The sequence below is a fragment of the Cryomorpha ignava genome (assembly GCF_010686655.1).
In the GTDB taxonomy this organism is placed as follows: Bacteria; Bacteroidota; Bacteroidia; order Flavobacteriales_D; family Cryomorphaceae; genus Cryomorpha; species Cryomorpha ignava.
In genome coordinates, this window is record NZ_JAAGVY010000009.1 from 1 (window position 1) to 57,671 (window position 57,671).

General features: G+C 41.8%; 39 protein-coding genes. 20 read left to right on the forward strand and 19 right to left on the reverse strand.

Annotated features, from left to right (window positions below; all coding sequences use genetic code 11):
* The coding region (locus G3O08_RS06750; RefSeq protein WP_204336802.1) for a transposase at positions 1-750 on the forward strand (750 nt) is incomplete at its 5' end.
* Positions 751-1,192: 442 nt separating this feature from the next.
* On the opposite strand, the gene G3O08_RS06755 is transcribed toward G3O08_RS06750, so the two are convergent.
* From G3O08_RS06755 to G3O08_RS06765, 3 genes are all read right to left on the reverse strand, one after another.
* Positions 1,193-6,244, reverse strand: coding sequence for a glycine-rich protein (locus G3O08_RS06755; RefSeq protein WP_163284181.1), 5,052 nt, complete (start codon positions 6,242-6,244; stop codon positions 1,193-1,195).
* A gap of 750 nt (positions 6,245-6,994) precedes the next feature.
* Positions 6,995-8,680, reverse strand: a complete 1,686-nt coding sequence (gene ettA, locus G3O08_RS06760) for an energy-dependent translational throttle protein EttA (RefSeq protein ID WP_163284183.1) — start codon at positions 8,678-8,680, stop codon at positions 6,995-6,997.
* A gap of 1,833 nt (positions 8,681-10,513) precedes the next feature.
* Entirely contained in the window at positions 10,514-10,981 is a 468-nt protein-coding gene (locus tag G3O08_RS06765) for a transposase (protein ID WP_163284185.1), read from the reverse strand.
* Between the two features lie 1,407 nt (positions 10,982-12,388).
* On the opposite strand from G3O08_RS06765, the gene G3O08_RS06770 reads away from it, so the two are divergent.
* The 7 genes from G3O08_RS06770 to G3O08_RS06800 all read left to right on the forward strand — a co-directional run bounded on the left by G3O08_RS06770 (position 12,389) and on the right by G3O08_RS06800 (position 23,137).
* Positions 12,389-15,367 (forward strand): SusC/RagA family TonB-linked outer membrane protein, encoded by a 2,979-nt coding sequence (locus G3O08_RS06770; protein ID WP_163284187.1) that lies wholly within the window; start codon positions 12,389-12,391, stop codon positions 15,365-15,367.
* Between the two features lie 62 nt (positions 15,368-15,429).
* Positions 15,430-16,767: a RagB/SusD family nutrient uptake outer membrane protein gene (locus tag G3O08_RS06775; protein ID WP_239541036.1), complete on the forward strand. Its 1,338-nt coding sequence runs from the start codon at positions 15,430-15,432 to the stop codon at positions 16,765-16,767.
* Positions 16,768-16,783: 16 nt separating this feature from the next.
* Positions 16,784-18,121 carry a PKD domain-containing protein gene (locus tag G3O08_RS06780; RefSeq protein WP_163284189.1) on the forward strand — a complete coding sequence of 446 codons (1,338 nt, stop codon included), beginning with the start codon at positions 16,784-16,786 and terminating at the stop codon, positions 18,119-18,121.
* Positions 18,122-18,128: 7 nt separating this feature from the next.
* Positions 18,129-19,274: a PKD domain-containing protein gene (locus tag G3O08_RS06785; RefSeq protein WP_163284191.1), complete on the forward strand. Its 1,146-nt coding sequence runs from the start codon at positions 18,129-18,131 to the stop codon at positions 19,272-19,274.
* 79 nt (positions 19,275-19,353) lie between these two features.
* Positions 19,354-20,205, forward strand: a complete 852-nt coding sequence (locus G3O08_RS06790) for a cyanophycinase (RefSeq protein ID WP_163284193.1) — start codon at positions 19,354-19,356, stop codon at positions 20,203-20,205.
* A 222-nt stretch (positions 20,206-20,427) separates the two neighbouring features.
* On the forward strand, positions 20,428-21,102 hold the full coding sequence (locus tag G3O08_RS06795; RefSeq protein ID WP_163284195.1) for an FAD-binding oxidoreductase: 675 nt from the start codon (positions 20,428-20,430) through the stop codon (positions 21,100-21,102).
* A gap of 502 nt (positions 21,103-21,604) precedes the next feature.
* A complete protein-coding gene (locus tag G3O08_RS06800) occupies positions 21,605-23,137 on the forward strand; it encodes a tetratricopeptide repeat protein (protein WP_163284197.1) in 1,533 nt (510 codons plus the stop codon).
* Between the two features lie 490 nt (positions 23,138-23,627).
* Here the strand turns inward: G3O08_RS06800 and G3O08_RS06805 are convergent, their stop codons facing one another.
* The 6 genes from G3O08_RS06805 to G3O08_RS06830 all read right to left on the reverse strand — a co-directional run bounded on the left by G3O08_RS06805 (position 23,628) and on the right by G3O08_RS06830 (position 29,653).
* A complete protein-coding gene (locus tag G3O08_RS06805) occupies positions 23,628-25,244 on the reverse strand; it encodes an ABC transporter substrate-binding protein (RefSeq protein WP_317164045.1) in 1,617 nt (538 codons plus the stop codon).
* A gap of 1,099 nt (positions 25,245-26,343) precedes the next feature.
* Entirely contained in the window at positions 26,344-26,697 is a 354-nt protein-coding gene (locus G3O08_RS06810; RefSeq protein WP_239541038.1) for a 3D domain-containing protein, read from the reverse strand.
* 192 nt (positions 26,698-26,889) lie between these two features.
* Complete coding sequence (locus G3O08_RS06815; RefSeq protein WP_163284201.1) at positions 26,890-27,144, reverse strand: hypothetical protein; 255 nt, start codon at positions 27,142-27,144, stop codon at positions 26,890-26,892.
* A gap of 89 nt (positions 27,145-27,233) precedes the next feature.
* Positions 27,234-28,640, reverse strand: a complete 1,407-nt coding sequence (locus tag G3O08_RS06820) for a T9SS type A sorting domain-containing protein (protein ID WP_163284203.1) — start codon at positions 28,638-28,640, stop codon at positions 27,234-27,236.
* 159 nt (positions 28,641-28,799) lie between these two features.
* Positions 28,800-29,186: a hypothetical protein gene (locus G3O08_RS06825; RefSeq protein WP_163284205.1), complete on the reverse strand. Its 387-nt coding sequence runs from the start codon at positions 29,184-29,186 to the stop codon at positions 28,800-28,802.
* A gap of 14 nt (positions 29,187-29,200) precedes the next feature.
* Positions 29,201-29,653 carry a hypothetical protein gene (locus tag G3O08_RS06830; protein WP_163284207.1) on the reverse strand — a complete coding sequence of 151 codons (453 nt, stop codon included), beginning with the start codon at positions 29,651-29,653 and terminating at the stop codon, positions 29,201-29,203.
* A gap of 629 nt (positions 29,654-30,282) precedes the next feature.
* Here G3O08_RS06830 and mtaB point away from each other — a divergent pair.
* From mtaB to G3O08_RS06845, 3 genes are all read left to right on the forward strand, one after another.
* Positions 30,283-31,599, forward strand: a complete 1,317-nt coding sequence (gene mtaB / locus G3O08_RS06835; protein ID WP_163284209.1) for a tRNA (N(6)-L-threonylcarbamoyladenosine(37)-C(2))-methylthiotransferase MtaB — start codon at positions 30,283-30,285, stop codon at positions 31,597-31,599.
* A complete protein-coding gene (locus G3O08_RS06840; RefSeq protein WP_163284211.1) occupies positions 31,592-32,374 on the forward strand; it encodes an inositol monophosphatase family protein in 783 nt (260 codons plus the stop codon). The genes mtaB and G3O08_RS06840 overlap by 8 nt, the downstream gene beginning before the upstream one ends.
* A 174-nt stretch (positions 32,375-32,548) precedes the next feature.
* The gene (locus tag G3O08_RS06845; RefSeq protein WP_163284213.1) at positions 32,549-33,460 is read left to right on the forward strand and encodes a phospholipase A; all 912 of its coding nucleotides are present in this window, start codon (positions 32,549-32,551) and stop codon (positions 33,458-33,460) included.
* 138 nt (positions 33,461-33,598) lie between these two features.
* On the opposite strand, the gene G3O08_RS06850 is transcribed toward G3O08_RS06845, so the two are convergent.
* The 6 genes from G3O08_RS06850 to G3O08_RS06875 form a co-directional block, all read right to left on the reverse strand.
* Positions 33,599-35,455, reverse strand: coding sequence for a CHRD domain-containing protein (locus G3O08_RS06850; protein WP_163284215.1), 1,857 nt, complete (start codon positions 35,453-35,455; stop codon positions 33,599-33,601).
* A gap of 269 nt (positions 35,456-35,724) precedes the next feature.
* Positions 35,725-37,194 carry a sodium:solute symporter gene (locus tag G3O08_RS06855; RefSeq protein WP_163284217.1) on the reverse strand — a complete coding sequence of 490 codons (1,470 nt, stop codon included), beginning with the start codon at positions 37,192-37,194 and terminating at the stop codon, positions 35,725-35,727.
* 75 nt (positions 37,195-37,269) lie between these two features.
* Positions 37,270-38,958: a S8 family serine peptidase gene (locus G3O08_RS06860; RefSeq protein ID WP_163284219.1), complete on the reverse strand. Its 1,689-nt coding sequence runs from the start codon at positions 38,956-38,958 to the stop codon at positions 37,270-37,272.
* Positions 38,918-39,631, reverse strand: a complete 714-nt coding sequence (locus G3O08_RS06865) for a hypothetical protein (RefSeq protein ID WP_163284221.1) — start codon at positions 39,629-39,631, stop codon at positions 38,918-38,920. The genes G3O08_RS06860 and G3O08_RS06865 overlap by 41 nt, the downstream gene beginning before the upstream one ends.
* A 16-nt stretch (positions 39,632-39,647) precedes the next feature.
* The gene (locus G3O08_RS06870; protein WP_163284223.1) at positions 39,648-40,661 is read right to left on the reverse strand and encodes a toxin-antitoxin system YwqK family antitoxin; all 1,014 of its coding nucleotides are present in this window, start codon (positions 40,659-40,661) and stop codon (positions 39,648-39,650) included.
* Positions 40,658-41,800 (reverse strand): glycosyltransferase, encoded by a 1,143-nt coding sequence (locus G3O08_RS06875; RefSeq protein WP_163284225.1) that lies wholly within the window; start codon positions 41,798-41,800, stop codon positions 40,658-40,660. The genes G3O08_RS06870 and G3O08_RS06875 overlap by 4 nt, the downstream gene beginning before the upstream one ends.
* A gap of 344 nt (positions 41,801-42,144) precedes the next feature.
* Here G3O08_RS06875 and G3O08_RS06880 point away from each other — a divergent pair, with 344 nt between their 5' ends.
* Together G3O08_RS06880 and G3O08_RS06885 are read left to right on the forward strand one after the other, a co-directional pair.
* Entirely contained in the window at positions 42,145-43,212 is a 1,068-nt protein-coding gene (locus G3O08_RS06880) for an IS5 family transposase (protein WP_163284227.1), read from the forward strand.
* A 471-nt stretch (positions 43,213-43,683) separates the two neighbouring features.
* A complete protein-coding gene (locus G3O08_RS06885; RefSeq protein WP_163284229.1) occupies positions 43,684-45,612 on the forward strand; it encodes a T9SS type B sorting domain-containing protein in 1,929 nt (642 codons plus the stop codon).
* Positions 45,613-46,232: 620 nt separating this feature from the next.
* On the opposite strand, the gene G3O08_RS06890 is transcribed toward G3O08_RS06885, so the two are convergent.
* Together G3O08_RS06890 and G3O08_RS06895 are read right to left on the reverse strand one after the other, a co-directional pair.
* On the reverse strand, positions 46,233-48,236 hold the full coding sequence (locus tag G3O08_RS06890; protein ID WP_163284231.1) for an FG-GAP-like repeat-containing protein: 2,004 nt from the start codon (positions 48,234-48,236) through the stop codon (positions 46,233-46,235).
* 42 nt (positions 48,237-48,278) lie between these two features.
* Positions 48,279-49,373, reverse strand: a complete 1,095-nt coding sequence (locus G3O08_RS06895; protein WP_163284234.1) for a hypothetical protein — start codon at positions 49,371-49,373, stop codon at positions 48,279-48,281.
* A gap of 226 nt (positions 49,374-49,599) precedes the next feature.
* Here G3O08_RS06895 and G3O08_RS06900 point away from each other — a divergent pair, with 226 nt between their 5' ends.
* The 5 genes from G3O08_RS06900 to G3O08_RS06920 all read left to right on the forward strand — a co-directional run bounded on the left by G3O08_RS06900 (position 49,600) and on the right by G3O08_RS06920 (position 52,937).
* Complete coding sequence (locus tag G3O08_RS06900; protein WP_163284235.1) at positions 49,600-49,926, forward strand: hypothetical protein; 327 nt, start codon at positions 49,600-49,602, stop codon at positions 49,924-49,926.
* A gap of 148 nt (positions 49,927-50,074) precedes the next feature.
* On the forward strand, positions 50,075-51,241 hold the full coding sequence (gene mnmA / locus G3O08_RS06905; RefSeq protein WP_163284237.1) for a tRNA 2-thiouridine(34) synthase MnmA: 1,167 nt from the start codon (positions 50,075-50,077) through the stop codon (positions 51,239-51,241).
* Positions 51,242-51,492: 251 nt separating this feature from the next.
* A complete protein-coding gene (locus G3O08_RS06910) occupies positions 51,493-51,765 on the forward strand; it encodes a toxin-antitoxin system YwqK family antitoxin (RefSeq protein ID WP_163284239.1) in 273 nt (90 codons plus the stop codon).
* A 12-nt stretch (positions 51,766-51,777) separates the two neighbouring features.
* Positions 51,778-52,137 carry an iron chaperone gene (locus G3O08_RS06915; RefSeq protein ID WP_163284242.1) on the forward strand — a complete coding sequence of 120 codons (360 nt, stop codon included), beginning with the start codon at positions 51,778-51,780 and terminating at the stop codon, positions 52,135-52,137.
* Positions 52,134-52,937: a class I SAM-dependent methyltransferase gene (locus G3O08_RS06920; RefSeq protein WP_163284244.1), complete on the forward strand. Its 804-nt coding sequence runs from the start codon at positions 52,134-52,136 to the stop codon at positions 52,935-52,937. Before G3O08_RS06915 ends, G3O08_RS06920 begins: the two co-directional genes overlap by 4 nt.
* A 60-nt stretch (positions 52,938-52,997) precedes the next feature.
* Here the strand turns inward: G3O08_RS06920 and G3O08_RS06925 are convergent, their stop codons facing one another.
* Positions 52,998-55,112 (reverse strand): thioredoxin domain-containing protein, encoded by a 2,115-nt coding sequence (locus G3O08_RS06925; protein ID WP_163284246.1) that lies wholly within the window; start codon positions 55,110-55,112, stop codon positions 52,998-53,000.
* Positions 55,113-55,363: 251 nt separating this feature from the next.
* Between G3O08_RS06925 and G3O08_RS06930 the strand changes: the two genes are divergently transcribed.
* Together G3O08_RS06930 and G3O08_RS06935 are read left to right on the forward strand one after the other, a co-directional pair.
* The gene (locus G3O08_RS06930) at positions 55,364-55,651 is read left to right on the forward strand and encodes a type II toxin-antitoxin system HigB family toxin (protein WP_163284249.1); all 288 of its coding nucleotides are present in this window, start codon (positions 55,364-55,366) and stop codon (positions 55,649-55,651) included.
* Between the two features lies 1 nt (position 55,652).
* On the forward strand, positions 55,653-56,213 hold the full coding sequence (locus G3O08_RS06935; RefSeq protein WP_163284252.1) for a helix-turn-helix transcriptional regulator: 561 nt from the start codon (positions 55,653-55,655) through the stop codon (positions 56,211-56,213).
* Between the two features lie 189 nt (positions 56,214-56,402).
* On the opposite strand, the gene G3O08_RS06940 is transcribed toward G3O08_RS06935, so the two are convergent.
* On the reverse strand, positions 56,403-57,005 hold the full coding sequence (locus G3O08_RS06940) for a hypothetical protein (protein WP_163284254.1): 603 nt from the start codon (positions 57,003-57,005) through the stop codon (positions 56,403-56,405).
* Between the last annotated feature and the right edge of the window lie 666 nt (positions 57,006-57,671).

Genomic DNA, 57,671 nt, shown 5'->3' on the forward strand with positions numbered 1-57,671 from the left:
AGTTGGTTTACCTGTTGGAAAATGGTGCATGCAGCTAAAAAAGCCGGCTTGCATTACATCGGCATGTTTTGCAAGGTAAAGACTCTTTTTAAATACAGAGGTAAAAACATGACCTATAAAGCTATAAGAAATCTCAACCGGAAAAACACCAAAAGAAATAAGTGTTTTGGACTATATTACATAAGAACAGTTGTTGAATGGAATGGAGAGTTTACCGTATTGTACTTTACCCGAAGGGGCAAGCACGGTAAGTGGAAGGTGGTGCTATCTACGGATACAAAGTCCACTTTTAAATCTACAATCGAGATTTACCAAATACGCTGGAGCATAGAAGTGTTTTTCAAAGAAAGCAAACAGCTGCTGGGTTTGGGTAAAGAGCAGAGTACAGATTTCGATGCCCAAGTGGCTCACACAACTTTGGTAATGGTTCAACATATTTTTCTGACACTCAAAAACCAGATGCAGCAATATGAAACCTTGGGTAGACTATTTGAAGGCACACAAGCAGAAACCTTAGAACTAAGGCTACACGAGAGGCTTATTGCATTGCTCCTAAGCTTGGTTGAGTTGATAGATCAGCTTTTAGAAGGCCTTGATGCGCAAGAAATCGTACGAAAAGCAATCAATAGTTTGGATGCTTTTGAGAAAATTAAACTTTTATTAAGCCCACCAGCTATGCATAATAATATTGCCGAGCCAAAACCGATTTTGGAACAACCATTAACAATATCCCAAATATCAAACGGTTAAATCAATTTCTTGAGGAAGATTAAAAGAATAAATATCATGTTTTAGTGTACTTTTAGATGTGCGAAACTTTAGTAATATAACATTTTAATCCTTCACAATTTTTTTTAACATCTACTGATCTGTCTTACATATCTAATAACATTCGAATCTTAAAGCCGAAGCGGAAAAACAGTCTCGAGTCTCTAGTCGAGAGGCGGACTCCACTCATAGAGCCGGTAGCAACTTTCATTTCTGCATCAGCATATTGCGGATGTGCCGCGTCCTAATAGTCACCAGCGTCCCAAATGTCCCACTACCCCACGCCCCAAACGCTCCAAACGCCCCCAAACGCCCCAAACTACAAACACCCAAAGCGCTAAAAAAACAACCAAACAAATTATCAAGAAAAAAAAAGCCCCACAACCATTATAGTTGCAGGGCTTCTGTGAAATATGGATTTATCTTATTGCTTAACCACTCTCTCTGTTAAATTGAAAGAATCTGATTTAAGATTTACAAGATAGATACCTTTAGCATAGCCTGAAAGATCAAGCGATATTACATCACCGTCTTTGGCTGTCTGGATCATACGTTGTGCAACCGATTTTCCGGTGATGTCCGTAATGTTCATCTGAACATCCGTTGCAACTTCCGTCAAAGAAAGAGCGATTGACATCTGCCCTCTCGTTGGATTCGGGTAGAAACGAACGCTGTTTCCGGCTGCATCATCATCAATCCCTAGTGGGTCAATAATGCTAATGCTTATTTCGTCAGTAGAAGAACATCCTTCAGGAGTTGTTACTGCAACAGATACCGTTACATCTTCTATAGCGACCAATTGGTACACAATACCGGTGCCGCCGTTGCTCCAAAGATATTCGTTGGTTGCGCTTTCACCGGCCACGAGTGTAACTATTGTCCCTTCTCCGACCATCATATCTTCACCTAAATCTACTACAGGCGTTGGCGATACAGCCAGCATTACAAATGTTGAAGTTGCATTTCCGGAAGGATCTACAGCTTCAAATTCTACCATGTAATCGCCCACCTCAGGTGTATCACCCGCTTGTGGTCCATCAATCAGACTCAGTTCTGCAGAGCAGTTATCAGTAGCCACAATTTCGTCATAGCTTACAGGCACTCCTTCACATAGCTTGATGGTTTGCGGAGCTACTACTTCAGGAGCCACATTATCTACTACAGTTACCATAAACTCTGCTACTCCGGTATTTCCGGCCGCATCTGCTACCGTAATGCTCAAAGTATTGCTTCCTAAATCAGCGCAAGAAAAAACAGTTTGACTAAGCACAAAGTTTGTCGGTGCACAATTGTCTTCTGCCATCATTTCAAGTATATCTACACTTAAATCAGCCTGCCCGTTTTCATTGAGTTCTATAGTAATGTTGCCTACCTGCACTTGCGGTACCATAACATCTATCACTTGCACTTCAAGGGTATGCTGTTTTGCATTTCCATGAATGTCGTAAACCAGTATCTCAGTGAATTGCATAGCACCCATCTGACTGCAGTCAAACTGCTCAATCTGGATGGCTACTTCAGCAATAGAACAATTATCTGAGGCATAAGGCATAAGCATTGCTTCTGTGAGATATGCGTTTCCTTCCACATCTAATTCTATTTCAATAAAATCCAAATTGAATGAAGGCTTGATAGTATCGATTACAGTCAATTCCAATACGAATTCGGTCAGGTTTCCGCTGGTGTCTCTCACATACAGTAGTCCCTGGTTGGTACCAACTTCCTCGCAATCAATTGGAAAACCATCGATATCGATGTACTCCTCGTCCAGACCATTCGCTAAAATGGCATCCAGGCCGCAATTGTCTGAGGCTTCCGCCAATAAAGGAGCTGTATCAAAAATTGCTGCTCCGTTTTCATCCAGGTAAATATTCATTGTTATTAATTCCGGGATTGTTGGAGCTACCTGGTCAACTACATCAACTGTAAATACTGCTTGACTTTCGTTACCTGAAGCATCAGTTACCGTTAGTGTAACCTCTTGCTCACCTAAGTTCTCGCACGAAAACTCTGAGGTGTTAAGGGCACGTGAAGCAATCGAGCAGTTGTCAGTAGAACCATTGTCAGCGTCATCGGCAGAAATTACTGCTATTCCATCTGCATTCAATTCTGCAATAAGGTCTTGTGCGACTGCCACCGGTGCTATTCCGTCAACAACGGTAATGGTTACAGGAGCATCGTCTGAATTTCCTGAAGCATCTGCAACACTATAAGTCAACGAATTCGCTCCCAGATCTTCACAAGAGAAAGTCATTTGGTTCAATGCGTGAGAATCGGCATCCAAACCACAATTATCAGAAGAACCGGAACCGATAAATTGGGCAACTTCAGCAGAAGTTAGATCAGCCTCTCCGTTTTCGTCAAGTTCTATCGTGTACCCCTGAGCTACTGCTACAGGAGCAATTGATTCAACCACAGAAATTAAAGCGCTTTCCTGAGTTTCGTTTCCTGAATTATCCGTAACAGTTAGTATAATTTCAATTTCCTGACCCAAATCTGCACAAGTAAACGCGCTAAGGTTGAGCACTCTCGAAGCTATTTGGCAATTGTCTGAAGCCGAAACTTCTACATCAGCCGGCACAATGAAGGCCTCTCCGTCTTCATTTAGGAATACATCGATGTTTTCAACTACTACAGTAGGTGCGGTATTATCCAAAACTTCGACTTGCGTTGCTGCCGATCCGGAGTTACCGCTCATATCTGATGCTGAAAGCACCACGCTATTCATTCCCAAATCGCTGCAATTGAAAAGTGTTTTACTGGCAGTGAAGCTTTCTACAGCACAGTTATCCGTTGAGCCATTGTCCAAATCTGCCGGGTTCAACACCGCCTCGCCATCACCGTTAAGGTAGATAGTTTGACTTTTTGCAATCGCGACAGGCGCAATGGTATCCAAAACTGTAAGTACTGCTCTGGCGCTATTCATATTACCCGAAAGGTCTATACCTATAAGCATTGTAGTAATTTCTGAAGCGCAATTTGGAGTAATAACAGGATCGCCAAAATCAACCCAACTTTCGTTGGAATCCATATTGACTAAATTCGCATGATTTTCGTTTTCAGATCGATCTGTTGCTATGCTGCTTCCTGTGCCGTCCTCAAACTTGAGATAAACATCTGGATTTAACGGGCCATTGCAAACAAGCTCAGCAATTGCTTCTTCTGAAAGTACTGTCGGCCAAGTGGCAAATTCGTCAATGTCTCCATCGAAAGCCAGTTGAAAAGATCCATTCGCAAATATTGCTCCTGCACTGCTATTTGTAACAGTGTTTATATACTTTGAAACAGTACCTGAGGCATCCAAATTTCCGTCAACGAATATTTTCACTTCACCCGTGTTTGATCTGGATATAGCAACGTGGTGCCAATTTCCATCGGTTACCCACGTACTTCCTGTAACAAATTGTATCGGTGCTGTTCCATTCCCGGCATAATAACGAATATTTCCACCTTGAAAAGCCATTCCTGAGTAGTTATTAACGCCTGCTCCGCCCCATCCAAAAACGCTTCTGTTAATCGTTGAAGTTTTAATCCACGCTGCCATCGTGTGGCTTGGTGATTGTGGAACAACCGAGTTGAAAGTAAGATAATCGTCCGTTCCGTCAAGTGTAAGTGCCGTTATCCCATCAAAGGAAGCAGGTTCTGGAATAAGATGCGAGCAATTGTAGTCAGTCTGTCCCAGAGACAGCTCCAAACTGCAATCGTCATAAGAACCGTCATTCACATCTTCTATCGCTACTTGTGCATCTCCGTTTTCGTCGAGGTAAATAGTTGCGGCTTTCACCAAAACTATGGGGTCAGTGCTGTCATCTGGTGTAATTGTACCCGTCGCTTCTACTGATGCACAATTGTTAGCATCAGTTACAGTTACGGTGTATTCACCAATGGCTTTGTTTGAAATAAGCGCATTTGTTTCGCCCGAACTCCAAACATATGAATAGGGTGCCGTACCACCTGAAACCTGAGCTTCGAGGGCTCCGTCTCCTGCTTCATCGCATGTGCTAGATGGGGTCATTGCAAAAATAATCTCTATTGGATCAGGACCAACGGTATAGGTGCCTGTGGTTTCTGTTCCGTTTGCGTCAGTAACCGTTACGGTGTATTCGCCCGGTGCAAGGTTTTCAATCTTACTGACTCCCGGCAACTCCATAATATGTCTTACATTAGGACCTCCTGCCCAAACCACGTTGTCCCATTTGCCGTCTGGATACATTTGCATGTTGTTTTGAATATTGCCGTTGTTAGGTTCTCCCGGCGACCAATTGGAATAAGAAAATGGCTCTCCCGAAGCCCAAACCCAGGTTCCTTCTTCAGCCGTATCGCTTCCGCCAATATTATCGCCTCCTTGTACGCCGTTGGCCATAAGCCATGCATTCTCTTCAGCACTAGTGATGCTCGCAACATATCCCAAATTCGACTCGGCATCAGCTTGAGCTTCATCATAAGTGCCTGATTGAGCATCGCTGCGGTAGTAGCTGTGTTCGCCAATATTTCCCAGTAGGGTATATCCCGAAATGGCATTTCCGGAAGTTGTGGTAACACCATTGCTCCACACAAAAGTGTAGGGAGGTGTACCACCGTTAATCGAAACTGATAATGATCCATCTGCTGTTTCTGCGCATGACGCATCCGATAAACTTTGAACAGCTACCGAATAAAGTTGAGTGATTCTTGCAAATCCGTTACCGATCTTGCCATTCATATCTCCACCAGTGGGATTTGGCATGGTTGCATTTCCTGCAATCATTGCAGCTTCTATGAGGCCAGCAGTGTAGCCAGAACCGCCTCCGGCTCCACTATGTGCTGCTCCAGACCCACCACCATACCAGCCGCCACCGCCACCAGCATTGTGGAAATCGCCTGGGCTAGCGCCTAATCCGAAAGTACCTGGACTCGCATTTCCATAACAACATCCGGCTTGGCCACCTGCACTTTGTGTGCCGCCTTTGCCTCCTGTAAACGAGTTTCCATTAGATCCATCAAGCCCGGTCAATCCACCGCCTGCACCACCTGCTGAAGGGGTTGATCCGTAAGATGCGCCACCGCCACCGCCGGCGACAATAATTCGGTTAATGAATGCGTAGGGGCTTAGTCTAACATCTGTAGCGCCACCACCTTCAGCACCGTAATTGGTACCAGCTGCACCGCCACCATTAAATGAGCCACTGCCAGTTGTTTGGCCAGCTTCACCTACAAATATTTGAACAGTTTGGCTTTCACTTAAAGTAAATTCTCCAACTGAATAGCCTCCTTTTCCGCCGGAAGCAGCAAGTGATCCATTTCCACCTTCTGCGCCCCATACCTCAAGTAAGAATGGCCCAGCCGGCAGTTCTAAAGATTGCGCACTTCCTGTATAGTCAAAATCCCATACCTGCTGACTTATAGCGTCAAAGACAAATAGGGAACAAAATAATGTGACGAGTGAGACGATTTTCGCTCCACGCCATTTTTGCTTAAGAGTAAATTTTTGATTCATGATAGCTTTAGATTATAGTTTATTCCTTGGCATTTACTCCATTGCTATAAGTCAGTTCAGTTTTTTCGACAAAAGGAAATTGGACGCATCTACTTTTACTACCTGTTAAATTCAGATTTTCAGTTAGTTAAATGCATTATTTGCTTTATTTACAAGATAGACCAATATTCTTTTTCATTCGCTAAATTTGAAAGTGAAGAAAATTCTGAAACAGCTTTTTAGCTCGTCTTCAGAATATTAACGCTTTGATAAGCTCATGATTAGTCTCTAGTCTCTAGTCGCTAGTTGAGCATATTGCGCTAAATCGAGTGTCCTGAAAGGTTTCGTTTCAAACAATTGATTTTTATGGAGTACAAGAGATTGGAACATGTTGGTGACGAGCGTCAGTGCTCTTCGCTTCGCTAGATGAGTTAATCAAATTTCACCAGGCGGTGGTGTAGCTTTTCAGGTTGGAACTCCAGTTGGTTGACAGGTGGCAAGTTAGTAGCGCTTATTCAGGATCAAAACTACAGTCGCAGGTAATGCAAGCCGCTTTGCGAATTTGCAACCAGTGCAGATGCAGTGATGTAAAAATTAAGGAAACAGAGCACAAATCACCAAAGACCAACCCCAAAATCAGCACCCAACCCAAAAGTCCGCAAAAAGCAAGCTCGCGACTAGAGACTAGCGACCTACGTCACAACCTAAAGAGAAAAGTAAACCAAAAAGTCCGCACAAAGCAGCTTAAAGCATAAAGCTTACGGCTTGAAGCTACTTAACAAGCTTCCGATACTTAATCCGCTTCGGCCCAACATCACCAAGTCGTTTCTTCTTATTCTCCTCGTATTCACTGTAAGTACCCTCAAAATAATACACGTCTGAGTTACCTTCAAAGGCAAGGATGTGCGTACAAATACGGTCTAAGAACCAACGGTCGTGACTGATTACCACGGCACATCCGGCAAAGTCCATGATGCCTTCTTCCAGAGCGCGCAAAGTGTTTACATCAATATCGTTTGTGGGCTCATCGAGTAGCAACACGTTAGCTTCTGTTTTTAATGTCATCGCCAGGTGAAGGCGGTTTCGCTCACCACCTGATAGTACGCCAACTTTCTTATTTTGATCTGATCCGTTGAAGTTGAATTTGGAAACGTACGCACGAGAGTTGAGTTTTATTCCACCCACTTCTATAAATTCGGTTCCGCCAGATACGACTTCCCAAACTGTTTTATTCTCATCGAGATCGCCATGGGTCTGATCTACATAACCCAGCTGAACGGTGTCGCCCACGGTAATTGTTCCCGCATCGGGTTGCTCCTCTCCCAGTATCATTCTGAAGAGGGTTGTTTTACCGGCACCGTTTGGTCCAATTACACCAACTATCCCGGCAGGGGGAAGATTAAAATTCAAGTTTTCATAAAGCAATTTATCGCCATACGCTTTCGATACGCCTTCGGCTCTTATTACTTCATTTCCAAGTCGCTGACCATTCGGTATTGGAAGCGCCAAACGAGCTTCTTTTTCCGACGAACCTTCGCTCATCATCTTGTCGTAATTGTTCAAACGCGCTTTGTTTTTGGCATGGCGACCTTTTGGATTCATCCGCACCCACTCCAGCTCGCGCTCCAATTCTTTGCGTCGCTTGCTTTCGCCTTTTTCTTCCTGCTGTAGTCGCTTAGCTTTTTGGTCAAGCCATGAGCTGTAGTTTCCTTTCCAGGGAATGCCTTCGCCGCGATCCAGCTCCAGAATCCATCCTGCCACATTGTCGAGGAAGTAGCGGTCGTGTGTTACGGCCAGCACCGTTCCTTTATACTGCTGCAAGTGCTGCTCAAGCCACTGTACCGATTCGGCATCGAGGTGGTTTGTAGGCTCATCCAGAAGCAATACATCCGGCTCTTGTAGCAAAAGTCGACAAAGTGCCACGCGGCGGCGCTCACCACCCGAAAGGTTTTTAATGGGCGTATCGCCTTCAGGAGTGCGCAGTGCATCCATAGCAATTTCGAGCTTTGTATCCAGATCCCAGGCACCCAAAGCTTCGATACGGTCCTGCACTTTTGCCTGGCGCTCAATGAGCTTATCCATTTTGTCGGGATCGTTTAAAATCTCCTCGTCCATGAATTTATTGTTGATCTCTTCGTATTCTTCAAGCACATCGGTAATCGCCTTCACTCCTTCCATCACCACTTCCTTCACCGTTTTGGAATCGTCAAGATGTGGCTCCTGCGGAAGGTAGCCCACAGAATAACCGGGAGCCCAAACCACTTCGCCCTGATACGCTTTATCAAGTCCGGCAATAATTTTCATCACCGTAGATTTACCTGAACCGTTCAATCCGAGAATACCAATTTTGGCACCGTAGTAGAATGAAAGGTAAATATCTTTAAGAATATGTTTTCCTGTTGGTGTGGTCTTATTGACCTTCACCATCGAGAATATGACTTTTTTGTCGTCGCTCATAATATTGCTTTTTTGGGAATGCAAAGATGGGAAAAATTTCGGCGTGAACGGTCTCGTTTCTTGGGTCTTTCGCCGCTTGTTTGAGTCGTCCGGTTTATTGCGTTGAGGTGAGAAGCTTCAAGCAGTAAGCCGTAAGCCTCAAGCTTTTTCTTATCTCAAGATTCATAATTATCATTTAAACTAAAATCGGTAAGTTGATGATTATTTTTTTGGTCAGTGTAATTTAGGCATCATCAGCTTGTAGCTTGTAGCTATTTCCAGCCATTCCTTCGCGCACCCCAACCCTGAAGGGAGTCAACCGCACATCTTGGGCATAAGAGTAATTTTTCCCACTACACTTATCGACTTACCAGCGAAGCGTTCTCCTAGAATTGTTTAGAAACTAGACTCGCATGAAAAAACTTGAGTCCTAATATACAAAGTTTAAGCTGGAATGTTTACCTCAAATTCTAAAGGTCCATACGGATTCCCTCTTGTCTTAAGGTGTCTTATGTTTGTAGGAGAAAAAAATTATATAATCCGGGAATCGACCCTGTCCATACGGATTCCCTCTGGTCTTAAGGAGTCGCATGTTTGTAGGAGAAATATTACGGGATTAGAAAACCGACTCTGTCCATACGGATTCCCTCTGGTCTTAAGGCGTCGTTTGGTTGTAGAAATATGATTTTTGAATATGGCCATATCGACCCTGTCCATAAGGATTCCCTCTTGTTTTAAGGCGTCGTATGGTTGTAGGAGAAAATTATATAATCCGGAAATCGGCCCTGTCCATACGGATTCCCTCTGGTCTTAAGGAGTCGCATGTTTGTAGGAGAAATATTATGGGATTAGAAAACCGACCCTGTAAGGCGTCGTACAAAATCATCATACAAATTATAAAAAACCAAATTGTGCGACGCCTTACAGGGTCGTCGGACGCCATCAAATCATTAAACCTACAAACATTTGACACCTTACAGGGTCAAATGGTTCAATCTAAAACAAAATATAAATTTGAAAACAAATCGGCTCATTATTATAGATTTTTTTTTGTTTTGAGCGCTACGAGTTAAGAATTTCCGAATCTTTTCCCAACGCTTTACGGCGTCGTATGTTTGTAATAATGTGAATTTTGACTATGGCCATATCGACCCTGTCCATACGGATTCCCTCTGGTCTTAAGGCGTCGTTTGGTTGTAGGAGAAAATAATTTGATTCGCAAACCGACCCTGTCCATTCGGATTCCCTCTGGTCTTAAGGCGTCGTATGTTTGTAGGAGAAAATAATTTGATTCGCAAACCGACCCTGTCCATACGGATTCCCTCTGGTCTTAAGGCGTCGTATGGGTGTAGGAGAATATAATTTGGTTCGAAAACCGACCCTGTAAGGCGTCGCATATTTGTAGTAATATGATTTTTGAGTGAGCCATATCGACCCTGTCCATACGGATTCCCTCTGGTCTTAAGGCGTCGTATGTTTGTAGTACTATGAATTTTGAGTCTAGCCATATTGACCCCGTAAGTAGTCGCATGGTTGCAGGAGAAAATTATATAATCCGGGAACCAACCCTGTAAGGCGTCCTATGTTTGTAGTACTATGATTTTTGAGTCTAGCCATATCGACCCTGTAAGGCGTCGCATATTTGTAGTAATAAGATTTTTGAGTGAGCCATATCGACCCTGTAAGGCGTCGCATGTTTGTAGTAATATGATTTTTGACTATGGCCATATCGACCCTGTAAGGCGTCGCACAACATCTTAAGTGCAAATTCCAAAAATTAAATGGTATGACGTCTTACTGGCCAAATGTTTCAATATCTACCATGGTCAATTTATAAATTTGCAACCTGCCACCCTAATCTTCTATCCATTTAAACAAATATTCATCCTTAAATTCAATATCATGATCTTGCAACATTTTTATGTATTCATCTTTAAACCTTACTGTTTTGTGATGCTCCTTCTGATTATGTATGTATTTTACTACCCTATCAATATGCTCTTTAGAATACGAAAAACCCGCGCCACCTACCTGCCAATTGAATTTCGCCTTCGTTAATCTGTTTTCATTGATCCATGTATTGCTTGATTTTTTTACTTCTCTAAGCAAATCAGACGGGCAACAGCTTAGTTTGGTTCCGACAAATAAATGCAAATGATCGTACGAACCATTTATGGACAATACTTTCTGATTTTTTTTGGTGACAATCCCAGTTATGTATTTATACAAATCTTCCTCCCATTTTTCGGAAATTAAACTTCTTCTACCATCAACTGCAAAAACAAACTGAATATAAATTTGAGAAAATGTACCAGGCTCCATAATATAACTTTTAAGGGTTTTTTATCTATACAAGATATAAATTTCAGAGAAATGTGAATTTTGAGCCCTTTCGACCCTGTAAGGCGTCGTACAAAATCATCATACAAATTATAAAAAACCAAATTGTGCGACGCCTTACAGGGTCGTCGGACGCCATCAAATCATTAAACCTACAAACATTTGACACCTTACAGGGTCAAATGTTTCAATCTAAAACAAAATATAAATTTGAAAACAAACCGGCTCATTATTATAGGTTTTTTTTTTGTTTTGAGCGCTACGAGTTAAGAATTTCCGAATCTTTTCCCAACGCTTTGCGGCGTCGTATGTTTGTAATAATGTGAATTTTGACTATGGCCATATCGACCCTGTCCATACGGATTCCCTCTGGCCTTAAGAAGTCGCATGGTTGTCGGAGAAATATGATGGGATTAGAAAACCGACCCTGTAAGGCGTCGCATATTTGTAGTAATAAGATTTTTGAGTGAGCCATATCGACCCTGTCCATACGGATTCCCTCTGGTCTTAAGGCGTCGTATGGTTGTAGGAGAATATAATTTGGTTCGAAAACCGACCCTGTCCATACGGATTCCCTCTGGTCTTAAGGCGTCGTATGGGTGTAGGAGAATATAATTTGGTTCGAAAACCGACCCTGTAAGGCGTCGCATATTTGTAGTAATAAGATTTTTGAGTGAGCCATATCGACCCTGTAAGGCGTCGCATGTTTGTAGTAATATGATTTTTGACTATGTCCATACCGACCCTGTAAGGCGTCGCATATTTGTAGTAATAAGATTTTTGAGTGAGCCATATCGACCCCGTATGGCGTCGTATGTTTGTGAGAGAATATTATTAGATTTAAAAATCACACACTGGCACGTCATTAGTGCATTACCTTACATGCGCACTCCCATCCGTACGCACTCCAGCTGGTCGAAGGTCGTCGGTGAGATCGCTGCTAAGTGCGTGGCTATTTTCATTTCATCACTTTTCGTATATTTCCAGAAAAAATCAGCGCAACACATCTATTCCACTTCACCCTTTGCGACCTAAACCAAAAAAAACCAACTCATCATTTCTCAGCGATCTCTGCGTATTTCTTTGCGCCTTTGCGTTAAAACTCATAAGCGCGTCAGCGCTACCCAAGAGCTAAAATCTAAAATTTCTAACTTCCCTAAGCACGAAGCTTCTCTCCAAACGAAGCAATGAATAACTACGCAACCCATCAGCAAACCAACAATAAAGGCGGGAAAATATTCACATTCCCGATTTTTCTTTCGCTTTCCGAAACAAAAAATATACCTTTCGCCAAACTTTACCAATTAACCAAGACACCCGTAGTTTTTTCAGCTACCTAAAATGAAGGGTTGGGAAAAATAGAACGGGTGTTGCTATATTAACTGTTTTATGAAATTAAGTTTACAGTCACTCTCTGTTGTAATTCCGAAAATTCTGTTTTTGACGCTCTGTTTTCTGAGTTATTCGGGATTTTCTCAAACGGCTCAAAATCTCAATATTACCGGAAAGGTAACTGATAAGCAAGGTGTTACTATCCCCGGTGTAAACATTGTTATAAAGGGCACTCTTAACGGAACGGTAACTGATGTTGATGGCAATTACGCCATCGATGTACCATCAGATTCTACAGTTTTGGAATTTTCCTTTTTGGGATTTAAAAATAAATCTGAAACCGTTGGCACCAGAAGAGTCATTAATGTAACGCTGGAAAGCGATATAAAATCGTTGTCGGAATTTGTTGTGGTAGGTTATGGTGTCGAAAAACGCACCCTCCTTACCGGAGCTGTTGCCGAGATTGACCAAAAACAACTTAAAGATTTGCCGGTACCATCTATTGATGGGGTAATGCAAGGGCAGGTAGCGGGTGTGCAGGTTACTCAAAACAGTGGTACGCCCGGTGGTGCTATGTCGGTGCGTATTCGCGGAATCAGCTCTATTGGCGGTTCCAGCCAGCCGCTTTACGTTATAGACGGAATTCCGGTAACCACAGGCGACTTTTCGCAACTCTCCTTTTCAGGACAAGGTGTAAATGCACTCTCTGACCTCAACCCTAATGATATTGAATCTATTACAGTACTTAAAGATGCTGCAGCGGCTTCTATATACGGTGCACGTGCATCAAATGGTGTAGTGGTAATAACCACAAAACGCGGAGCAGCCGAAAAAACCAAAATCAACTTCAGCTCATACTACGGCATGCAGCAAGCGTGGAATACAGTAGACATGCTAGACGCCCGCGAGTGGATGCAATACAGAAACGACCTTACAGGAACGCAGGTTTTCTCGCCCGAGCAAATGAATAATATTAAAGTTGACACCGACTGGCAAGACGAAATATTTAGAACGGCACCCATTGCCAATTACGAACTATCTGCATCCGGCGGAACTGAAAAAACCCGCTTTTTTATGAGCGGTAACCTGTTTGATCAGGAAGGAATTTTGCTCGGAACGGATTATAGAAGAGTGAACGGAAGGTTGAATCTGGATCATACAATAAATGATAAACTGACTATTGGAACCAGCATTGGACTTACCTATTCGAAAACAGATCGTGTAGAAAGCGACCAGTCCTTGCACGGAGTATTGCCTAATGGCATCTCCACTCCTGCTATTTACCCGGTTTACAATCCCGATGGAACGTATAATCAAGATGGCCCCTATAGCAACGCAGTCTCAATTGGAAATGAATACATCAGCGAAAGCTATTCATACAGAGCCGTAGGTAATGTTTATGGTGACTACAAGATTTTGCCCAACTTAAAATTCTCTACCAAATGGGGAATTGACTTCTTAAACTACCGCGAGCACTCTTACGAATCTACCATTTTGGTGCAGGGAGCCAAATACAATGGCCTTGGGTTTGAAACCTACTCAAACATTTTGAATTTGGTTTCTAACAACTTTTTAACTTATACCAAAAAAATTGATAAGCACAATATAGAAGTGCTTGGTGGATACAGCTTTGAGCAGTATCAAACCGCAAGTTCATCCATCCGCGGTCAAGACTTTGCAGATCAGAGTCTGGAGTATATCAGCTCCGCATCTACAATCGTATCGGCAAGTGCCAGCGCTTCCTTTTCAGGGATAAGATCGTTTTTTGGACGTGCCAATTACAATTTCGACAACAAGTATTTGCTCTCCGTTTCCGGAAGATTAGATGGCTCGTCGCGCTTTGGAGAAAACAATAGAAATGGATTCTTCCCTGCAGTATCTGCAGGATGGAGAATTAATGAAGAAGACTTTATGGATGTAGCTGTAATCTCTGAATTGAAACTAAGAGCCAGCTACGGACTTACCGGAAACGATGACATTCCTGCATTTCTTTTCGCCGAGCTTTATGGAAACACTTCTTATGGTGGCCTTCCGGCAATTTATCCAAGCAATATTCCAAACCCAGATTTGAAATGGGAATCTACAGCTCAGTTTAATATCGGATTTGATTTGGGACTTTTTGAAGACCGCGTTGTGCTTAGCGCCGATTATTACGACAAGCAAACAAAAGATCTATTGCTTAGCCGTCCGCTTCCACCAAGCTCCGGATTTTCGTCTATCACACAAAACGTAGGTGAGGTAGAAAACAAGGGAATTGAGCTTGCCATTACCACCCAAAATTATGTAGGCGACTTTACCTGGAGCACTCGCCTTAACCTTTCGGGAAACCGAAACAAAGTACTTAAGCTTTACAACGGTGAGCCAATTGACGACCTGGGCCGCGGAAGTAGCAGAATAGAAGAAGGTGAGCCTATTGGGATATTCTACAGTTACAATTCATTGGGCGTTGACCCAAGCACTGGCGACATTGTATTTGAAGACACAAACTTTGATGGTGTAATAACCGCCGCCGATCGTACAAAAGTTGGGAATCCGCATCCTGATTTTATCGGAGGTATTACCAACACATTTGGATACAAAGGATTTGACTTGAGCATTTTCTTCCAGTTTTCTTATGGCAACGACGTTTTTAACGGAAACCGCCTTTTTCTGGAATCGCTGCAGGGCGGAGACAATCAGGTGGCAGACATAGAGCGCCGATGGAGACAGCCGGGAGACATTACTGATATTCCACGTGCAACCACCGACCCGATTGCGGCCGCATCAAACAAAAGAGTTTCATCGCGATTTATTGAAGATGGTTCTTACATGCGACTTAAAAACCTGACCTTTGGATACACCTTCCAAAATGACTGGAAGAATATTGAAAACCTGCGTATTTATTTCAGCGGTCAAAACCTGCTGACATTTACTGAGTATTCGGGCCTCGACCCGGAAGTAAACTACCGCGGTGACGACAATGCTGTAATAGGAACCGACTTTTTTACCTATCCACAGGCACGTACTTTTATTTTAGGACTTAACTTAAGTTTTTAAGGATGAAGAAGAACGCAAATATTAACCCGACCATGAAAAGTTTCGCCATAAAAACGAAAAATATGAATTATTTGAAATCGACTTTACTGGTAATTGCACTGCTGTTTTCGGCATTTTCATGCAATGTACTCGATGTAGAGCCGCAAAACTCCATTCCCGCCGATGAGGCATTTAAGGATAAAGCCGGTATAGAGCGCGGTATTTTTGGCGCCTATTCTACTTTGCAATACTTCGGCTATTACGGTCGTACATATGGAATCTTTTCAGATTTGGCAGCCGACAACTTGGCGCAACCAATTGATGGTACCGCTTCTGAATACCGGGAAGTTGACAACAACAACATTCTTCCCGAAAATGGTTCTGTGGCTGGTATCTGGTCGGCTTGTTATGATGGTATTAATGTGGCAAACAATGTAATTGAAAAAGTGCCTGCCATGAGCGATATGAGTGCAGAGGAAAAAAATCGGGCATTGGGTGAGCTTTATTTTATCAGAGCTTTAGATCACTTTAACGCGCTAAATTATTTTGGAGCCGTGCCGATTAAAATTACACCCACTATTGGTGTAGATGATCTCAATGTACCGAGAAATTCTGTTGATCAGGTTTATGCGCAGATTATTTCTGATTTGACGTTTGCGGCAGAACATTTGCCGGCGAGCACCTCTCAAAAAATAAGGGCTACCAAATATGCGGCTGTTGGTCTGCTAGCAAGAGTTTACCTCTACAAAAAAGATTACGCAATGGCAGCTGATATGGCCGGTAAAGTGATTTCCGAAGGTGGATATACGCTGCTTGATGATTACGCTGCCATTTTTGATGGAGACGGATCGGCAGAAACCATTTTTGAAGTTGATTTCACCACCCTTGACCGAAATAGAATTGCTGAGTACAACTTTCCAAAAACCCTGAATGGCAGACGCGAAGTAGAGCCAACCCAAAGCGTTCTTGATGCCTACGAAATTGGCGATGAGCGCTATAATGCCTCAATTGCTTTTGACGCAGCGCTTGCCTACCCTATTAAGTACGACGATTTGAGCACTGGTGCAGACAACTTCATAGTTATTCGCCTTGGTGAAATGTACCTTATCAGAGCCGAAGCCGAAGCGAGAAACAATGGAGATATAGGAATGATAAAAGATGATATAGACGAAATAAGGTTGCGGGCAAACTTATCAGAGACCTCTGCAAGCACTTACCCTGCTCTGCTCTTGCAAATTGAAAAGGACAGACGAATCGAACTCGCTTTTGAGGGGCATCGCTGGTTTGACCTTGTGCGCACCGGCAGAGCTATTGAGGTTTTACCAAATGTGAATAGCACAAATCAAACATTATTTCCAATACCATCATCTGAATTACAAACAAATACAAACTCCGGGATGACTCAAAATCCCGGTTATTAATCAATAAAAGAACAACATGAAAGCAAGGTTATATTTCATTTTTGCGTTAATTATTTCAGCAGTCGTGCTTTTTTCATGCGACAAAGAAGAAGATACGCCACCGCAATCAGCAGCGAAATTTGCAGCCAACCCAACCACCGCCATGGTAAATGAAGAAATTCAATTTACCAATTCATCAGAAAATGCTACAGCCTTTACCTGGAGCTTTGGAGATGGCACAACATCGAACGCCGTATCGCCTAAAAAATCGTACAACAATGTAGGTGTTTATCTAGTAAGCCTCGTATCTACTGGTGCGGGTGGTTCAACCATTCAAAACCTTACTGTCACTATTATTCCGAGAGCTTCGTTTACTGTAGAGAATGCTGACAACTTGCTATCTAACACACCGATACAATTCACCAACACATCAGAAGGAGCTACTTCTTATCTTTGGGAATTTGGCGATGCCCAAAACTCTACATCTACGGAAGAGAATCCAACTTTTTCGTACAGCACCGGCGGGACTTACACCGTAACACTTACTGCCACAAGCGCAGAGGGTGAAAGCAGCGTATCAAAGGAAATAAGCCTCACCGAAGTTTCGAAAGAAATATTTTTTATTGAATATGGCAATACAATTATCAAAAAGTTAGCGCTTGATGGAAGTGGCACTGTATCGCCATTTTTAGATTTGACCGGGTTGGCCGGAGTTGGAATGGCTTACGACGCAGCCAATTCAAAAATCTACTTTAGCGATTTTGAAGTTGGTATGGAAGGAAAAATCTGGCGCGTTAATCTGGACGGATCCGGATTGGAAGAACTGGTAGGTGGTATTGACGATCCATATGGAATTGCACTCGACCTCTCAAACGGAAAAATTTACTGGACTGATAACGCGGGAAATATTTCACGTTCTAATCTGGATGGCTCCACTGTCGAAATTGGCATCGTTAACATCTCTGGCGGGGGAATGCGTGCCATTGACCTCGATGTAGAAAACAATAAAATGTACTTCTACGAAGTGATTGCAGAAGACCTTTATGTGGCAGATCTTGATGGCTCAAATCCTACAGTACTGATAGCTGGCGTGTACGGCTACGGAATAAAAGTTGACACAGTAAACGACAAAATCTATTTCGACGAACAGAATTCAGAAACCTTGATCAAGGCTAACCTTGACGGATCAGGACAAGAAACCTTTGACGACAATGGCACGCGCATCTACGGAATGGATATTGACAATGAAGCAGGTGTAATTTACTGGACTGGAAGAGATTCAAATGAAATATCCAAAGCAAATCTTGACGGAACCGGTAAAGAAGTGCTGAAAGATGGATTGAGCAGCCCACGCGGTATGTTTTTAAGAAAATAAAAATCTGATGAGAAATATTAAATACGTATTTATACTTTTTATTGCAGCGCTTTCGCTGAATGGATGTAAGGAGGATGATGACTTTCCGGTACCGCCTGCGAGTACAGTACCCAAATTTTCGTATACCATAGATAATGATGGCTTTGCTCCTGCTACGGCAGTTTTCACCAATGAAAGTATCGTTCCCGAAAATGCCGGATCGGCTACTTTTACCTGGAATTTTGGCGATGGGAATTCTTCGGTAGAAGAAAATCCCACACACGTGTATGAAGAGCCAGGCGCCTATACCGTAAATCTTGTAGCAGTTACTTCATCATCACTTGAAATTAAACAGGTAAGCAAAACGATTGTTGTTAAAGATCCAAATGAGACGGGTACCAGAGTTTATTTTACTGACGGCGGTGCTGTATATGCAGCGCTTGCCTCAGAACAGATTGAGACACCCATTTTTACCCCGCTCGCTGGAGTTTCAATGCAATCTTCTTATGGAATGACTGTAGATACCGTAAGCAACAAACTCTACATCAGCGATTATGGAGCCAATGCTATTTACCGAAGCGATTTAGATGGAGGTAATTTCGTCATTTTCAGATCTGGAGTAGATTCTCCGAATGCGATGCGTATTGACTATCAGGAAAATGAAATTTATTGGGATACCGGCAATGGAATTCAAAAAGCCAGCCTTGACGTAGAAGATCAAAGTCAGAGAGAAGATTTTGTAACCGGTCAGCCAAACGACCCTGATGGAGTAGCCATTGATCTGACCAACCGCACGCTCTATTGGGTGAATTATAACGGTGGTCTTTGGCGAAAAAATCTGGACGGAACCGGAGAGACTGAGCTTAATCCCGCTGTAGAAGGCGGAAGTATTATCGTTGTTAACGATCGCATTTACTACGATGAATATGTTGACACGGGGGATATCAGATTAAAATCTGCCAACTTAGACGGTGGCGATGTTACAACCCTCGCGACAAATATCTCAAGAGTGGTCTACGGACTGGCCTATGAGGCTGCAAGCAACAAAATTTACTGGGGCGATAGAAACCCGGGTACAATTATGCGCGCCAATCTTGATGGTTCAGAAGCGGAGGCCTGGTACATACAACCAGATTCCAGTCCGAGAGGCATTAGCTTCGGAAAAGAAATATAAATTATTGTGAGCCGGTCTATTTGATCGGCTCATTTTTTAATATCGTATGTTTATTTAATAACGAAACATCCTATTCACCATGTTTAAAATCAGTAATTTCATTACGGCTTTTTTAATTGTTTTCTGCACCGTAAATTCATGTTCGGCACAGCAAAACATTGATAAGGGGAGTTTATTTATTATTGGCGGCGGCTCACGGTCAGTGGATATGGTGATGCGAATAGCTACCGAATCTGGCATTGATAAAGGAGGCTACGCCGTAATTTTACCCATGAGCAGCGAAGAGCCTGACACATCGGTGTTTTATGCCAAAAAACAGTTCACAGAGCTTGGCTATAAAAATGTTTACGGCCTACAATTTGAAAAAGGTGAAAAACCAAATCAGGCTAAAACAGATTCCATCCGCAATGCGCGCCTTGTGTACATTTCTGGCGGCGACCAGAGCAGATTTATGGACGTGGTAACCGGCACCGATATTGAAAAAGCTATTCACGATGCTTACGCAAATGGCAGCATGGTAGCGGGCACAAGCGCAGGAGCTGCCGTAATGAGCAAGGTTATGATTACCGGAAACGAGCTTAAGCATCCCGACTATTCATCTACTTTCCGCAATATTGAAGCAGATAATATCGAAACTGCTACAGGCCTCGGTATGCTTACCACCGCCATTATAGATCAGCATTTTGTAAAGCGCAGCCGCCACAATAGGTTGCTTAGCGCAGTGATTGAATATCCCGATATGCTTAGTATAGGCATTGACGAATCTACAGCTATTTTGGTAAAAAATGGAATGGCCGAAGTAGTTGGAGAATCGCAGGTATTGGTTTTCTCAAATCCCAAGAAAAGCAAAGTAGAGAAGAATGGTCGCCTCGGCGCACGGGGGTTACAGCTTGATATTTACCTTCCGGGAGATACTTTTGAGATTAAATAGTTGATTTCGTAACTACCGAAGAAATCAGTTTTCATATCATCTGACTTAATTCCGGCAAATACAATTTCTCGCCGACCCGAAAGGTTGGAGAAACCTCTTGAGTGGCGCGAGTTTTCCATTGAAAAAAAAAATCACCCACTCTCCCCTTTTTACCAACAGTTCACTTCAATTCATGGAACATCTCAACTTTTTGCCTGTTGTAAATCTAAAACCCTTACAGCAATGAGCAATTTAGATTATACAGTAGAAATTCAACAAAAAGAAAACCTAACCCACGACGTGGTAAGATTGCGCTTAGAACGACCAGAAGGTTTTGAATTCACACCAGGACAAGCCATAGAAGTAAATATAAAAGACAGCGCAGTAATTCTTGAAGACAGTCCGTTTACACTTACAGGTCGTCACGGTCAAAATAACCTTGAACTAATTTTTAAAGTTTATGCTTCGCATGAAGGCACTACCCTTGCGCTTTCTGAATGCCGGGTTGGTGATAAACTCACAATTACCAAACCATTTGATACTTTCAAATACAAATCGCCAGGAACATTTATAGCTGGTGGTACGGGCATTACTCCCTTTGTCGCCATTTTGCGTCAGCTAAATCAGGATGGGAAAATAGATGGGAATGAGCTGATCTTTGCCAACAAAAAAGTAGACGATATTTTCTTAAAAGATGAATTGCACAGATATCTGGGCGATAATTTGAGCATTGTGTTAAGCAAGCAAAACAGCAAGACTTATTATTACGGGCGTGTTGACAACGCTTTTCTCAAAGAAAATGTCAAAATCAAGAACCACCAGTTTTACTTATGTGGGCCTCAAGGCTTTTCGGAATCTATAAAAGGACACTTGATTGATCTTGGTGCTGATGCGAGTAAGATAATGGTTGAGTATTAGATTTTTAGCTGCAAGCCTCAAGCTTTAAGTCATTAAATACAGCTGAAAGCATGACTTAATCCAAGGCTGTAAAAATTAATCCCCTCTCTGAATGACCTTATTCGTGCATTAGTGGCAACCTTTTTTTTTCGCCACAGATATATACATAATCTATTTGTCGCCAGACAATTTTCGAATATGAACCAAAGCAGCCAGCTTCACCAAGATTTAAATCTAATCCGTTCTCTTGTTGACCTTATTCGTGCATTACCTACGGTGAGCTCGCTGCGCTAAGTTCGTGGCAACCTTTTTTTTCGCCACAGATATATAGCTAAACTATCTGTCGCCAGACAATTTTCGAATATGAATCAAAGCTTTCACTTTCAACAAGATGCAGAATTAATCAGTTCTCTTATTGACCTTATTCCTGAATTTGAACAAACCAAGAACCAAAAACCAAGAACAAATCACTAACCATCAACCACCAAAAACCAAATCCCTATCTTTGACTAAATTCAAGAATATGGTACGGACTATTTCTTTTCTCACAGTTCTCCTTCTGCTTAGCTGCTCAAATCCACCAGCTCCTAAACAAACTTCACAACTCGGCGTGGCCAATCTGGAAGTGTCCGGAAAGCCCGAAGCGATTGCCGATTTTGAAAATGGACTATTGCTACTTTACAGTTTTGAATACGACGATGCCCGCGAAGCTTTTCAGGGAGCGCTTAAAGAAGATTCATCTATGGCGATGGCGTATTGGGGTCTTGCCATGACTTACAACCATCCGCTATGGCGAACACAATTTACTGATAGTGCACAAGCCGTTTTGTCCTTACGGGAAAGGCGAAATGCTAAGCCCGGTTCAGAGTTGGAATCAGATCTACTCTCCTCGCTCGATGTACTTTATCAGGATGGCGAATCGAAAGAAATACGCGATAAAAACTACGCCGATTATTTTGAAACGCTAAACAAAAAGTACCCCGACAACCAGGAAGTTGCAGCCTTTTACGCTTTATCTCTTCTCGGTTCTGTAGCCGACGGGCGCGACGAGAAAACATTCGAAAAAGCCGGAAAAGTAGCCGCCGAAATATTAAAAACAAATCCGAATCATCCCGGTGGTTTGCATTACGTAATACATGCCTACGACGATCCCGAACACGCAGAACTCGCCATGGATGCTGCAAATGCTTACGCAAAAGTAGCTCCAGAAGCCAGCCACGCCTTGCACATGCCGTCGCATATTTTTATCGCCAAAGGAATGTGGGATAAGGTGATAGCCAGCAATATTGACGCATACGAAGCCAGTGTAGAGCGAATGAAGCGTAAAGGACTCAAAGATGGAGCGCGGAGCTTCCACGCCTACTCGTGGCTGCAATACGCTTATCTTCAAAAAGGGAATTTTGATGAGGCTTCAGAGTTGCTTCAGAAAATGATAAGGTATGTTGAAAACGATCCTACCAAAGGTGCACGATCGTATCTGGCAGAAATGAAAGGCCAGTATTTGGTTGACACTGGAGATTGGAACCAGGCTTTCGCCGAACTAGAAGTCGATGTAAGTGACCTGAATATTATGGCCAATGCCAAATGTAGGTTTCATGATGCGATGGTGGCTTTTTCAAATAAAAACGCTAAAAGAATAGATAGCGCAATTACCGCCTTAGATGATGACATTCGCCGACAGACACTATACCTCGACACGGTTGACTTTAAGCTCTGTCTTCCCACGCAGCGCACTGCGCCAATGCCTTCTGATATCGCTTCCGCGAAAGCGGTATCGCTTCAAATGAAAGGCATACAAGCGTGGATAGCCGGCGATAATAACAGCACTGAAAAATTTCTGTTACAAGCTATTGCCACTGCCGACACGCTGAGCTTTAGCTACGGCCCCCCCGAAATTCAAAAGCCTGTAAATGAACTCTACGCCGATTGGCTCATGGTACAAAAACGCTATGACGATGCAGCGGCGCAATACGAGAAGGCACTTGAGCGTGCACCGGGGAGGCGGTTGAGTGTAGAAGGAGTTGAAAAGGCAAGAGTTACAATGGCCGTGCTTTAGGTTATTGTCTTTACTGAAGATTGATTGGAAATTTATCAAAATTCTAAATATAAAATCCGGTTTAATCAGGAAAGAGTCTCGAGTCGCGAGTCTCTGGTCGCGAGTCGTGATAATCAACTCTTTTGCCACAAACAAGTTGCATAGCTAATTCAGGACATGTTTCATGTTCTGTGTCCTAAATGTCGCCAATTTCCCAAACATAACATACATACCATATTTGCAACATTAACCGCAGGGTGGATTAATCTTAGAATACGCACTCCCGACTGTCGACGGAGCGGGTATAATTATCAACCATGATGAGTATAGAGATTAGGCGAAAGAGGAGCATCCACCGCATAGTTTTAATGTTCTATGATTCACATCCCGTCTGTATAACCCAATTGAGCATATTGAAATCCCTATTGCCAATTAATTATTGCATATTGTCTATTGCAAATTGCCTATTGCAAATTGCCTGTTGCAAATTGCAAAATTGCCTATTGTAAACTCACTCCTCAAGCTCAATCTTCACATGGCGCAAATCAAGCACACTAATCGGACTCTGATCTAATCCGCATACTTTTTTGGATACAAACCGCATAACCACATCGTAGTATAGCGGTACAATTGGCGCTTCTGTCATCATGAGGCTATCCATCTGCGCATAGAGCGTATTCCGTTCTTGCTGATTTGTTGTGGCCAATGCATCGAGGTAAAGCTTATCAAATCTCGGGTCGCTAAAGTGGGTATAGTTTGGCCCTTTGGGCGATTTATTAGGCGAGTAAAACAAGGCCATAAAATTCTCATCGTCGGGATAATCAGCAAGCCACGACTTTCTAAAAAACTCAACATCGCCACGAGCAGTGAGCTCTCGGTGTACCGATGCCGGCAGTACATCTACCTTCACTTCAAATCCGAATTGGCTGACTTGGTGCTGCACAAATTCGCAGAGATCTACGTAATCTGATGTGGTGCTAACCGTAAGAATCGGAAGCTTTTTCCCATTTCCGTAACCGGCACGCTCTATGCAGGCTCGCACCGAATCAGGATTGAAGCTATAACCGGAATTTGCGCGATAACCGGGCATTCCCTTGGGAATAAAGCCTGCCGTACCCGGTGTGTAAACGTTGTTGCGAAGGTAGCGCACCATATCTACCCGATTAATGGCATAGTTTACGGCTTTTCGCAAATCAACATTCAGCCAGGGATTGCCGGCCGCCAGACTGTCGTCGATCATAAAGCCAAGATAATCTGTTTTCAGAAATGGGTGCTTCTGCAAGTAAAACTGGTCTCTGTATATTTCCACCAGCTCGCCATCGGGCGTAATCAACTCATCGGCATAGCTTGAGTGCAAGCCCGACATAAAGTCAAAATTTCCTTTTACCAAATCGAGATAGGCAGCGCTCTTATCGGGAATAAATGAAACCGACACCGCATCGAGATAAGGCAAAGCATTTCCCTCTTTATCCGTTTCATAATAATTTTCGTTTTTGAGCATAACCAATCGGGTATTCTCAATCCAGAAATTGAACTTAAAGGGCCCGGTTCCCACCGGATTTTTCCGAAAGTCATCTCCGTATTTCTCAACGGCTTCACGTGGCACAACAGAGCAATATTTCATTCCAAGTAAGCCCAAAAATGGTGGAAACTGCTTCTCTAAATGAATCTCTACAATGCTGTCGCCAATAGCTCTAAACGGCTTTTCGGTGGCAACCGCACCAAAAACCCAAGAGCCAGGACTGCTTAGTTTTCGATCTAAAATGCGATTAAAGCTATACACAAAGTCACCCGCCACTACTCTCCTGCCCTCTCCATTTGGGAATGCTTCACTTTCGTGAAAAAAGACATCATCACGCAAGTGAAACCGGTAAACGGTTCCTGTTGAATCAATTGTCCATCGATCGGAAATAGCGGGTCTTATATTCAGCGAATCGTCAATTTCTACCAGGCCATTGTATAGCATATTGCAGACCCAGATATTCTCGAGGTTGCGGCTGTAAGCGGGATCTAACGATGAAACACCGGCAGACTCATTGTACCGGAAAATCATTTTGTCAGCATGCTCCCTCCCTCGCTGACAGGATAAGCTACCTAAAATGAGAAATAATAAAATCAGTCTTTGCACACCGCGAATTTAGGAAGGGAAATGAGATTTGAGAAAGCTTGCGGATGCGTTTTTCAACAATGTGAAATTAGAAAATGGAATTTAGTTAGATGTTTGCTTCCGACAATCGTTGTATTTTCTTTTCATACAAACCGTTAATACGTAATGATTGTAATTTCTCACTTTTTATATTTTACAAATAATTGCAATATATTTATTCTATGGAACCTATACATGGATTATCCCCTGCCCTCGCGCGCCCTCAATCCCTAAACTAATCTCTATACACATCTTTTTTGATCTTTATTTATTTGAAGTAGTTTGAGAGTGAATTAGTTTTAATTTAGTAGAAATGTCATCTCATCAAACTTTCTCTGAACTAAACAAATTACTGTAAATCAATGCTACCGCGCACCCCCGGCCCCTGAACTAATCTCCATACACATCTTTTTTCTGCCTTTGAATCCTTTGACTTATAAATCAATTTAATTGTCTGTGAATCAATGCCTGCACACACCCCCAGCCCCTAAAGGGGAGCTGCCTCCGCACGGTCTATGGTTCCATTTGAAACCTTGAATTTCATGACACGAGGACTTCGTAGATAGGTTGATTTAAATGATAAAAATGGTCTCGTGGGTGAAATGAGCGTTGGCGCCCTTCCTGCATCCGACGAGGCTTTTTGCCGAGAGGAATGCAAGGGCGCGGTAAAGCTTTGATGAACAGCGATTTATAAGGTCTGAACACCTAAAGACAATTTCGAGTACGATGTGTATAGAGATTAGGCCCCTGAAGGGGAGCTTCCAACGCACACTTTAATGTTCCATGAGAAGCAAATTTTCAGTTTACCTCCGGATCGTGGTGAGATGCTGTTTTATGAATACAATTAATCCCTTACAAGAGGTGTGCGGTGGTGCCCTTTCTGCATCCGACGAGGCATTTTGCCGAGAGGAATGCACGGGTGCGGGAAGATGTTGATAGCCAGATAATTGTATTGTCTAAAAGTGGAAAATTAATTTTACTTGACAATGTGTAAAGAGATTAGATCCCTAAATGGAAGTGCACCGCGCCAATACCTATCAACTTACATTTTATTGAACATTTCAAAATGCTTTTAAATATTCTATTCCTCTAAAGTTTTACGAAAGGTTGAATCAGGTACTTCCCAACAAATTTCGACACCTTTTTTAATTCCGAATTTTCGAGCAGCGCGAATATCTTTTCCAAAATGGATATCGATTTTGTTGCGGTATCGGCGGTTCATTTTGTCGTTTACCACAAACTTTTCGCGGTAGCCGTAAATTTTTACCATGGTGCCGTAAGTGAGTCCGCTATCTATCAGGTCTCTGGAAACGGCGATTGAAGGAATGCTATCAACCAAGGTATCGCCCCAGGCTGTAATGGTTCCAGAACTTCCAGGTCGTGTTTGATAGGGCACACTGTTGTACGCCGAAGCTCTCACCATGATGCATTTCATATTGGGGGTTGGTTCTTCCGCGCAAGCGATAAGAAACAAAACGAGCAGTATGGAAATCAATCGCACGGTGAAAGATAGAAATGTTCAATACAAATCAAAAACGAAAGCGAATTTATCCGGAAAAAAAGGAACAGTGAATCGTCTGGGCGGCGGTAAACACCAATTTTTAACTCCTATAATGAGTGAATCTTATTATTCACCATCGTCTCCTTTCTCAGATCCTTCATAATAATAGGATTGGTCAATACCCTTAAAAATAATATCGTGGTTCTCAATTTCATCGGTTAAATTTGCACAAAGCCAACTTCTCAATTCCAAAACGTTAAGAAAAAGATAGTTGTATATTTCTTGAAGACTCTTAGTAGTGCCAATTTCAATATTGTCAATATCGCCTGATTCAAACAAAAGATAAGCCTTTTCCAAACTTTTTTTATCTATGTTTTTCATGTCAATTCAACAATGGAGATTAAAATTCTCTGAGAGATTTCGACTACCTCTGTCAGAATATTTTATACACTTTATTGGCGCCATTTGCCTTATTTTATGATCAATTTGCCAGAAGCAACTAACTGTCCTTCTGCCAAAAGTTGGAAAATATAAAGTCCACTTGCTAAATTCCCCCTTTCAATTCTAATTTGTCCGGCTGCTATAGAGTGGATTGTTCTAATAATTTTTCCCTGACCGTTTAAAAGCCTCATTGAAAATTCCCGATTTTTTGCATCATCAAATTCAATGGTGGCGTATTCAGTAAATGGGTTTGGATATGCAAAAGCGTTTAATGACTGCAAGCTCTTATCATAAATTGAAACCAATCCAAGCCCGTCAATTTTCACCAAATACATATCAATGTCTAGACCCCCAATTGTGTCGGCGGTTGACCCAAGCATAATGTAGCCTCCATCGGTGGTTTGCTGCACCGAATTGGCATCACTCATTGTTCCACTTGGAAAAATGTTATTCCATTCCATTTCTCCTGCATTGTCAGTTTTGATACAATACATATCATTGTTGCCGCTTATTATATTTTCTTTTCTTCCTGCAAGTATATATCCACCGTCTGTAGTTTGCTGCAGCGAGTTACCTATATCTCTTCCAACACCGCCATAATAATTACTCCACTGCTCGTTTCCTAATGCATCCGTTTTTACCAAAAATAAATTTCCTCCTAAAAAATCCTCATATCCAAGCAAAATGAAGCCATCGTCATTTGTTAAGTAAAGAGACCTTCCAATTTCGTCAGCTGACGTTCCAAAAGTCTTTGTCCAGATGGTGTCACCAGCGCTATTGGTTTTGACCAACAACATATCTTTGCCACCAAAACCAGTGCTATTGGTTTCACCAATCAGTGCATATCCTCCATCACTTGTTTGTCTAACACCAACTGCTAACTCTCTACCTGTGCTTACATGAACCTTGCTCCATTCTTCATTGCCGTTGCTGTCAGTTTTTACCATGTAGATATGTTCGTTAAAAGCTGGCCCTGTGAAACCTACAGCAATGAATCCTCCGTCAGAGGTTTCTTGCACAAATTGTCCAACATCTCTGTTTGGTGTACCGCTGTATCGTTTACTCCAAACTTCATTTCCGATTGGGTCGGTTTTAATAAGTGCCAAAGAATCATTGACTAAGCCTGAATAGGCACCGCAAAGAATGTATCCGCCATCTATTGTCTGCTTTGCGGATATTCCAAATTCGTAATTAGCCCCTCCATATGTTTGTGACCATTGCTCATTTCCCTGATTATCAGTTTTAACGAGATACATGTCTTGTGCTCCGCTACCAAAGCTGGTTGTCTGGCCAAAAAGAATAAATCCTCCGTCAGTAGTTTGTTCCACTGATAATCCAAAGTCGTTATCAGTTCCACCGTAAGTTTTTTGAAACGTTGTTTGTCCGTATGTTAAAGAGGCAGTAAAGATTATTGTTGTAAGAAGTGATGTTTTCATTTGTTTTGTTATTTTTTGGATCAGCCTCAAAGCTTACGTTAAGAAACATGGTGCTTTTGGAGCACTTTACTTGACATTGCTCTGTGATTTATGTTGAAGGTAATCATCTTCTTTTTAGCGAGATCCCGAATGTTTTTTTACGCAGTGTTGCACCAGTTGTTATTTTAGATTAATTTGAATTCCCACTTTAGGAGCTTCGTCATTAAACTCTTGTTGGTCAAATGCTGGTTTTTCAAAAATCAGAGTAAATTCTCTTCCACATTTTCTGGTAAAAAAAACAGATTCCGATTCCATGTCAAATGAAAAAGATCCTGTGGTGTCCGTGTAAATCGTTTGGATAAGAATGCCCTCTTCGAAAAATTCAATTTTCACGCTATCTAATGGTTCGCCTGTCAAATCTTCTTTTACATGTCCATTCACTGCAGGAGCACAAGGAAACCAACATGACATAAGTCCGCAAGACAGCAATGTGATCATTACTATTCTAGAAAGAAGTTTGGATATTCTCTTTTCTAGCAATGTAACCACAAGTATCATTCTATTCATTTGAGTACTTTTTGTCAATATCCAGGATTGTAAAGTTTCAATTTAATGAAATATTCTCGCAGGAATTTAAAAACTTTGTCATTGTCTAGAAATTCTGAAACCGGTTTATTGTCAAGTCGCTTGAAAATAATTTTGCTCATAAAAAACCAGAGATACAATGAAGTTGTGGCAACCGAACTTACAAAAACCAAAGCTCCAATAATTCCCAAAATTATTATTGGTGTCTTTGGAATGTAACCACCATTGGCCAACCAAAAGAATACAAGTGCTGGAATTAAGAAAATGATTACACATAAAAGTCCCATCACCAGTAAACAAGGAAATGAAATTAAAACTGTCAGAATAACTTTTTTGGCCAATAACTTTTTACTGTCAATGAGCAACATAGGAGCAAATACAACCAATGTTACCGATGCTAGCCCAATATAAATTATAAGTCCAAGAAGTATGAGGAAGGTCGGTGGCATTTGTCTAAGGAGTCTCCGTTATTAACTGGTAAACGCCGTTTCTTGTCGTCTTCATTAGGTTTGCATTCTTCGTTAAAATCTATATCACTTTTTTTTCGATTAACTTTCAGATTCAAAAATGTATGTCTCTGCGCAACAAGGAAATGCAATTTTCCAAAGGCGCAAAATAAATTCGCTTTCCTTTCGGAATTTTTTTTGTCGTTGCTCCTCTTTATAAAACTTTGCCATGAACTCAAGGTCTTTACTTAATTTAATCCTTAAACTTTCTTCGGAGTTCCCATCAGTTTGTTGACTATATCTCTTATTACCGCACTCAAACCCTTCCTCGCGGAATATCAGTCCTATAAAAAAAAAATCAGCCAACCCATCTCCCAAAATTAACCCAGCTTTCCACAAGTCCAAATATTAAAGCAATTTGATTTAGAGTCAATTCCACGGCCAAGATAATTTATCCATTACATTTATAGAATGAAATACTGCATTTTTCAATCAATGCGGTTAAATCTCGGCTAGGTCTATATGTGCTGTCCCAGCATCAAGGAATCAGCATTGCCAGCAGATTAAATCCACACCAACGAATATCTGCTCCATCCCTTTCACATAAGCACTCTGGGTTGTACCTTTGCGCCATGCTCCAGTTTAAAAAAGTAGCGTTTTACACGCTGGGTTGTAAGTTAAATTTTTCGGAAACTTCTACCATTGCGCGCCAGCTCACAGATGCCGGATACGCGCGGGTGAAATTTGACGACAATCCCGATGTTTTTGTTATCAATACCTGCTCGGTTACAGACAATGCCGACAAGAAATGCAGGAGCATTGTACGCAAGGCTTTGCGCGTAAATCCCGAAGCTGTGGTAATCGTAATAGGATGCTACGCACAGCTGAAGCCGGGCGAGATTGCAGAGATAGAAGGGGTGAATCTTGTGCTGGGAGCCGAAGAGAAATTTAATGTTGCGGCATATTTGGAAAGCGACGCCATAAGCGAAAAGAATCAAACGGCAGCCAGAGCCATTAAGCATACCCGAGAATTTGTTCCCGGATTTTCATCGGGCGATCGCACGCGTACTTTCCTCAAAGTGCAAGATGGATGCAATTATTTCTGCGCTTTTTGTACCATTCCGCTCGCCCGCGGGCGCTCACGTAGCGCCAATGTGGAAGAGACCCTAAAAATAGCACGCGAAGCTGCAGATGCCGGAGCAAAAGAAGTAGTGCTTACGGGAGTCAATATCGGCGATTTTGGCCATGGTACTGATGAGAATCTCATTGATTTGCTCCGCGAACTCGAACTGGTGGATGGCATTGAGCGATTCCGCATTTCGAGCATTGAGCCCAACCTGCTGACAAATGAAATTATCACCTTTGTAGCGGAGAGCAAAAAGTTTGTTCCGCATTTTCACATTCCGCTACAATCAGGATCAGATAGTGTGTTAACTGCTATGCGCCGCCGGTATCGCACTGATTTATATAGAGATAGAATTGAAACCATTAAGCGCCTTATGCCTAATGCCTGCATCGGCGTAGATGTAATCGTTGGTTTTCCGGGCGAAACCGAGGCCGATTTTAACGATACATACTTGTTTTTACGCGACCTCGACATTTCGTATCTGCATGTGTTTACCTATTCGGAAAGACCCAATACCACAGCCTTGCGCATTGATGCCGTAGTACCTATTGAAACAAGACAGGAGCGAAATAAAATGCTGCGCATTCTTTCGGAAAAAAAGCAAAAAGCATTTTACGGAAGTCAGTTAAATGCAACGAGCGAAGTACTTTTTGAAGCTGAAGAAAATGGGGGTCAGATGTATGGTTTTACAAAGAATTACGTAAAGGTGAAAACACCATTCGACGAAAGTCTAATCAATAAAATCAAAACGGTAAAACTTGAATCCATAGACAGCGATGGCGTTGGAAAAATACAGCTGATAAACGAGCCGCAATATGTCTAATTTACTTGAACAGGTCATTGCCATAAGCCGTGAAGTAGGCCAATTTCTGAAATACGAACAGGCAAAAATTCGTGAAAGCGAAATAGAATACAAAGGCCGCAGCAACGATATGGTCTCTCGTGCAGATAAGGAAGCCGAGCAGCGTTTTGTAGATTTTCTTTCAAAGCTTCTCCCTCACTCTGGGTTTATTGCCGAAGAAGGAACCAGCACAAAAGTGGGCAAAACAGACAATTGGATTATCGATCCGCTTGACGGTACTACCAATTATTTATACGGCATTCCCTGCTATTGCACCAGTGTGGCTTTGCAGCGAAATGGCGAATTGATTCTCGGCGTTATTTACGACCCCACCCGCGATGAGTGCTTTGCCGCCGAAAAAGGAAAAGGTGCTACCCTAAATGGAACACCTATAAAAGTTTCTGCACAAACTGAACTCGAAAAATCGCTTATTGCAACTGGTTTTCCCTATGACAATCGAGATCGCGGCAAACAATATTTAGATATCCTTCTGGAAATAAACGCTAACACGCGCGGAATGCGCCGACTGGGTTCTGCCGCGCTTGATATGGCTTACGTGGCCTGCGGCAGGTTTGAGGCGTTCTACGAATACGGTTTAAATGCCTGGGATGTGGCGGCCGGAGCAGTAATAGTTCGCGAAGCAGGTGGTAATGTGTCAAGCTTTAAAAATGGTGCTGACTTTATTGAAACCCAAACAATATTTTGCGACAATAGACTGATTCATAGTGGCTTGCTCGACTTTTTAAAAGGTTGGTAGGGACGCAGGGCGCCCCTACCTTAACCAAAAAACACGATTAAAATAACCGGTTTTTTAACCTTAACCAATTTAGCTACGCACAGAAAAGATAAATAGATTTCTGATTCGTATTTAATTTCAACTAATTTCGCGCACTCAAATTTCATTTCAAATAAGAGGCAGCCATAAGCGCAAATGTCTATTTTCAATTCCTTTCTTCAAAAAACGCTATACATCGCTGTAGTTTTGTTTTATGCCCTTTCGGGAAACGGGCAGTCGCCGCTGAACAATACCTGGGAGATTACATCGCAAACGCTTACCCAAAAGTGGGAACTCGACGAGGAAAGTAGAAAGGGGACTTTCAGAATTCAATCGTATAAGCCTATATACATTTCGCTTGCGCGGTGGAGCAGTTCGCCAAATACCGATCCATACAGCGAAAATCCGGACTATACTTCTATGGATACCGTAAACCTGAATAGTTTCGAAGCCAAATTTCAAATCAGCTTAAAAAGTAAACTTTGGCAGGGAATTTTTGGCGATTATGGCGATTTATGGGCGGGATTTACCCAAACGGCGTATTGGCAAATTTACAATAACGAAATCTCGCGGCCATTCAGAGAGTTGAATTACGAACCCGAGCTTATGCTTGTTTTCCCGATGAGAATGCAGGCTCTGGGCTTTGATTTGCGCTTGCTTGGTGGAGGATTTAACCATCAGTCAAATGGAAAAGACCTTCCTCAATCTCGAAGCTGGAACAGGATATTTTTTAATGCTGCATTTGAACGCGACGGCTGGCAAATAAATCTCAAACCCTGGATTAGAATTCCCGACAATGACGACGATCAAAATCCGGAGATCTCAAACTATATTGGCCGCGCCGAAATAAACGTTTCGTATCAGTTCAAGAAGCAAACCGTTTACGCCGTTATAAAACAGCCCTTTAATAGTCTGAATAGAGGGAGTCTACAGCTAAATTATGTATTTCCTGTAAAGGCAAACCTACGGTTTCACCTGCAGGTTTTTACAGGATATGGCGAAACCTTAATAGATTACAATCACAAACAAACAACCGTTGGTTTGGGGATATCGTTTTTTGATTGGTAAAAAAATGGGCGTGTCGCATAATTTGCGACACGCCCGGTTTTTATTGTCGAAACGCAACGTGGTAGAGACGCGACATGGTAGAGACGCGACATGGTACAGACGCAATGCATTGCGTCTGTACGACCCGTCAATGGAGTATTATTGTTTGATCAACCGCGCGCTAAACGTGGTGATATCGCCAAAAACAGACAGAATATAAATACCTGAATTCAAATCAGCAATGGGCAATGTCAATGCATTTTGGGTGTTGGAATTTACGGTCATATTCTGAACTACCTTACCGGTAATATCTGAAATAACCATTTGGTAATTCCCAACTGGAACAGCTGATAAATCAACATTCACAAAATCTGAACTTGGGTTTGGATATACGTTTAAAGCCGCTTTTTGCTGAATCTCAAATATTCCAACAGTTCCCTGGCTGCAAATTGACTGGCGGGTAACTTGTCCGCGTATTTCACCGGAAGGCACCTCACTAGTATGAACATTTACATAAACATTTCCTTCACGAAAAGCCATTGCCGCAGCTGCGTCAAAAGGCGTATCATCGCTATTGGTCCAGTATCCAAATGCTGCATCATAGCTATTTGTTTGATCGAAAAACGAACTCAACGTAAAAATCACGCCTCCATTTTCACCGGCCGGAGCTGCGTGAAAATGCGACATAGTTTGTGCATCTGAAAGATCGTTGTACGCTATCATAAAGTGTGCATTAGACTGATCTCTGTCGATACTAACAATACCAGAACCTGTTGCATTTGATTCAGAATCTGGCACTTCCTGATCGCCCGAAAGATTTACGGTATAACCCTCGCGCACTGCTTTGTAGACCTGGCCACGTACTTCGCCGCCTGCGTTTAAGTCAGTATGTACATTGATGTAGATACCACCTGATAAAAACTTATTGATGTTTTCTGTTGACAAGGCTGCTCCAGTGGCAAAACCATCTATAACATTTCCATCTACGTCATCAGTAAGAGCAATCAATACACCGCCTGTAACACCTATTGCACCATCATGAAAATGTGCACCAGTAACAGGGCCTGAAAGACCATCTAATTGAACGCGGTAAAAAAGCGTATCCATTGAATAGTTCAAACTAGCCCATCCCAATCCATTGGCGCTAGAGCCTGTTGGAACAGGAATTTCCTGCTCTGTATTGATCACAGCATCCATTGACAGTTTTCTGTCAAATTTTAGTTGGCCTCTGATTTCTCCACCAGGGTTTTCGGCTGTATGTACGTTTAGATAAACATTTCCGGCAAGCATATCGTCTACCAATCCATCTACGGAAGTAGGATCAAACTGACCTGAAATTACATTCCCAACTACATCATCTGTAAGGCTCACTACTACATCTCCATTTTGACCTGCAGGCGCTATATGCAAATGAGCTCCGGTAATAGGGCCTGAAAGTCCTGATACCACTGCATTATAAGTTACCATCATTCCCGTTTTGCTAACGTTGAAAATGGCGATACCACTTGCATCAGTCGATACAGGAGGATTTTCTTGCAAGCCGTTTAATACAGCATGAAAGGCATTGTCCGTTTCCAGTGCAATCTGTCCTCTAATCTCACCACCGGGATTGTCGGCAGTATGAATATTGAAGTAGAGCTCACCGGCAAGCATCATTTCCAGAAGTTCGGTAGTAATATCATCGCCGGTAATTGACGTACTAATTGAATTACCTTGAACATCGTCGGTAAATCCAACAAGGACGCCTCCATTTGTTCCCGGCATACCCTGATGAATGTGAGCTCCTGTAATGGTTCCGCTCAAGCCAACAGCTGTAACCGTAATACAAAGCGAATCACGTGATTCGTTTAAGAAAAACGATCCTACACCTGTAGCATCGGTGCTTACAGCAGGCACTTCATTTGCGCCCGACAGTCGGGTAGAAAACAAAAGCTTGCCGCTCAAATGGCCGGCAAACAATCCATTTGCCAATAATATGGCAACAATCGTAAAAATATTCTTAGTAAAATTTCTCATATGATATAATTTATTGGGTTCACATTAGTAACGTGCCACAGTACAAATCGGATTTTGCCTAGGTCTATTTTACTTTTATTTAACAGGATTGACTAAAATATATACAGGTCATGGACGCTGGGGATCGCGGATTCGCCGGCATTGCGGAGACGACTGGCATTTCATGGACGCAAACATTTTGGAGACGCATGCATTGCGGAGACGCAAACATTGCGGAGACGCAAACATTGCGGAGACGCAAACATTGCGGAGACGCATGCAATGCGTCTCTACGAGGACGGCGCATCCTTTTTCAGGATGCTGCTGATAAATAATCCCAGATAGGTAATGGCACCATTGATAATTAGAATTTCAAAACCGATTTCGTACCCACCAAAAATATCGGCCGACCAATAATCTAAAACAAATGAGATAATTGGCGAGGCAATGGCGATATACGGCACATCGTTGTCGCGGACTTGTCGCTTTGAAAACAGACCAAAGGCATAGAGGCCGAGCAAGGGTCCGTAGGTGTATCCGGCGGCGGTGAAGAGCTGCGAAATAACAGAATCGTTGTTGATGATCCTAAAGAGCATGATAACGAAAACGAGCACAATAGACATTCCTATATGTACTCTTTGGCGAATGCGTTTTGCGATGTTTTCTGCTTTTTTCTCAACTTCCAGAATATCTATTGAGAATGAAGTTGTAAGTGCTGTGAGAGCAGAATCGGCGCTTGAATAAGCTGCTGCGATAAGCCCCAATACAAAGAGTATTCCTACGGAAGCTCCCAGATATCCATCTACTGCCAGCATGGGGTAAAGTTCGTCGGCTTTTGCGGGAAGCTCAATTCCTTTTGCGCCTGCAAAGATGTAGAGCAAGGCACCCATGGTCATAAACACCAAATTGACAAATACCAGAACGATGGTAAATGAAAGCATATTTTTCTGGGCATCGCGCAGGTTTTTGCAGCTCAAATTCTTTTGCATCATATCCTGATCAAGGCCGGTCATGGTAATGGTGATAAACATACCTGCAAAGAATTGCTTGAAGAAAAACCGCGGATCATTGGGGTCGTCGAAAAAGAAAATCTGACTGTACTCGCTATTTTTTACGGTTTCAATCAATCCATTGGCATCAAGCCCAAGTGCGTTTGAAATGGCATAAACGCTTATACCTACAGCTAGAAGCATAAATGCCGTTTGAAGGGTATCTGTCCAAATTATTGTTTTAATGCCTCCGCGAAAGGTGTAGAGCCAGATAAGCGCGATGGTAATAAGAACAGTTACCACGAAAGGCACTTCCATTCCCAGCCGGTCAAATACTGCAAATTGCAATACAATGGCTACCAAATAAAGGCGAAACGATGCACCTATTATTCGTGAAAGCAGGAAAAAGGAAGCTCCTGTTTTATACGATTTTCTACCAAATCGACCATTGAGATAAGTATAGATTGATGTAAGCTGAAGCCTGTAATAAAGCGGCAGAAGCACAAATGCGATAACTATATAGCCGGGTACATACCCCAGCACCATTTGCATATACGAAAACTGCGATGCGCCTACCCAACCGGGAACAGATATAAAAGTAACGCCACTTAACGAGGCGCCAATCATTCCAAATGCGACGATATACCAGGGAGACTTTCTATTGCCTACAAAAAATGAATTGTTATCGCTCTTGCGCGATGTAATTCTGGCAATTAAAATAAGGGCAAGAAAATACGCGGCGATAAGCGCAATAATAGCTACAGGACTCATAGCTCAAAAGAGCGAAAAAAAGGCCATCTGATTTTAAAAACTTCTAAGAAGATATTACCGAAAGGGTGTGAAAAATTACCTTTTGATAAGCCTAGAGGCAAAGGCCTGTCTTTTAGCATCCTGCAAAAGGATAACATAAACCCCTGATGCTAAACCAATCATATTTTGGGTGAGTTTCTGCTCAAGAGCTAACTTATCTGCAATTTTATCTGATTTCGAAGTGACCTTTCCAACCGATGATAGCACGGCAAGGCTTATCGGAAATGAAAGTTCAGGATTCAGCTCTGCATGTAATAATCCTTCACTGTATGGATTAGGATAAAGCATAAATGCATTGTTTCTCTTTGCGACCTCAGGCGAATTAACATCCAAAACCTGACCCAAAAGTACGCGCGCAATTTCAAAATCGGGAATACCATAACCCATTGAGTCGTTTGGCATTTCGAATAGGCTGGCGCTTTGCTCAATGGCTCGAAATACTTGCCATGCCGTAGCATCTGGAAAGGCTTGCCACAAGCAGGCTGCCATACCGGCGAGCACAGGCGAGGCAAACGAAGTACCGTTTCCGACTTTAATACCGGTGTCTAAATCAGAAATTACCGTAAGCCCACCCTGGGCCATCACATTTGGTTTAACTCTTCCATCAAAGGTGGGGCCACGCGAGCTAAAAGTTGATGCGTCTCCAAATGCGTCAACAGAGCCAATGGTTAAAACACTGTCGCCATCAGCGGGAGCGCCTACGTAATACCATTGATTATTTCCCTCATTGCCGGCAGACGTTACGATAAGCATACCACGAGAAGCTGCAATATCTGATGCCCGGGTAATTAAGGCAGTATTTCCATCAATATCAGCGTAAGTATAATTATCGTCTATTACATCAAAAGTGGTATAGCCCAAAGATGTATTTATAATATCTACACCCAAACTATCGGCATACTCCGCTCCTATTTCCCAAAATACTTCTTCAATTCTTCGTTCCTGAGTTACATCTTCGGTAATTCCCAGAAAGTAAGATGCCTTGGGTGCCGTACCTATAAGGCTATCTATCTGCCAACCTGCCATGGTAGAAAGCACATAAGTTCCATGAGAGCTTCGCTCGTAAACCCCGTCATCGCCATCTACAAAGTTTTTAGTTCCTATAATTCTATTATTTAAAAAGAGTGAGTCGAGCACCCATGCATTGGGAGCGTGTGTAAATCCGCCATCGAGCACACCTATCCATTTGCCTTCACCGCGAAATCCATCGCTGTGTAAAGTGAGTCCGTTTAGCATTTCTATCTGATTGAGCGAAGGGCCGTAGTCGGCATCGCTTTTGGGAAGCATTGGCTGTTTAAAGATCAATTCATCTGTGTTGATCAAAACGCGGCTCACCTCTAGCCGGTCAAAACCCGAAAGTGCATTGAGACCCAGAATAACAGCAGGATCGGTGGTTTCTATTAAAATGGCGTTCATCCATTTTATAGGAAATAGTATCTCTACATCGCCGAGATTTTGCACAGCTTGAATGTATGCGGGGTCTACCGGCAAGTCGAGTGAATCAATGGCAATATTCTGATTAATACGTCTTTCTATTGCGCGTTGAGAGAGATATGCTTCAGGTTGTGAAAGCGAAAAAGGTGTATTGGCCTTATCGGTAAAATAGACCAGGAAGCGGTTATTGGCGACCTGCGCTTGGATTGCGATCGGAAGTAAAAACAAAGCAATAAAGATCAACGACAGTCTATTCCATCCCATAATCCACAATTTCCCATTTGTATTCATATCCTGATATAATGTTTTGTGCCACTCGATTGTTTAAGTATGACGGCCTTGTAAACAATACCTTATGATGTCTGAAAATCAAACCGACATCTTCAGCATATATTTCATAGGCAAACTCATCATTTACTTCGGTTAAAAAATTGCGTTCTGTTACGGTTATTGTTTTTGGAAATGCTAAATCTCCTACTGTCCGCGCCATGTAGAGGCTGTCGTATTCATACCGCCATTCGTCCAGATCGTTTAAGGCATTGCCGTTCCAGTTGCTAAATGGCGAAATGGGAAACCCCAATTTTACATAGCGTCTGTTTTCTTCAACGCGCTGCGCATTGCTGGCAGTTCGTTTTGCATACCAGGCATCACTCAAAACCCAAGGATCTGCATCGGTATTTCGCTTGTAGCGCAATACGCGCTGGCTCTCTTCTTCGGACGCATCTGTGAAGACAGAATCTATCAATTCTTTTACAAAAAAATGAGCTGTATCATGGATACCCTGCACATTGGCAAGCGGCTGATCGTGATAAATTGAATCAGCTTTGTAAACCACATAAGTTCCGATTTCAATTGGGAAATAGGTATAGCCGGGATTGGCAGAAATATCTTCAGTAGTGTCGTCAGTGCACGATGCAACCAGAAAGCCAATGATTAGAATCCCGAATATGTATTTTAATGTCATGGGCTTTAAGTACAAATTAATCAATTAGTTCCCCCAAATTATACGTTTCTTTTTTCTCTACTTTTCCTTTTTCAGTATAGTAGATTATTTCTCCATTCAATTCACCTTCCTTATACTTTCCCTCTCGTCGCACTTGAGTACCATGCAGGCGCTGTACAGGATATTTATTTCCAAAATTATCCAATTCTTCTTCAGTAACCCACTCACCCATCTCATAATATTCTTTAAAGGGGCCATCCTTCTTTCCTTTCTTGTACGTGTATTCGTACCTTTTGATATCATTTGGAAAATAGGCATCAAAAACCCCATTTTGCGGATGCTCTTCTAGTACTTTCCCATAGCGGTATACGTATATAATTTCTATTGAACCATCTTCGCGATAGGTGTACCAAGAGCTGTGCTTGAGCCCGTCAACATAATTCCCTGTTTGATATTTTTTTCCATTGGGATAGTACGAAACGTAGTCGCCCACATATTTCACTCCATCTACCACATTTGCCGAAAGCTTAGGGGTGCCATCATTAAAAAACTGGAGCCACTCTCCATTTTTCTCATCGTTTTCAAACATGATTTTTTCAGAAACACTTCCATCGGTATAGTAAATCATATTCATTCCATTCTTCTCACCACCTTTATAAGTTTCAGAACTTGTGAGCACTCCTGCTTCTGAATAAAACAGCCAAATACTGTCGCGCATTTGATCGATATAATTTCCCTTTGCCATCACCTCACCTGTTTCGGGATAAAATAATTCGGCGCGCTCCAACCCATCTTTAGTGTAATTGATAATGGCCTGAAGCGAACCATCTTCGTAAAAGCGAATAAGCTCCCCCACCGGTTTTCCATCCACGAAAGTGGCTTGATACTGCATGGTATCTGTGGGGTAATATTTCTGCCAAAGTCCTTGTTTCCGTCCTTTAGCATCGGTTTCGTTGGGTGCCGCTCCCGGCTGTGCGTTTCCGCAAATAGCGATAAAGACAAAAGCAGAGAGAGCTATATATTGATAAATTTGTTTAGATGTCAGGCTCATTTTAGTTGATCAGCAAAATCGATAAATTTACGTGTAAAATGCGACCATGAAAAGCGTTCTTTTTCCACGGCTGCCTTTTCGGCAAATGGTATTTCATTCATTTCAGAAAAGAAACGTACAATTGCTTCGGCTATTGCACCGGAATTTGGCGGCACCACATAACCCACTTTTCCGTTTGGCACTGTTTCGGCAAGCCCTCCCACATCGGTTACCAGCATGGGTCGCTCAAAGTGATAGGCTATTTGGGTTACTCCGCTTTGGGTAGCACTGCGGTAAGTTTGAGCAACGATATTGGCCGCGCAAAAATAATATTTCACTTCATCTTGTGGAATGTAGTTAGAGCGAATAATAATGGAATCTTTCAGATCAAGCTTCTGAATTAAATCGCGGTATTTCTGCTCGTCTTCATAAAATTCGCCTGCCACAATTAGTTTGAGGTCTAGCTTTCTCACGGCATCCGTTCCCATTGCTTCTATGAGCAAATCAAGACCTTTATAAGCGCGGATAAATCCAAAAAAGAGGATGTAATTTTGCTCCGGGTCAAGATCGAGCTTTTCTCGGGCCTGAGCTTTTTTTACAGGATATCCAAAAATATCGTAAACCGGATGCGGGCTCGTCTGAATTTTCTTTCCCGGAGCGAGGACCTTTAAGTCATCTGCCACACTTTCCGAAAGGGTAAAGAAGGCGGTGCAGTGCTTAAAGAAAAGTGTAGAAAGGGTTTTATCAAGCCCGCGCGACTCGTGCGGTATTGCATTGTCTATTAGACCAATTACGGTAATTCCCTTTTTTCGCAGCTTCTTTGCCAATGCGCCCAAAGCGGGGGCCATAAATGGTATCCAAAACCGAATAACTATGAGTTGGGGATTGAGCGCAATAATTTTCTTAGCTGCCCTGCGCCATGAGAAAGGATTTACACTCGAAAGCCAGTTATGAATGGTCAATCCCTTTGGTGGTTCTCCCTCCGATTTTTGGGTTTTTCCCGGAAAGAGAATGGAAGGATATTGTAGATAAAAGCTTACCAACTCTACGGGATACCCTTCATCCATAAGCGATTTTGCAAATGACTCATTAAAATGAGCAATCCCTCCACGCAACGGAAAAGCGGGACCAACCAGAATAATGGGATTTACTTTGTTCACTTGGCGAAACTACGGAAACTGATTTGAAAAAGCTGCAAGAAAGCTGCAAGAAGGCTGCAAGAAGGCTGCAAGCTTTAGGCTTCAAGCTGCAAGAAAAGCTTGTGGCTTATAGCTTGTGGCTTGTGGCTTATAGCTTGTGGCTAAGAAAAAAACCGAAAGCGCACCGGAAACTCCCGATGCGCTTTTCTAATTCAAGATTGGTACACTATCTTATTGAGTTTATTTCATACTGATTAATTTACCGATTTCAACCTCTGTATTGTTCATGGGGAGTTCTATAATTTAACACTTTGATATTCAATTATTTATATGTATATTTACACATAATTTTGAATGAAATAGGTATGAAATCTGTAAAGTATAAAAAACAAGGAAAAAAAGGGCTTTTTGATGAGCAAAATGCAATTGAACACATGACCGAAATGGGCAACCCCTTAGAAAAAATTAGTTCTGTGATAGATTTTGAATTTTTTCGTGAATTATTAGAGTCCAAACTTTTGAATACTGAGAAAAAGAACAATGCTGGATCAAAACCTTATGACTTAGTTATGATGTTTAAAATCATAATTTTACAGCGGTATTTTGGGTTGGGAGACAAACAAATTGAGTTTCAAATAGTAGATAGAATCAGTTTTAAACAATTCTTGGGACTTGAAACTGGGGATAAAATTCCGGATGAAAAAACCGTTTGGTCTTTTCGAGAAAAACTCACAGAAAGTGGATTAATCCTTTTATTATTTGAGCTTTTCGTTGATTTTTTAGCGGAAAAGGAATTGATTTTAAATGAAGGTCGCATGATTGACGCCAGTTTTACGGTTGCACCAAGACAAAGGAATACGCGCGAAGAAAATGCAAAAATAAAAAAAGGGGAAGGCGATGAACTTTGGAACGATAAACCACATAAAAAATCGCATAAAGATATAGATGCTAGGTGGACAAAGAAAAATCATGAAACATTCTTTGGGTATAAAAATCATGCAAAAGTAGATTCTAAAAGCAAATTTGTAAATAAATATGTGGTAACTGATGCATCAGTTCACGATTCGCAAGCATTAGATGAATTACTGGACGAAAAAGATAAAGGTCAAAAATTATATGCCGATAGTGCTTATACCGGAGAAAATCAAGAAAAAACGATTGCTAAACACGAAATGGAAAACCAAGTTCACGAGAAAGGATACAGAAATAGCCCTTTAACGGAAGAACAAAAAGCAAAAAACACAGAAAAATCAAGAACTAGAGCAAGAGTAGAACACGTCTTTGGCTTTATGGAACAAAGTATGAATGGATTGTGTTTGAAATCAGTAGGCATAAAAAGAGCAACAGGAATAATTGGTTTGATCAACTTAACCTACAACTTATTTAGATATGAGCAATTAGTTAGAATTAAATCACAAATTACTGTTAGTTAGTTAGTTAGTTAGTTAGTTAGTTAGTTAGTTAGTAAAAATATTCAAAAAAAATTAGGGAAAATGTAAAATAAATTTATAAATTTACAACAGAAAGTTCAAAAAGCATTTAAAAGGAGTTCGTGCTTATTAGACTTTTCTGTAAAAAATGAATTTTTAGAACTCCCCTCATGTAGAGTTTATAGATGACAATACCCGTGGGTAAATCTGCGCTTTGAACGATGACGTTAATCTGTTTTTCAACAATTTGTGTTTCAAACACGAGTCTGTATTTATTATCTAAATTGGTCGGTCAGCATTGTCGTGACCATTTCATGTTTCAATCTCATTCTAATACGGGAAAATTCAAAATTTCTTATTAACTCTCATGCTTAGCAATACTAAAGTAATTCTTCTTCATAATGTAAAGTTTTAAGTGATTTACTTGCGATGCTAAAAAAAAACCACTTTAGCAAGCATTATGCAAACAATTATATGAAATGGAGTCTTATTATAATCTTACTGTTTTTTTCGCAAGTTGAAATGTTTTGCCAAAATCTGTTTACTGAAGAATGTTTCGTGGGAGGTGTTACAGCTGCAGGTAGAACAGCATATTCATTTATAGATGGCAGTTTCAAAATTAAATGGGAGGATAATTATAAAATAAAAGCTGCCTATGTTTTGACTTATAGATATGGAAAACCCAAGTCAGTACCTTTTACGGTCAATAATGTAGAATATTCTTGGGATGTTGGTACTCAAGTTGGAGAAGAACAAATAGGCAACACGAATACTGGATATTTTGCAGTCAACGTAAAAAATATAATAGATAATGTAAATATTCAAAATGACACTATAAGTGTATCCATGAATGGTTTAGATACGTCGCCTGAAATAATTGCTCAAGGATGGTATAGTCTTCAATTCCTCTTTTTTTATACCTCACCCACGATTTCTGACACTTGTTGTATACGAATATACACTGCATCTAAAAAACAAACTGAATCACAAAGTTATAAGTTTGAAAAACCTAACTATCGTTCAAATACGGATGTGGGTTTTTCAATTTATTCGGATCGAATTACAAATTATTACCAAGACAGAACTTGTATCGGAATAAATTCCACTTCTATAGGCTGCATCTGGGGGGAAGATGCCACAAATATTGCTGCTGGAGGTGTTCGCGGTCATTTTTATTATGAAAATGGGCAGTTATTTGGTTTAGATGATGATACTGCAAATACACAAGTATATCGCAGTGATGGAATTGCAGTAATTAATGATTATCTAAGCGATCAACAAGAACAAGCACTTTATCTCAATCCCGTCAACATTAATCTAAGTGGCTATAACCCCCACCCAGCCTTCTTCATCGTGTACACCCCAAATTGCAGTCTCCCTCAAGGAGAGATGCCCCGCTCTCAATCTACCTGCCGCCGACAGGCACCAAACCGAGGCCAGCCTGATTACACGGAACCCATAGAATTTAGCGCCATACCGGGCTATGACCATTACGCATGGACACCTGCCGCTCGTCTTAGCGATTCTACAATTGCCAATCCCATTTGCAATGCAGATAGCAGTGGCTGGTACCGGGTACGGATGTGGAACGATGATGAAGACGGTGCTTGCGCACAAACTATCCCTGTTTTTCTCACAGTCGGCAAAGTGCCGCGTCCAAAAAGTCTTCAAATAATTCCCAGCACCTGTCCCGCCAATACCGGCAAGATTATTTTTGGAGGAATGGATGGAAAAGCACCGTTTCAATACACTGTTAACGGAGAAAAAAAAAACAGTTCCATGTTTGAGAATCTTGCGCCCGGTAGTTATGAACTCTCTGTGCAAGATGCCTTGGGATGTCTGTGGGACAGTACCGTGATGCTTGATTTAAGTCCCTTTCAAACAGCAGCTTTTACTGCAAACCCGGATTCGGGTTATTCGCCACTTCAAGTCGTTTTTCAGAACCAAAGTACGAATGCTACGAGCTATGTCTGGCTTATGGATGGCGAACCTTTTAGCAATTCGCCTAATTATACCGGCTATACATTCGCAGATACGGGAACCTTTACAGTTGCGCTTATAGCCTACCGCATTGACGAAACTTGTGCAGATACGGCTTTTGCCACCATTCGGGTAGCGGAAGGAGTAAAAATGATTGTTCCCAATATTATTACTCCCAATAACGATGGCCGCAATGATGCCCTCGTGGCACAAACCGGTGGCGTAGCCATTATGCGCTGGGAAGTGCGCAACCGCTGGGGCAATCTTCTCCATAGCGGCGAAGCTACCAATCCACCACCGGCGCTGACCCTCTGGAGCCCGGAAGAAAATCAATATCCTGATGGAGTTTATACGGTGATTATTACGGCGCGAGGGAATAGCGGAGAGGTTAAGGATTTAGGGGTGCAGGTTTCTTTGAAATAGTCTCGAGTCGCTAGTCTCTTGTCGCGAGGGAGAAGTTTGGGGAGAGAATTGTCTCGAGGGACATTTGTCTTTAGCTCTAAGCCGCAAGCGGTAAGAGAGCTACAAGCTTTTAGCTGCAAGCTTCAAGATGAGCAACAAGCTTCAAGCTGTAAGCTTTAAAGATGAGCAACAAGCTTCAAGCCGTAAGCTTCAAGCTGTAAGCTTCAAGCTGTAAGCTTCAAGCTGTAAGCTTCAAGCTGTAAGCTTCAAGCTGCAAGCTTCAAGACGAGCAATAAGCTTCAAGATGAGCAACAAGCTTCAAGCCGTAAGCTTCAAGCCGTAAGCTTTAAAGATGAGCAATAAGCATCAGGCTTCAAGGGAGAGAAAGAGAGAGACAAGATGGAAACGGCTTTAAGCTTCAAGCCGTAAGCGGTAAGAAAGTCCATCACAAGTGGTAGTGCGCATGTCACGCTTCGCATTGGCAGATCTTACAGTCATGACCGGGGCATGTTCTATGGACTTAAAGCTTGAAGCTTACGGCTTAAAGCTTATATATTGCTTGTAGCTCGTAGCTTGCAACCAAGAAACACCGCAGAAAAATACTTCCTGCGGTGGTCTTTTATGGCTGCTCTATAAGGAATTTACTCCTTAATTATCTTTTGCTCTACACGTTGTCCATCGGCTATAAGCTGTAGCAAATAAGCGCCCGAACTAAGTGAAGAAATATTGATTGACTTACCGCTCATTGTTCCTTGTTGAACGCGTTTTCCATTTAAATCAAAAATAGTGTAAGTCAATAAATTATAGGTGTTTGGTGATTCAACAATAATGTAATTGCGGGCAGGATTTGGGAAAATCAAAAATGGCTCGGCAGCATTTTCATTCAAACCTACGGGAGATGTTTCCATCCCTTCTACTGCCAGCAGGGTGGTATTAATGTCTGGATTTACATGTACGTCAACATTGCCGGAAGGCCATGCCACAACTACGCTGTCAATTATCTGTTCCTGTCCCAGACCAAAATGGGCGGTGAGGCTACTCATATACTTAAATCCGTCGCCGCTAAATATCTGTCGCATAAAATTGCCCGAAGGTGTATAAACGGTAATTATTGCGCCTACTCCACTTAGGTTGCTCTCTGTACCCTGCGGTACAACCTTTATGTAATTGTTGTCATTTCCCTGATTGATATAAAGTGTTCCTCCATTTACAATATCCAGAAAACCGTCGTTGTTCAAATCTCCGACAGGACCGTTTCCGGGATCGAATTCAATTTGGGTAAAGGTCATATCGCCATTGTTGTGCATAAAGGAATTGCCCATACCGAGAACATCTACAAATCCATCATTATCAAAGTCATGACAAATGTTTTCAATGCTCGTTCCGGTTACATTGTCAATACCGCTACCTGCGGTAATATCTGTAAAAGTCCCACCATCATTTCTAAGCAATTTGTGGGTACCGTCTGCAAATGAGCTTGCGCCAATAAGGATGTCGAAGTCGCCATCGTTGTCGTAATCGCCCCAGGCCGACGACCAGGTTTGAATAGAGTCATTAAGGCTAAGCGTTTCAGCAATTTCGGTGTAAGTACCGTCGCCATTATTTCTGTGCAGCTCATTTATACGTGCCGGTGAGTTTCCACCGCGGCATTTTGATATAAAAAGGTCAATATCTCCATCCATATCATAATCTACCCATAGCGAACCGTAATTTCCGCCAGTCTCTACATCGCCAAGGCCTCCCTGATTAAAGGTAAGCGAATCGTTTTCGTTATTGATATAGTAAACATTGGGATCAACATCGTGGCAAATAAAAGCATCAAGGTAACCGTCGTTGTTGATATCCACACAATTTGATCGTTGCGAAAAAATGTAATTATTATCGGTAAAGTGCGTGTAAGCAGTGCCATTTTCATTGGCAAACATAAACGAAACGCCCTGACCACCACCAAAAATGAGGTCATTATATCCATTGCCATCTAAATCGCCCGCAGCCATACTCCATGAAGGGAGATAAGTGGGGGTAACGGTGGGTAATATCTGAAAATCGAGCGAACCATCAGGCTGCTGATAAGAGATTTGAATGTCTCTGTCTTGAAACGAAACGCCGACAACATCATCCAGATGGTCGCCATTCATATCTACAACACCCAGCTTGGTTCCATCGCCGCTTAAATTTACAGGAGTAAAACCAAGAAGTGGTGGTACATATTCCATTTCAGAAATTTCAAAGTCAAATCCGTAGTGGCTATATCTATTATCCCAGGCGATATAAACTGTCATATCTTCGGGCAAAAAAACTTGGAGGTAAGTGAGCGTGCTGGAACCTCCATCATCATTGTACGCCAGGCAATTAAGGTCATCGCAAGTTCCGGTAAAAACGTTTAGCCGTGTATCAACACCTAAATTTTGTGAAAAGTCTGACGAAATCACCAGTATAATATCTTCGGAAGCTGTGTAGGTGTACCACTCCGCGTGGGTTACTTCTGAGCTAAACCCGAAGCATGAATTCTCGGGGGGCGCACCATCTAGTGTATCTACTACTGTGTAAATTCCCGGAACTACCACTAAGGCACTGTCGCAGGAATTCTGCGCAGAAACAGCAATAGATAGGGTTAAGGCTGATAAGAGTAAAGCAATTTTCATAGGTTTCAAATTTTAGGTTAATAATTAGTTAAAAGCTATTTACTAGCAGGGGTTTAATGATTCAATGTATTCGTAAATGAGTTGTAAACCTTCTTCGTGTACCACAGACCGTCCGAGAAGTGGCATGCGCACTTCTTCATCAATGGAGTTTAGTCTGAAGAACAAGGCAGACTTATTGGACTTGCCGCCGGCGATCACATAATTTAAATCAGAATTAATATAAACCTGCGATTCCATGCAGATGCCCATTATATCAGCATTCGTGGTTTCATTGTATCCAAATCTAATTTCTCTGTAGTCGCAATGGCTTCCGCTACGGTGGCAGTGAGCACAATTCATATCAAGGTATGAGCGCACCCGGTCTTCGAGCAGTTGGCTGGTATCATCCCATCTTACGGTTGTTACAATATTGGTGGGGTAATTGCTATCCAGATATCCCATTTCAACCCATTTAATGAGTTGGTTTTTAACCCCATCGGTGTATGCATAATCAGAATTGATATTTTGCGGTTTGGGGCCAATTGGAATCGGATTCTCATTTACTTTATGACAGGTAAGGCATTCAGATTGGTTGGGAATGCGATAATCTACAGTCATGGTAAGTCCGGCTTCATCTACAAAACTAATGTTGGTATTGCTACCTTCCATATCTAAAAAAGCTTCGGTTTGCTCGTCATTCCACACATATTCGGCAAATTGCCATTCATTGTTGAGCATATATAATACACGGGTTTCTATGACGCGCTTATCGTCAAGAGGTTGCACGTGATCGTAGTAAAAATTCTTGATCAATATGGTTCCATCCGCGAAATTTAAAATGTTATGATCGCTCTCATAAGTGGCTTTTACAGAGTCTGGCATCCAGACAAAACGTGATTTTTTGGAATAATCGCTAAAAAGTGGTGTAATAACATCGTAGGGCAACACTCCCAATACGGGACTAAAATCGGCCATATTTCCCTCAAAAAAATTGTATTCAGAAAGAGTTTGATAAGGTACCTCATCGGGATTAAAAACCACAGGCGATGTAACTTCTACCGGCGATTTTGCAGGCGGTTCCGGTTCATCATCTTCACCGCATGATACAAAAATTGATGCGAGCATAAAAAGACTTGCGCCGAATAAATAATTCTTCATAGTGAGCGTAAATTCAAACAATTAGTTAAGCGATAGCAAGCTATGAAAATATTTGGATAGGAAGTTTAAAAGGAAGTTATTTTTTTTTGTTTTAACGGATTATCAATTGGAATGTTAACATTAAAATCAGAGTGGAAAAACGCTTCTTCTACTACTCTATTTGGCTCTCGATCCTTTAAGCACCAAAACATTTCTTACCTTTAGCTTTATAATCAGCAAATAAGAAATGGGCTTTACCAAAGAAGAATTTTTTGCTTATTTATTGCTCTACGCGGCCAAGGCCGACTTTGTAGAAACCGCAGAAGAGAAAGCATATATTTTGAGTAAGGTTACACCAGAAGTTTACGGAAAAGTACACCGAATTTTTGAAAAAGATTCAGACTCAGAGCGCATTGAAGTGATGCTTGAAAATGTGCGAACTCACAATTACAAGCAGAGTAGCCCTCAAGAATTGCTTGACGAGATAAAAGCCATCATGGCTTCAGACGGAGAGCTTGACGCTACCGAAAGAATGTATCTTATTGGCATTAGAAGATTGATTATGAGTGCATAATTGAGAGGTTTCGTTAATGGAGTTATTCCGAATAAAAGGAGCTTTAAGAAGTCGACTGCAAAGACTCTCCAAATCTGACTATGTGTTTCAAACCAGATTCGGTTGGGTGCTATAAGTTGAGTAACTTTGCCCTTCAATTTTTATCAAAATGAAGCGAGTAGTTGTTGGCCTTTCGGGCGGCGTTGATTCAAGCGTGGCTGCCTACCTTTTAAAAGAGCAGGGATACGATGTAATAGGCCTTTTTATGAAAAACTGGCATGACGAGTCGGTTATTATAGCCAATGAATGTCCCTGGATAGAAGATAGTAACGATGCAATGCTCGTGGCGCAATCGCTGGGTATTCCATATCAGGTAATAGATTTGAGCGCTGAATACAAAGAGCGGATTGTTGACTATATGTTTGACGAATATGCGGCAGGTCGCACCCCAAATCCGGATGTACTGTGCAACCGCGAAATAAAGTTTGACACTTTTCTAAAAACTGCACTTAGCCTTGGTGCCGATTATGTTGCTACGGGGCACTACTGCCAAAAGGAAGAAATAGAAGTAGATGGAAAAAAGGTGTATCGCCTGCTTGCCGGAAAGGACAAGAATAAAGATCAAAGCTATTTTTTATGTCAGGTTACCCAGGAGCAGTTGAGCAAAGCCCTCTTCCCTATCGGTCATCTCGACAAATCTGAAGTGCGACGCATAGCCAAAGAGCAAGGATTGGTTACAGCCAATAAAAAAGATTCGCAGGGATTGTGCTTTGTGGGCAAGATAAGTCTGCCCGATTTTTTGCAGCAGCAGCTCAAGCCAAAAGAAGGTGAGATTATTGAAATACCTGCCGATACGGTTTTAACCGTAAACGGAAATGGTGACGCAGAAGCGCTTACCGAGTCGCATCATTTTACCGCCGCTCAAGGCGAAGTTGTGGGCAACCACCGCGGCGCGCACTATTTTACCATTGGCCAGCGAAAAGGACTGCAGGTAGGCGGAAAAGAAAAACCACTTTTTGTAATAGGTACTGATGTTGTCGAAAACCTGATTTATACAGGTCAGGGCGACGACCATCCAGGCTTGTACCGAAAAGGGCTGCGGGTAAAAGATTCAGAAATTCATTGGATTCGCCGCGACCTGGCTATGAAAGCTGGAGAAACGCGTTCTTACATGGTGCGTATTCGCTACCGTCAGGCGCTTGTTGATGCCGAACTTCGGTACGACGGCAATACCTTATTTGTTTTGTTTGCCGACGCACAACGCGGAGTGGCTCCTGGACAGTTTGTGGCCTGGTATGAGGGTGAGGAACTTATTGGGTCGGGGGTTATCGAATAGTCGCGAGTCTCGAGTCGCTAGTCGCGAGGCACGAGCTGTAAGCTGCAAGCCGAAAGCTTCAAGCCACAAGCTGATGATGCCTAGTTTACACTGATCAGATCATATTACTTCTTGTTCATTAATTTGCACAGATTACATCTGGATTTTGCACTTTACAAATAGCTTAAAGCTTAAGGCTTAAAGCTTGAAGCTATTTCAAACTCTTTCCTTTAAATGATTATCTTTAGGCTAAAATCACAAAGTACATACATATGAAAAGGAAATTTGCGAATGGCCAAAAAACGTATGATTTGACTAGAGATCACCTCACTTACTTTTTCAAAGATGGAAAGGTGAAGGCCGCAGGTGCTTACAGAAACGATAAAATGGAAGGGGAATGGAAGTTTTACCGCATAACAGGTGACCTGTGGCAGGTAGGGAATTTTGAAAACGGAGATAAACACGGTTCGTGGATTCGGTATGACAAGAACGGTAAACCGGAAACAGAAGTGAAGTTTGAAAAAGGTAAAAAGCTAAAATCATAAAACGCCGAAAAAATGGAAAGCGTAAAGACATATATTGATAGTTTCCCGAAAGACGTTCAGAAACAACTGAACCAGGTAAGGCAAACAATTTTGCAAATCGCACCACTCGCCGATGAGGATATAAGTTATAAAATGCCTGCTTATAAGCTGAATGGAAAACCACTTGTTTATTTTGCCGGGTTTAAAAATCACATTGGCTTCTACGCCACACCCAGTGGTCACAAAGCTTTCGCCAAAGAACTGTCCTTTTTTAAACAGGGTAAAGGCTCTGTGCAGTTTCCGCTTGATAAACCTATGCCGCTCAATCTAATTGCGCGGATTACCCGATTTCGTGTTGACGAGAATGAAGCAAACAAAGCGGTAGTAGAATGAGCGACTCAAAAGATTATCTGGAAGTAAACAGGCAAACGTGGAATGAGAAAACAAAATCGCATGTTGGATCTGATTTTTATGACCAGAAAAATTTCCTTGCCGGAAAGTCGTCGCTTAACCAAATAGAGCTCGACCTTTTGGGAGATGTTAAAGGCATGTCCATTCTCCACCTTCAGTGCCATTTTGGGCAAGATTCTATTTCGCTTTCGCGGATGGGTGCGCATGTTACAGGCATTGACTTTAGTGATACTGCTATTGCCGAAGCAGAAAAATTTGCCAAGCAAGTGGGTGCTGATACCCGTTTTGTTTGTTGCGATGTATATAGCCTTCCACAAATGCTTACCGGCAATTTTGACTTTGTTTTTACCAGTTACGGCACAATAGGCTGGTTGCCCGATATAGATAAATGGGCTGGAGTTGTTGCACATTACCTAAAACCCGGCGGTAGCTTTATTATGGCCGAGTTTCACCCTGTAGTTTGGATGTTTGACAATGACTTTAAAGAAATTCAATACCGTTATTTCAACGATCAGCCCATTTTAGAAACCGAAACCGGTACTTACGCCGAGAAAGATGCGCCAATACGAACCAAAACCATTACCTGGAACCACGCGCTTGGCGAAGTCTGCACAGCCCTTAACAATCACGGAATCGCCCTCACGCAGCTTCGTGAATTTGATTATTCGCCCTACAATATTTTTCCGGATAGCGAAGAATATGAACCGGGAAAATTCAGAATGAAGAAATTCGGCAATAAGTTGCCACTCATTTATGCCCTTTCGGGAATAAAGCGGGATTGAGATTATCACTTATTAAAACCAAGCTCATTGCGACCGGTTACAGCCAGCTAATCGCAGGGTCTATTTAATAAGCTCCAGCGCCTTACCAACCTCTACAACAGGAAGTTGACAAACCCTCTCGCGGCATACAAAAATGGTCGCCTCCCCATGTAGCAGTTTATTTTCGAGCAGCGGAAGATTTTCTTTTTCACCTCCCATAAAGATCGACATCGGCAAATATTCCTTCTGCATGGCCATACTTTTTGGCAAAAACCCTTCGCCTATTATTGCCACTTCGTAAGATCCGTAGCTCAGCTGACCCATTAGCAAGGCCCAATTGGCATAATACGGGCCTCCACTTTCTATTTCGTCTTGCAAATGCCCAAGCATTTCAACACACATTTCTCGGTAATCCTCATCATAATAAAATATACTTAATTTGTATAATACATTTGCTATTACCGAGTTTGAAGCCGGGATTACATTATCGGCAATTTCCATTTTTCGGGCTATCAGGGTTTCAGAACTATTGGAAGTGTAGTAAAACATACCGCTCTCATCATTCCTGAAATGAGCAATGCTGTAATCTGCCAACCCTTTAGCCAGAGTGAGCCAGTGCAAATCAAATGTTGCCTCATAAAGCTTAATATAGCTTTCGGCAAGCAGGCTGTAGTCATCAAGAAAAGCAGGAATATCGGCATCGCCATTGCGATAATTTCTCAAAAGGCTCCCATCTTTCTGAAGCATGTTTTTCTCTAAAAAGCGAGCATTCTTCAGAGCTGCGTCCAGGTAGGCTTCATTGCCAAGAGCTAGATAAGCGTCAATATATCCCTTCAGCATCAGCGCATTCCAGCCGGCAAGCACCTTATCGTCGGTACTGGGTCTCTCCTTATTTGCGCGAGCATCGAGCAGTAGTTTATTCGCCTTGTCACGCATTTCTTTCCACTGTATTTCGGTTAAGTTATGCCTTTCGGCGAAGGCGCTATTCTCGATATCCCGGTATAGAATATTTCTGCCGCTCTCCCAGTTTCCCGAAGTTTTTACGTTGTAGTAATCTATCATCAGCCCGGCGAGTTCAGCATTTAAAATGGCTTTAATTTCAGACTCTGTCCATATGTAAAATATGCCTTCTTCGCCTTCGCTATCGGCATTGAGCGACGAATAAAACCCACCATCTTTATTGGTCAATTCGCGTTTTATAAATTCCAGTGTTTGTCTGATCACCTCTGCATATTCCTCATTCTTAGTGAGTTTATACGCATTGGCGTAAAGACTCACCAGTTGACCGTTATCGTAGAGCATTTTTTCAAAATGGGGGGCAAACCAGTTTTCATCGGTGCTATATCGGGCAAACCCACCTCCTATCTGATCGTAAATTCCGCCCTTGGCCATTTCAGTAAGAGTCGTATTCACCGCCTCCAGCGCTTTTTCATTTCCGGTAAGGTAATGGTACTGCAATAAAAACTCCCATCCGGCGGGCAGTGGAAACTTTGGCGACCGGCTATATCCGCCTTTTTTATAATCTATCATTCCCTCCCATTTCTTAAAAATGGCATCGTAGTCAGCTTCCTCAAATTCCGACACATTCACCGCCGCAACCCGTATAACTTCCTGATCGGCAATGCCACTAGTTAGATTATCGGCCTGTTTCACTACCTCATCCTTTTGTGTTTTATACGCATCTGACATTTGCTCCAATACCTCCAACCAATTCTCTTTTGGATAATAGGTTCCTGCATAATAAGGCCTCCCATCAGGAAGCGCAAAAGCATTGAGCGGCCAGCCGCCACGACCATTTATTATCTGGGCAGCATTCATGTATATTTGATCGATATCGGGTCGTTCTTCGCGATCTATTTTTATGTTGACAAAATTGTCGTTCATCCACCGTGCCACCGTTGTATCCATAAAAGATTCGTGCTCCATCACATGGCACCAGTGGCATGCGGCGTACCCTATACTTATTAGCAAAGGCACATCACGAGCTTCGGCTTCCGCCAATGCGGCCTCATTCCACTCATGCCAGTGCACCGGGTTATCGGCGTGTTGTTGCAAATAGGGGCTTTTAGCATTGGCCAGCTGATTTCCAGATCCGGCTGTTTTTTCATGGGTTTCCTGTGGTTTCGTCTGGGCACAGCTACTTAGCATCATGAAATGAAAAACAAAGGATATGAAAAGTATTTTTTTAAAGGTCATAATTCGGTTTTATGGCTTCCTAGTGAAGCTGTATGCTTTGAAGTTTATTCTTGGCAAGGTAGTATTTCTTGTTTTGGGGTTTGTTAAATGGGGGTGGGATGATTTGGATCGGACGAATTACTTTTCCTTGAACTCGGTTAATTAGAATGTTGTTCTTGTACTGAATGAGGTTCTAATTTTATCTAGGAGCTTTAGAAATATGAGTTGAGATTAATAATATTGTAAAGTTCATACTTCTTTGGGATGTGTAAGTGGTATCAACCATCAAAAAAAATTTAAATCTAGCTTTTAGAGTGAGTAGTTATGCCGAATGGGATAAAAAAACAAATGTAAAAATGACTCGTCCCGATGCTGATTGTGTGCATAGCGATGGATTTTACTTTTTTAATATTAATATTCACAGAACAATGATTCTGATAGTTTTTGAGGATAATGAAGCGACTGTTATCTGGGGCGGTTCTCATGATGGATTTAATAATATTTTCAAAGGCAACAAAGCCACAATTGAAAAATGGTTAAGAACTCAAAGTTTGATATAAAATGGACAAATTATCAATACATAACATTCAAAAAGTCAAGCTATTAGAAAGCGAGTTGGAATACGAAAGAGCTAGTTCTATATATTTACAGCTTCGCGTACTGGTTAAAGAAGATAAATCATACCAAGCTATTCGTGAGCATCTTCGAAGTTTAATAAAAAAATATGAGCAAGATAATTGGGCTAATGAAAATTCTATCACCGACAATCAAATAAAAGAGAGTGATATAGCAGAATCACTGGTTAAGGCAGAAAACGAGTTTTATTACAAGAGAAAGGTCTTGATTAAAGCCAAATTGAAATTGTACGACTTAAACCAAAATGATCTTGCTAAGATATTGGGACACCGGAAAGGATATATGTCTGAATTAGTGAATGGATTGAGACCATTCTCAAAAGAGGATATTGTTGTAGTAAATCGACTCCTTAAAATAAAGCTAGTTGATTTAATACCAACTTTTATTAAACAAGACAGAGCTGCACATATAAAGCAGACACTTAACTCTTTATCAAATACTAAAATAAAACTCTCAAATACCGCTTTCGATTTACAGTTTAAGTGAGACATTAACTCTTTCGCATTGGCTATCTCAGACAAATTTCTATCCTTTCTAGTGAATTGTTCTCAAAATAAGGACAGTTGCGAATGGAGTGTCTCTCAATCTGTAATTTTCATTAAGTGGTCATTTATTCGGCACACACGATAAATACAATAACATAAATATAGATACGATCTGAAAAGGTGTGAGACTCTAATTGTAAAGTTTCCTTTGATTAAGTAGAAGAAGCGTATCATTTTCGCCCATTTGATCTATTCCCTGAAACTCGGATCTTCCGATCATTGATTCGGGTGTATTGTATTTCGAAGGTTCGAATCCCCCACCCTCTTTCACAGTTCCGTTTGCTCTATAAACTCGGGTATAAGACAAACCCTGCTTATTTCTGATTTCAGTTTTAGTTCCCATGCCTATATAGCTTTGATAGTAAATACTAGTAATAATATCTGGTTCAGTAGTAAAAACTGAGTCGTTGGAAAAAAGATAAGCCTTTCTGGAGATAAGCCCCTCACCGACATCTATTTCCAAGGTATCACCGTCAAAGAAGTATGTATTGTCCTGATAGTATGATTCCGAAATCCAGGACTGGCGCGTTTCGTTGAATAATTTTGTAAAATCAAAATCACTAGAAGAGCGTTCTTCACCGCCCACATAAAAAATGATTTGCTCTTCATCAAAGCCTCTGAAATAAAGAACACCTTCTTTTTCGTCGCTACCTGATGGCGATTCATCCTTTTTACAACCAACCACTCCAGTAATCATCAATAAAAATAAGAATAGGTTAAATAAAATTTTCATGTTTCAAAGATTCGGACGGTAGAGACAATTACTTCCTAACGTTTTTCATGCCGTTAAATTTATCAAAATTTCTTAATCTCACATGATTTCGTTTTTCATTCATCCAATCACAAATTATGAATTGGTGAAATATTAGGCTCTAGATTCCTCACTTTTAGTTGATTATTTCCGTAAATTTTTATAAACTTGTAGTATTCCCATCCCAGAAAGGAATTCTATTTATTTTATCTGATTCCCTCGAAACTTACCAGTAACAAGAATTTCCATTTTAATCAATCAAAAGCAATCCGTAAATAGTGCTTTTTATAAGTTTCGGCTACCAATAAAAACTTAAGAGAATGTAAATTACACGAGTTTTATAAGTGATTTTTCAAGCTGCTCCGTATCACGTCACATCGTGCGGTCATTGAGTTTGTCGAAATGTGGTTTTAAATTTTAGAAACTCTTAGGACTGCAGGGACTCCCTATGGATGAGCGAAGCGATTTAGAGATTCTTAAGTTTTAAATTTTATCGAGACAGAATCTTATTTTATAACGCAAAAATAAAAATGCAATAGCTTTTATTGGTTTAATTTTCATCGACTTAATTTACGTTATACATCTCGATTCAAATCCACAGCGAGTATCTCTTTCGTAATATCATTCATCTTTTGAAAGCTGTGGATT

What these genes read in the sequence shown, in the direction of transcription:
- G3O08_RS06915 (WP_163284242.1), top strand. Translation starts at nt 51,778, where the DNA reads ATGGAAAGCGTAAAGACATATATTGATAGTTTCCCGAAAGACGTTCAG.
- G3O08_RS06755 (WP_163284181.1), bottom strand. Translation starts at nt 6,244, where the DNA reads ATGAATCAAAAATTTACTCTTAAGCAAAAATGGCGTGGAGCGAAAATC.
- G3O08_RS06865 (WP_163284221.1), bottom strand. Translation starts at nt 39,631, where the DNA reads ATGACATTAAAATACATATTCGGGATTCTAATCATTGGCTTTCTGGTT.
- G3O08_RS06925 (WP_163284246.1), bottom strand. Translation starts at nt 55,112, where the DNA reads ATGACCTTTAAAAAAATACTTTTCATATCCTTTGTTTTTCATTTCATG.
- G3O08_RS06810 (WP_239541038.1), bottom strand. Translation starts at nt 26,697, where the DNA reads ATGAAATGCATCATGGTGAGAGCTTCGGCGTACAACAGTGTGCCCTAT.
- G3O08_RS06940 (WP_163284254.1), bottom strand. Translation starts at nt 57,005, where the DNA reads ATGAAAATTTTATTTAACCTATTCTTATTTTTATTGATGATTACTGGA.
- G3O08_RS06870 (WP_163284223.1), bottom strand. Translation starts at nt 40,661, where the DNA reads ATGAGCCTGACATCTAAACAAATTTATCAATATATAGCTCTCTCTGCT.
- G3O08_RS06880 (WP_163284227.1), top strand. Translation starts at nt 42,145, where the DNA reads ATGAAATCTGTAAAGTATAAAAAACAAGGAAAAAAAGGGCTTTTTGAT.
- G3O08_RS06845 (WP_163284213.1), top strand. Translation starts at nt 32,549, where the DNA reads ATGTCTATTTTCAATTCCTTTCTTCAAAAAACGCTATACATCGCTGTA.
- G3O08_RS06890 (WP_163284231.1), bottom strand. Translation starts at nt 48,236, where the DNA reads ATGAAAATTGCTTTACTCTTATCAGCCTTAACCCTATCTATTGCTGTT.
- G3O08_RS06820 (WP_163284203.1), bottom strand. Translation starts at nt 28,640, where the DNA reads ATGAAAACATCACTTCTTACAACAATAATCTTTACTGCCTCTTTAACA.
- G3O08_RS06800 (WP_163284197.1), top strand. Translation starts at nt 21,605, where the DNA reads ATGGTACGGACTATTTCTTTTCTCACAGTTCTCCTTCTGCTTAGCTGC.
- G3O08_RS06885 (WP_163284229.1), top strand. Translation starts at nt 43,684, where the DNA reads ATGAAATGGAGTCTTATTATAATCTTACTGTTTTTTTCGCAAGTTGAA.
- mtaB (WP_163284209.1), top strand. Translation starts at nt 30,283, where the DNA reads ATGCTCCAGTTTAAAAAAGTAGCGTTTTACACGCTGGGTTGTAAGTTA.
- G3O08_RS06900 (WP_163284235.1), top strand. Translation starts at nt 49,600, where the DNA reads ATGGGCTTTACCAAAGAAGAATTTTTTGCTTATTTATTGCTCTACGCG.
- G3O08_RS06840 (WP_163284211.1), top strand. Translation starts at nt 31,592, where the DNA reads ATGTCTAATTTACTTGAACAGGTCATTGCCATAAGCCGTGAAGTAGGC.
- G3O08_RS06775 (WP_239541036.1), top strand. Translation starts at nt 15,430, where the DNA reads ATGAATTATTTGAAATCGACTTTACTGGTAATTGCACTGCTGTTTTCG.
- G3O08_RS06895 (WP_163284234.1), bottom strand. Translation starts at nt 49,373, where the DNA reads ATGAAGAATTATTTATTCGGCGCAAGTCTTTTTATGCTCGCATCAATT.
- G3O08_RS06830 (WP_163284207.1), bottom strand. Translation starts at nt 29,653, where the DNA reads ATGCCACCGACCTTCCTCATACTTCTTGGACTTATAATTTATATTGGG.
- ettA (WP_163284183.1), bottom strand. Translation starts at nt 8,680, where the DNA reads ATGAGCGACGACAAAAAAGTCATATTCTCGATGGTGAAGGTCAATAAG.
- G3O08_RS06920 (WP_163284244.1), top strand. Translation starts at nt 52,134, where the DNA reads ATGAGCGACTCAAAAGATTATCTGGAAGTAAACAGGCAAACGTGGAAT.
- G3O08_RS06815 (WP_163284201.1), bottom strand. Translation starts at nt 27,144, where the DNA reads ATGAAAAACATAGATAAAAAAAGTTTGGAAAAGGCTTATCTTTTGTTT.
- G3O08_RS06780 (WP_163284189.1), top strand. Translation starts at nt 16,784, where the DNA reads ATGAAAGCAAGGTTATATTTCATTTTTGCGTTAATTATTTCAGCAGTC.
- G3O08_RS06825 (WP_163284205.1), bottom strand. Translation starts at nt 29,186, where the DNA reads ATGAATAGAATGATACTTGTGGTTACATTGCTAGAAAAGAGAATATCC.
- G3O08_RS06790 (WP_163284193.1), top strand. Translation starts at nt 19,354, where the DNA reads ATGTTTAAAATCAGTAATTTCATTACGGCTTTTTTAATTGTTTTCTGC.
- G3O08_RS06795 (WP_163284195.1), top strand. Translation starts at nt 20,428, where the DNA reads ATGAGCAATTTAGATTATACAGTAGAAATTCAACAAAAAGAAAACCTA.
- G3O08_RS06910 (WP_163284239.1), top strand. Translation starts at nt 51,493, where the DNA reads ATGAAAAGGAAATTTGCGAATGGCCAAAAAACGTATGATTTGACTAGA.
- G3O08_RS06850 (WP_163284215.1), bottom strand. Translation starts at nt 35,455, where the DNA reads ATGAGAAATTTTACTAAGAATATTTTTACGATTGTTGCCATATTATTG.
- G3O08_RS06785 (WP_163284191.1), top strand. Translation starts at nt 18,129, where the DNA reads ATGAGAAATATTAAATACGTATTTATACTTTTTATTGCAGCGCTTTCG.
- G3O08_RS06765 (WP_163284185.1), bottom strand. Translation starts at nt 10,981, where the DNA reads ATGGAGCCTGGTACATTTTCTCAAATTTATATTCAGTTTGTTTTTGCA.
- G3O08_RS06770 (WP_163284187.1), top strand. Translation starts at nt 12,389, where the DNA reads ATGAAATTAAGTTTACAGTCACTCTCTGTTGTAATTCCGAAAATTCTG.
- G3O08_RS06935 (WP_163284252.1), top strand. Translation starts at nt 55,653, where the DNA reads ATGGACAAATTATCAATACATAACATTCAAAAAGTCAAGCTATTAGAA.
- G3O08_RS06860 (WP_163284219.1), bottom strand. Translation starts at nt 38,958, where the DNA reads ATGAATACAAATGGGAAATTGTGGATTATGGGATGGAATAGACTGTCG.
- mnmA (WP_163284237.1), top strand. Translation starts at nt 50,075, where the DNA reads ATGAAGCGAGTAGTTGTTGGCCTTTCGGGCGGCGTTGATTCAAGCGTG.
- G3O08_RS06855 (WP_163284217.1), bottom strand. Translation starts at nt 37,194, where the DNA reads ATGAGTCCTGTAGCTATTATTGCGCTTATCGCCGCGTATTTTCTTGCC.